Here is a 57,099-nt window from a genome sequence, read left to right as displayed (position 1 = left end):
CCTCGATCCCTTCGTCACCGACCTGGACGGCGAGAGCGCCAAGCTCCGTGCCGCCGGACCGCTGGCGGCTGTCGAACTGCCCGGCGGCGTCCCCGTGTGGGCCGTCACCCACCACGCCGAGGCCAAGGCGCTGCTGACGGACCCGCGGCTGGTCAAGGACATCAACGTCTGGGGCGCCTGGCAGCGCGGGGAGATCCCGCCGGACTGGCCCCTGATCGGCCTGGTCAACCCCGGCCGGTCCATGCTGACCGTGGACGGCGCCGACCACCGCAGGATGCGCACCCTGGTCGCCCAGGCCCTCACCCCCCGCCGGGTGGAGGAGATGCGCGCCCGCATCACCGAGCTCACCGAGACCTTGTTAGAGCGTCTGCCCGCCGACGCCGACGTCGTCGACCTCAAGGCGGAGTTCGCCTACCCCCTGCCCATGTACGTCGTCGCCGACCTCATGGGCATCGAGGAGAGCCTGCTGCCGCGGCTGAAGGTGCTGTTCGACAAGTTCTTCTCCACCCTGACCCCGGGCGAGGAGGTCGTCGCGACCCTGGTCGAGCTGTCCGGGATCATGGCGCGGACGGTCGCCGCGAAGCGCGCCGAGCCCGGCGACGACCTGACCAGCGCGCTCGTCCTGGCCTCCGAGGACGGCGACCGCCTCACCGACGAGGAGATCGTCTCCACGCTCCAGCTGATGGTCGCCGCCGGGCACGAGACCACCATCTCCCTCATCGTGAACGCCGTGGTGAACCTCTCCACCCACCCCGACCAGAGGGCGCTGGTGCTGTCCGGCCAGGCCGACTGGTCGGCGGTGGTCGAGGAGACCCTGCGCTGGTCGACGCCCACCTCCCACGTGCTGATCCGGTTCGCCACCGAGGACGTGCCGGTCGGCGACCGGGTGATCCCGGCGGGCGACGCGCTCATCGTGTCGTACGCCGCCCTGGGCCGCGACGAGCGGGCGCACGGCCCCACGGCCGGCGACTTCGACATCACCCGGGAGACCCGCACCCGCCACATCGCCTTCGGCCACGGCCCGCACGTGTGCCCCGGCGCGGCCCTGTCCCGCCTGGAGGCCGGCGTGGCGCTGCCCGCGCTCTACGCCCGGTTCCCCGGACTGGACCTGGCGGTGCCGCCGTCGGCGCTGCGCAACAAGCCGGTCGTCACCCAGAACGACCTCTTCGAACTTCCGGTCAGGCTCGGCCCTCCGGCCGTCTGACACCGCACGCCGCCCCGCCGCGCCGACACCGGCCGGCGGGAGCGGCACCCCCGGACGCCCCGGCCCTTGCGCACCGGCAGCCGGCCGACCACCCGTGCGGCGCAGTGTGCGGTCCCGCTCGCGGGGCAGTCGGACGCTGCGCCGGAGCGCGGGACGCTTCCCGTGTCACGGCGCCGGGTGGCCGCCGCCGATCCCCCGAGTCGGGTGCGGCCACCCGGACAGGGGGGGCCGTGCGCCGCCCCGGCGGGCCCGTGACACTACTGTCCTCGGCATGACCGAAGACTCCCTGCGCTCCGTCACCGTCGAGCGGACCGCCACCGGCCACTTCACCGCCACCAACGCCCGCGGCGGCGTGATCCGCTTCGCCACCGGTTCCGGTCCGGAGGGCGGGAGCGAGTTCACCCCGGTCGAGCTGCTGCTGGCCGCGATCGGCGGCTGTTCGGCCGTCGACGTCGACGTCTCCACCGCCCGCCACAGCGAGCCCACCGGCTTCACCGTCACCGTGACCGGCCACAAGGTCACCGACGGGCTGGGCAACCGGTTGACCGACCTCGAGGTCGCCTTCTCCGTCGCCTTCCCGGACGGCGCACCCGGCGACCGGGCCCGCGCGATCCTCCCGCGGGCGGTCAAGGCCTCCCACGACCGGCTCTGCACGGTCAGCCGCACGGTGGAGATCGGCACCCCCGTCACCACGAGGGTCACGGACGCCTGACGCCCTCCGCCCCGGACGTACGCCGGGGACCGGCCGGCTGGGAGTCGGCCTGCGGATCGGGGCCGGCGGCGGAGGCGATCCCGGCGCGTGCCGCTTCCAGCTGGGCGGCGAACGCGATGCCGAGGAACAGGGCGACGCCGGTGACGTTGGCCCACAGCAGCAGCGCGACGAACGCGGTCAGCGGCCCGTAGACCGCGCCGAACGCGTCGCTGCGGCCGACGTAGAGCGACAGCAGCCAGGTGGCCGCGACCCACAGGACCAGATGGACCGCGCTGCCGACGGCGAGCCAGGTGTAGCCCGGCTGCCTGCGGCGCGGCGACCACCGGAAGATCACGGCGGAGGCGATCCAGGCCAGCGCCGCCCCCACCACGACCTCCAGCGTCTGCCACCAGCCGTGCCCGCCGCCGCCGGATCCCACGGTCGCGGTGACGGCGTCGCCGACCGCCTCACCGGCCACGAGCACCACGAACCCCAGCACCATCGGCAGCCCCGCCGCCACCGACAGCAGCACGGCCCGGCCGTACTTGCGGGCGAAGGGACGGTCGCGCTCGATGCCGTAGATGCGGTTGGCGCCCCGCTCGATCTGGCCCATCGCCGACGCCAGGTTCAGCACGGCGAAGCCCAGGCCGAGCCACAGGGCCAGGGCGCTCCACACACCGCCCCGGGCGCTGCGCCGCGACCCGGCGAACGCGTCGTCGAGCAGGTCGGCGCCGGCCCCGGGCACGATGTCCGCGAGGGTGCGCTCGACGACCCGGCCCACCGCGTCGGTGTGCACCGACGCCGCCAGTCCGACCAGGGCCAGGGTGAGGGGCACCAGGCCGAGCACGATCTGGAAGGCGAGCGCCCGCGCGTTGGTGAAGCCGTCGGCGTAGCGGAACCGGGTGAAGGAGTCCACCAGCAGGCGCACGCCGCCGTAGTGGCGCAGCGCGGCCAGCGCCTCGTCCCCGGACAGCTCCTCCCCGATCATGTCCCTGGTCTGCGGAACGTGGACGGCGGTTCCCATCGCGGACAGGCTCCCTCCCGTGCGGCCGGATGTCACTGGGGACCGCGTGCCCGGTCCGGCCGCCCGTGAACGGCCCGGCGGGCGACGTGCCGGCCGGTCAGGCGTTCAGGGCGTGGTGCGGTGTGGGGTAGCAGGCGATGAGGGTGTCGACGCCGACGAGTTGCAGGGTGCGCAGGACGGGCTGCCGGACGTCCGCCAGGCGCAGCCAGCCCGGCTCACCATGCGCCTGGTGGGCGGCGATGAGGACGTTGATGCCGCTGGAGTCCAGGAACGTCACGCCGCCCAGGTCCACCACGGTCCGCGGCCCCACGGCGCCGTCGGCGGGTGTCAGCGCCCGGCGGAGGGGGCCGGCGGTGTCGTGGTCGACCTCGCCCGTCACCGTGACGACCACGACCTCGTCGACGATGGCGCGGGAGACCGTCAGCCGTTGCGGTTCTGCCACTTCGCCGATGTCTGCCACTCTTCCCTCTAACGCTCAGTGAACTTCGGGCCAGCGTCCTTCCGAGAGCCTGCCCCGGAATGCTACGGGAGATGCCCGGCCGCCGCCGTCCGGGGCGGAGCAGGCCTGTACGACGTGGGTGTGGGTACACGCCGCCTGTGAACGGGGCAGCGAAGGTGGTTCGGATGGGACCAGGAGCCCTCGGTGAGGGCCCGGCAGCGACAGGAGACGACTCTTTGCATGTCACGGCCGCGCTGGAGGGCGGCGGTGCGTGCATCGCCGCGGGCCGTGATCTCGCGGCGGACTTCCTCACCCGGGCGCGGGCCGTCCACGGGGTGCCGGTGACGGCGCGCACGGTGGACCTCACGCAACTGGTGGTCAGCGAGCTGGTGACCAACGCGCGCAAGTACGCGCCCGGCCCGGTGCTGCTGGAGGTGCGGGTCGCCGAGGGGACGGTGGAGGTGAACGTGTGGGACAGCGATCCGGTGCTGCCGGTGGCCCGGCCCGCCGACCCGGACCGGGTGGGCCAGCACGGTCTGGAGATCGTGCTGGCCGTCGTCAGCGAGTTCGACGCGCGGCGGGAGCCGGTGGGCAAGTGCGTCACCGCCCGGATCGCCCTGGCGGAGGACCCGGCCCCGGTGGGCGGGGCCCGCGCAGACCGGCCCCGGTGACGCCGGGCGCCTGAGCCCCGGCCAGGGGCTGGCGGGGGGTCGACCGCCCCCACTCCCCGTGGCCCCGCCCTCCCGGCACCGCGCGTACGGCCGCGTACGACCGCACACTGGGCATATCGACCCGGCCGCCTCGGGCTACGACGACGCCGGCGGCCGTGTTTCCCCCGGGTCGGGCGGGCAACTCGGTGCCGACGGCACGCCGACGCCTCCCCGCACCCCCGGTGCCCCGCTCCCGCGTGCCCCCGAGGAGGCCGGATGACCATCACCCCGCCCGCACCGTCCCGCCGCCCGGGCCCGCGCATCGGCGTGCTCGGCTCCTACGGCGGTTTCAACACCGGCGACGAAGCCATCCTGACCTGCGTCCTGAGCTGCCTGCGCGCGCACCGGCCGCACGCCCGGCTGGTGGTGCTCAGCCGCGACGTCGCGCACACGCGCCTGCACCAGCCCGAGGCCGACGAGGTCGTCGGCTGGGAGGGCGTCCCGCAGAAGCCCGTGCTCGACGTCCTGGCCGGCCTCGACCTGCTGGTCCTCGGCGGCGGCGGCATCCTGTACGACGGCGAGGCCCGCCGGTACCTGAGGCTCGTGGGCGCCGCCCAGGCCCGGGGCGTGCGGACGTTCGCCTACGCCGTCGGCGCGGGCCCGCTGCGCGACGCGGACGACCGGGCGGCGGTGCGCGCGGTGCTGCCCGGCATGGACGAGCTGGTGGTGCGCGACGAGGAGTCCAGACTCGTCCTGGAGGAGGTCGGCGTCGACCGGGACCTCACCGTCACCGCCGATCCGGCGCTGCTGCTGCCGCCGGAGCCGTTCACCGAGCAGATGATGCGCCAGGAGGGCGTCCCGGCCGGAGTCAGACTGGTGGGGATGTCCGTGCGGGAGCCGGGCCGGGCGGCGGAGAAACTCGACGAGGGCGACTACCACGCGCTCCTCGCCGACGTCGCCGACTTCCTCGTCCGGCGTCTCGACGCCCACGTGGTCTTCGTCCCGATGGAGCGCCAGGACGTCCGCCACGCCCACGGTGTGCTGTCCCGGATGACCGCACCGCACCAGGGACGCATCCTGAACAACTCCTACAGCCCCGGACAGGTCCTCGGCTTCATGAGCCACCTGGACCTGGTGGTCGGCATGCGCCTGCACTTCCTGATCTTCGCGGCGATGTCCGGTCTGCCCCTGCTGCCGCTGCCGTACTCCGGGAAGGTCTTCGACTTCGCCCGCCGCATGGGCGCCCCCGCCCTGGTCGGTGTGGACCGCGAACAGGCGGGACTGCTGCTCGCGGAGGTGGACCGGCTGTGGGACGAGTTCCCCCAGCGGCGCGCCGACCTCGGCGACCGCGTCCGGCTGATGCGGGACCTGGCCCGGGAGACCTGCGTCCGCTGCGGCACGATCCTCGACAGCGTCCAGGCCGACGGGCCCGCCGTCCGCCACGAACACCTCGAAGCCGGTGCGGGCGCACCGCCGCGGGCGGCGGCGAGCGCCGCCCCCGCCTGACCGCCCCGCCCGCACACCCCGGCCACCAGCCACCGGCCACCGGCCACCGGTCACCGGCGACCAGCCACCGGCCACCGGCCACCGGCCACCGGCCACCGGCGACCAGCCACCGGCCACCGGCCACCGGCGACCAGCCACCGGCCACCGGCGACCAGCCACCGGCCACCGGCCACCGGCGACCAGCCACCGGCTGCCGGCCGGCCGACGGGAAGACGGGAAGAAGCCATGCCCCTCCTGGAACCGCCCCGAGAGCCCCGTACCGTCACCCTGCCCCCGCGCCCGGCACGCCACGGGGGCCGGGTGGACGTCCTGGTCGTCGGCGGTGGACCGGCCGGCACCGCCGCGGCCCACGCGGCCGCCGACGCCGGAGCCGACGTCGTCCTGGTGGAGCGGTACGGCTTCCTCGGCGGCAACGCCACCGCCTCCCTCGTCATGCCGCTGATGTCGTTCCACAACGAGAGGAGACAGGCCGTGTTCGACGACGACGGCGGCGGCAACCGGCTGCTGCCCTCCGACCACGGCGAGGGCGAACCGGTCGTGGCCGGGTTCCTGTGGCGGCTGCTGGACCGGCTCGGCGCGCGCGGCGGCTGCATCCAGCCGTCGCTGGACACCGGCTACACCGTTCCCTTCGACCCGGAGATCTTCAAGCTCGTCCTCCTCGATCTGCTCGACGAGGCGGGCGTCCGGCTGCTGCTGCACGCCTTCGCGTCCGCCGCGCTGCCCCTGGACGACGGCTGGCGCGTCGTCCTCGAGACGAAGTCCGGCCCCGTGGTGATCGACGCGGGCACCGTCGTCGACGGCACCGGCGACGGCGACGTGGCGGCCGCCGCCGGAGCGCCGTTCGAGGTGGGCCGGCCCGAGGACGGGCGGGTGCAGCCGATGACACTGATGTTCCGCGTCACCGACTTCGCCGCCCCCCGCTTCGCCGAGTACGTGCGCGGGCACCCCGACCAGTGGCGCGGCGTCCACGGCCTGTGGGACCTCGTCGAGGAGGCCACCGCGGCGGGCGAACTGAGCCTCGCGCGCGAGGACGTCCTGTTCTTCGGCACCCCGCACCCCCGCGAGCTCAGCGTCAACAGCACCCGGGTCACCAACGCCCTCGGCATCGACGTGTGGGACCTCACCCGCGCCGAGTGCGCGGCCCGCCGCCAGCTGGAGCAGATCGACCGCTTCCTGCGCACCCGCGTCCCCGGCTTCGAAGAGGCGTACGTCGCGCAGAGCGGCACCCAGATCGGGGTGCGCGAGACGCGCCGTATCCTCGGCGACTACCACCTGACGGGGCACGACATCCTCGGCGCCCGTTCCTTCCCGGACGTCGTCGCGCACGGCGCGTACCCCGTCGACATCCACAACCCGCGCGGCCGGGGCACCGTCCTCAGACGCGTACCGCAGGGCCGCTTCTACGACATCCCCCTGCGCTGCCTGCTCCCCGTCGGCACCGAGCGGATGCTCGTGGCCGGGCGCTGCATCTCCGGCTCGCACGTGGCGCACTCCTCCTACCGCGTCATGCCCATCGCGATGGCCACCGGCCAGGCCGCGGGCGTGTGCGCGGCCCTCGCCGGACGGCTCGGCCGGGTCCCGCGCGCGGTACCCGCCGACCTGGTGCAGGAGGAACTGCTGCGCCAGGGCGCCCGGCTGCGCCGCGGCGCCGACAGCGAGACGCCGGTCGACGGCGCGGCGCGGACCGCGGGTGCGGCACGGACCGCCGGCGAGGCCGGCACCGAGGACGGAGGGCATACGGCATCCGGCGATCCGGCCTGACGGACGCCCACGGGGAACGGCCGTCGCGAGTCCGACAGCCCTGCGAGCCGAGCGAGCCGAGCGAAGGGCGCGTGCCGGGGGCGACGGCGTCGGGTGACGGTGACGGTGACGGCTGAGGCGGGCTCGCGCGGGCACCCGGAGACCCTGCGCATCCGCACCGAGCAATGATGGGCACCCGGAGACCCTGCGCATCCGCACCGAGCAATGAGGGGAGCGGGCCATGGAACGCGAGAGGCCGCGCACGGAACGGGACGACCCCGCCCACCGCCTGCGCGCGATCGGCGCCGACGTCTTCGGCTGGGACACCCTCCTGCCCGAGCAGCTCACCGCCATGGAATGGGTGCTCGACGGCGAGGACGCCCTCGTCGTCATGCCGACCGGGTCCGGCAAGTCCGCCGTCTACCAGGTTCCGGCCGTGATGCTGCCCGGGCCGGTCGTGGTCGTGTCGCCGCTGCTGGCCCTCCAGCGGGACCAGATCGCCGGCCTGCCGGACGGCGACCGCGCCCCCAAAGCCGTCGCGGTCAACTCCGACCTCGGCGCGGCGCGGACCGAGGCCGCCTGGGAGGCGGTGCGCGGGGGCGACGCCCGCCTGCTGTACCTGTCGCCGGAGCAACTGGCCAAGGAAGAGGTGCTGGAGCGGCTGGCCGAGGCGCGTCCCGCCCTGTTCGTGGTCGACGAGGCCCAGTGCGTGTCCTCATGGGGCCATGACTTCCGCCCCGACTACCTCCGCCTCGCACAGGCGGTGCGGCGCGTGGGCGGGCCGCCGGTCCTCGCCCTGACCGCGACCGCCGCCCCTCCGGTGCGCAAGGAGATCACCGAGCGGCTGGGCATGCGCCGGCCGCGGGTGATGGTCACCGGCTTCGACCGGCCGAACATCAGGCTGGAGGTCCGCCGCTTCCAGGACGAGGACGACCGGCGCCGCGCCGTGGTCGAGCGGGCCGCCGCGGAGCCCAAACCGGGCATCGTCTACGCGGCGACGCGCAAGGACAGTGAGTTCTACGCGAAGGAGCTGTCCGCGCTGGGACTGGCCGCCGAGGCCTACCACGCCGGAGTGCGCGCCGCCGAGCGCGCCCGGATCCACGACGCCTTCCTCTCGGGCACGGCGGACGTGGTGGTGGCGACATCGGCGTTCGGCATGGGCATCGACAAGGAGGACGTGCGGTTCGTGCTGCACGCGTCGCTGCCGGGCTCCCTGGACGCCTACTACCAGGAGATCGGCCGCTGCGGCAGGGACGGCCGGCCGGCCCTCGCCGTCCTGCACTACCGGCCGCGGGACACGGGGATGCAGACCTACTTCGCCGGCCGCACCCCGAGCCGTGACACCCTGTCCGACGTGGCCGACGCCGTCCACGACCACCGCGGGGAGCCCGCCGGCCTGGACGAGCTGCGCCAGGACACCGGCCTGTCCCGGAACCGGGTCACCGCCGCGGTGAACCTGCTGGAGGAGGCCGGCGCCGTCGCCACGGGGGAGGAGGGCGAGGTGCGGCCCGCCCCCGATGTGTCCGCCGGCCGGGCGGTGGAGCGGGCCGCGCGCGGCGCCGACGCGCATCGCCGGACCGAGCGCACACGGGTCGAGATGGCCCGGGCGTACGCCGAGACGACCGGGTGCCGACGGCACTTCCTGCTCGGCTACTTCGGCGAGGAGCACCGGCCGCCGTGCGACGCCTGCGACATCTGCGACAGCCCTGACAGCCCGGACAGTCACGACGGGATCGCCGCCGAGGCCGCCCCCGAACAGCGGCCCGCCCATCCCGCGGCGGTCTCCTACCCGGTCGGCACCGAGGTCCGGCACGAGCGGTGGGGCGAGGGAACGGTGCTGAGCGAGGACCAGGACCGCATCACCGTCCTGTTCGACCGGGCCGGCTACCGCACCCTCTCACTGGAGGCGGTCGCCGGGCGCGACGACCTGCTCGCGACGGTGCGCCGGCCGGGCGAGGACCGGCCGCCCGCCTGACACGCCCGGCCCGGAACCTTCCCGGAACGCAAGCCGGAGCCCCGTGCCGCATACCAGCCATACGAACGCCCGATGGCCCTCTCCCGACGCCTTTCTTGTTCTGGCCTGGCCAAAGGCCCTACCTACGCTGCCACCACCGCACTCCGGCGGTACGGAACAAGGGACAGCAGCAATCATGGGTCGACTGGCCGGGAAAATCGCCTTCATCAGTGGCACGGGAGCCGGAATCGGTAGGGCCGCCGCCCAGGTATTCGCAGCGGAGGGCGCCCAGGTACTCGGCTGTGACATCGACGAGGACAACGCGGCGGAAACCGTCGAGCTCGTGGAAAAGGCCGGGGGCGTCATGCGGTCCCTCGCCCCCGTCGACCTCTCCACGCCGATCTCGCCGAACAACTGGCGCTTGGCCTCGGCGAGTACCTCAAGACGGTGACGTACCAGGAGGGCACCGACCCGGCCTCGCAGGCCGAGCTGGGCCGGCTCTGCGGGCGCGCGGCGCGCGTGGAGCTGTTCGAGGGCCACGCCCGCTCCGGCGACCTGCGGGCCACGCCGGCCGCCGGCGACGAGCTGCCGTGGGACCCGCGGTGCCCCTGGCGGGGCGGACCGCCCTGGTCACGGGCGGCGGCGGACCGCTGGGCCGGGCCTTCGCCCTCGCCCTCGCGGGCGCCGGGGCCCGGGTGATCCTCACCGGCCGCGACGAGCGCGCGCTCGCCGAGGCGGCGGAACGCGTCCGAGAGGAGGGCGGCGGCGCCCGTACGGCCGTCTGCGACGTCTCCGACCCGGCCTCGGTCGCCGCCCTCGCCGCCGCCCTGGCCGACGAGGACGTGTCGCTGCTGGTCAACAACGCGGGGGTGGCGGGCCCGGTCAAGCCGCTCACCGAGATCGAACCCGACGAGTGGGACGACGTGTTCGCCGCCAACGTGCGCGGCGTCTACCTGATGTGCCGGGCGTTCCTGCCCGCGATGGCCGCTGCCGGGCGCGGTGACGTGGTCAACGTGGCCTCGGTGAGCGGCAAGCGGCCGCTGCTCAACCGCACGCCCTACACCGCCTCGAAGATGGCGCTGCTCCAGCCCGGGACCTACGGCGGCGACGTCGTCCTCACCGTGGCCGAGGCCAACGAGGTGACGTACGAGACGCTCACCTTCCCCGTCCGGCAGGCGCTGTACGTGGGCTCCGAGGGCGTCGACCGGGACCGGTCCGTCCTCGCGGCCGTGCTCGGCGGCCGCGTCACCGACGCCCTCGCCCGGGACGTGTCGATCACCTCGACGGGCGAGTGCTGCAACGGCTTCTTCGTCCAGGACGCCACCTACACGCTCCGACGCCCCACCCTCTCCTTCACCGGCAACGGCCGCAGCGACTTCGCCGGCTACGGCGCGGCCGTCGTCGGCACCGGCGCCGCCACCACCCTCGTCGTCGAGGACGGCGAGATCACCACCCAGGGCGTCGTCCGCACCGCGATCATCTCCGACGGCGGCGCCAACGTCGTCGTGAGGAACACCACCGTCCACACCCGCAACGGCACCCTGCCCGCCGACTACCAGGCCACCGTCGAGACGCCGTACATGCAGTCCGTGCCGTGGATGCTGGGCCTGGACGGCAACGTCCGCGCCACCAACCTCATCGGCAAGGGCAGCAGGGCGACCTACCTCGGCTCCACGGTCCTGTCGGAGACCTGGGGCGCCCTGTCGGAGGAGGGCGGCAGCGGACTGAAGCTGACGGCGGTCAACAGCCGCGTCGGCAACACCGGCGCCTACGGCTACGGCACCTACGCATCTCCGCGTCCCGCACCAAGCACCGGGTGGCGTCCATCGACGCGTCGAACTTCCAGGAGCTGGGCATCGTCACCAACACCGTGCGGCCGGCCGTCAACAACGGCGTCGTCGTGACGCTGGGGAGCGGCTCGGCCTGGACCGTCACCGGCACCTCGCACCTGACCTCGCTCACCCTCGCCGCCGACGCGGCGGTGAGCGCGCCGCGCGGCAGGACGCTCACCGCGACGGTCGACGGCACGGCCACCACCCTCGCCCCGGGAGCCACCTACACCGGCGCCATCACCCTCACCGTGGCGTGACCCGGCAGGCCTCCGCCCCGCGGTGCGCTCGGGGCGGAGGCCGTCACCCGCCGTCGGCGGGCAGCGCGTACAGCCCGGGCAGGTTGACCACGATCGCCTCCTGGGTGCTGCGGGCGATGACCACCACGGCCTCCTCGGCGGGGTCCGGGTTCTCCTCGCGGTGCGGCACGAACGGCGGGACGAAGACGTAGTCGCCGGGGGAGGTGCGCAGCCGCACCTCCTCGGGCCGCTCGCCGGAGTCGTCCAGGAAGACGAACTCGGGGTGCCCGCTGACCACGTAGATGGCGGTCTCCGACGCGCCGTGGTGGTGGTCGGAGGACGACGTCTCGGGAGCGACGTGGGTCTGGCCCATCCACAGCTTCTCCGACCCCACGGTCCGCCCGCTGACGGCGGCGAACCGGCGCATGCCGCCGCTCTGGGCGGTGTCCCCGTCGAGGCCGTCGGCGCGGATGTGGTGCAGCCGGGTGCTCAGGGGCGCCTTCGGCGGCTCGGGAACGTCGTGCAGATGGGGGTGGAAGCCTTCCCCGGGCGTCGTCAACGGCTCGCTCATGAGCCGGGACGCTAAACGGGCCGCGAAAAGGATGTCAAGAGGTGTCCATTACCCTTCACCTGCGGCAATGTTCCCGCAACACAAGGCGGGATCGGGGCGAACGACCGCGTGCGGGAGCCTGCTCGGGCATGATGTGCGCATGCATATCTCCGCGAAGGCGGACTACGCCGCACGGGCTCTGCTGGAGCTCGCCCGCGAACCTTCCCGCCCGCTCACCTGCGAGGCCATCGCCTCCGCGCAGCAGATCCCGTTCCGTTTCCTGAAGTCCGTCGTCGGCGAGCTGCGCAGAGCGGGCCTCGTCCGCAGCCAGCGCGGCTGCGAGGGCGGCTACTGGCTCGGCCGGCCCGCCCACGAGATCACCCTGCTGGAGGTCGCCCGCGCCGTCGACGGCGAGCTGATCACCCTGCGCGGCGCGTCGCTGGCCGGACTCGACTACCCCGGCCCCGCGACCGGACTGCCCGGCGTGTGGCGCCGGATCGAGGCGGACGCGGCGGCGGTCCTCGGCGGGGTCACCGTCGCCGCGCTGCTGCCCGCGGACGAGGTGACACCGGCCGGGAAGGGGGCCGCGTGACCGGCACCGAGCGGCGGCCGGCGGCCGAGGTGGTGGAGTACACCGATCCGCTGTGTCCCTGGGCCTGGGGCTCGGAGCCGGTCTTCCGCCTGCTGCGGGCGGCACTGGCGGACCGGGTCCGCTGGCGCCGCGTGTTCTGCGTCCTCTTCGACCACGACGACGACCCGCCGCCCGACCCCGCCGCCGAGACCGCCTGGTACGCGCGGTACGTCGAGGACATCACCGCCCACACCCGCTCCCCGCGCGCGGTGCGCCTGGACCGCGTGGCCGCGAGCTCCTGGCCCGCGTCGCTGGTCGCCAAGGCCGCCGAGCGCCAGGGCGCCGACGTGGCCGAGCGCGTGCTGCGCCGGCTGCGCGAGACCGTCTTCGTCCTGGGCGACCCCGCCGACACCCCCGCCTCGGCGCTCGCGGCGGTCCGCGGGGTGCCGGGCCTCGACCCCGTACGGCTGGCGGCCGACGCCGCCTCACCGGCCGTACTGGAGCAGGTCCGCGCGGACCGTGCCGAGGCCCGGCGGCCGGTCGCCGACGTGCTGGCCGCGCAGAGCGGCTCACCGCACGCCGGCACCGCCAAGGAGACCGCCGACGGCCACCGCTACGCCCTGCCCACCCTGCTCGTGCGGACCCCCACCGCCCACCGGGCGGTTCCCGGCTGGCGGACGTACGAGGAGTACGCCGCCGCCGTCGACGGCCTGTGCCCGGGCTCGCTCTCCCCGCCGCAGCCGCTCGCCCCGGACGAGGCGCTCGCCCGCCACCGCACCCTGACCGACCCCGAGGTCCGGCTGCTGACGCGGGGTCCGTGGCCCCCGGCCGGCGCCCTCCGGGTGGACACCGGCAACGGCCCGCTCTGGCTGCACCCGCAGGAGGCCGAGGTCCATCCCGCCTGTTCGCTGACCCCACCCGTCGTGCCCTGACCGGGCCCTGACCTGCCGTCACGCACCGTCCCACCGAATGAGACACCCTTTGGTGTCCATTGACAGCCGTTCACGCCTGCCCCCAGGATGTGCGACATGCTCACGACGCACCCCGGTGTGGTGTGCCGCTACGTGGATCTGCGGCGCACCTGCAGCGCTCTCTGTCGCTGACCGACCGCCGCCCACGGCCCCCTGGCGCCTGACCTCCCGGTCGGCCCGGATCGCCGGCCCAGCCGCCGTACCCGCCGCCCGCGCCTGCCTTCGCAGTCCCGCGTACACCGCGTCCCCCCGCCTGCCGCACACCGGTCCCTCCTCCGTCGCCTTCACCGACGCCCCCTGCCCCGTACGGGCTCCGCCGAGCTGCCCCGAACCCGTCCTCGGCGTGCCCGTACGGGTCCGGGCGCCGGTGTGTGCCGCGCGGACGGACCGCCGCTCCCACACCGCCGATCCCGCCGCATGCCACGCGTCGGAGTCATCGAAGAGAGAACGAGATGCCCGGACGACTCACCGCCCGCCGCCCCGGACCGACACCGCGACCCGCCCGAGCCCGAGCCCGCCGCCCGCGGACCGGAGCCCTGGCCGCCTCCCTCGCCACCGTCCTGGTAGCCGCCCTGAGCGCCTGCGGCGGGGGAGCCTCCGCCTCCGCGGGCGGCGCCACCCTGAAGTGGACCTCCTCCTACTTCCCGGCCCACTGGGATCCGGTCGTCTCCGGCAGCGGCGCCCAGTTCCGCGAACTCGCCCTGGTCTACGCGTCGTTGACCCGCACCGACGAGCAGGGCAACGCCGTCCCCGACCTGGCCGAGAGCTGGGAGTACAACGACGAGGGCGACCAGATCACCTTCCACCTGCGCTCCGGACTGAAGTTCAGCGACGGCGAACCGGTCGACGCCACGGCCGTCAAGGCCGCCGTCGAACGGGCCCAGAAGCAGAAGAACTCCGCGCTCTTCGGCGACCTGACCTCCATCAAGTCGGTCGAGGCGAAGGGTCTGGACGCGGTGATCCACCTCACCCAGGTCGACTACCAGATCCCGCAGCTGCTCGGGCAGCGCGTCCTGCAGATCGCCAGCCCCAAGGCGGCGAAGTCCCCCACCGAGCTGGACCGGAACCCGGTCGGCGCGGGCCCGTTCACCGTCACGCAGCTCGTCCCGGGCACCAAGGCGGTCCTCAAGAAGAACCCGGACTACTGGGACGCGGACAACATCCACATCGACAACGTCGAACTCACCTCGGCCCCCGACGCCTCCACGGTCGTCTCCGGCCTGCGCACCGGCGTCTACAACTTCGCCGACATCGACCCCAGCCAGGCGGACGCCGCGAAGAAGGCCGGCCTCGACGTCTTCGTCCAGCCCGGCTTCAACGCCTCCAACCTCAGCCTCAACGTCAACAAGGCGCCGTTCGACAACACCAAGGTCGTCGACGCCGTCCGGTACGCGGTCAACCGTCAGGAGTTCGTCGACAAGCTGACGTTCGGCTACGGCGAGACGACCGACCAGCCCTTCCCCGAACGGTACGTGGCCTACGACCCCGAGTCGGCGGACGCCTACCCCTACGACCCGGCGAAGGCGAAGAAGCTCCTCGCCGAGGCCGGGTACGACTCCGGCGACATCAAGCTCGACCTGGTCATCCCGTCGGAGGACCCGCAGGCCGAGATCGTCCAGTCGCAGCTCGCGAAGGTCGGCATCACCGTCGACATCAAGATCGACAAGAACTGGTCCACCCCGTTCTTCGCCAAGGACCTCACCTTCTCGCTCTACGGCACCACGGGACGCGACTCCGCGGTGCAGACCCTCACCGCCCACTTCGGCCCCGACGGCCCGCTGAACCTCAGCTCCCCCTACGAGCCCGCCGGCTTCGAGGAGGCCGTCGCGAAGGTCCGCCGGACCCCGCTGGACGCCCCGGAGTACGCACAGGTGCTCCAGGCCGCGACCCGGGCCGGCCTGCAGAGCAGGGCACTGGTGTTCACCTACTCCCCGCCCAACCTCATCGCCAAGAGCAAGACCGTCTCCGACCTGCCGAAGAACCCGGCCCACATCGACTGGACCGGCGTGACCATCTCCAACGGCGGCTGATCCCCGTGCCCTCACCGACCGTTCCGCGACGGACCGTCCCGCCGCAGACCGTCTCCTCGCAGACCGTCGACTCGGAGACCGTCCCGCCGCACACCGTCCCGCCGCACACCGATCAGCCGCACACCGTTCCGCCACAGACGAAGGGGCACCCCATGACGACGACCGAGGCGCAGGCCGGGCCTGCCCTCCGTCGCCGGGGCGCCGCGGCCAGGACGCGGCACGCGCTGCGCCGCGTCCTGGCCGCCCTGGCCCGATCCGTCGCGCTCTTCGTACCGGTGTTCCTGGTGGCGACGTTCGTGACGTTCGCGCTGCGATCCCTGAGCGGGCTCAGCCCGGCGCGGATCCAGCTGGGCGAGGACGCGACCCCCGAGGCCATCGCCCGCATCGAGGCCGAGTGGGGCCTCGACCGGCCCTTCCTGGTCCAGTACGGGGACTGGTTCTCCGATCTCCTGCACGGACAGCTCGGCACGAGCTGGTCCAACGGCGCCGACATCTCCACGCTCATCGGCCTCGGCCTGGGCGTGAGCCTGTCGGTGGCGACCCTCGCGCTCATCATCGGCGTGGTCGTGGGGTTCGCCCTCGGCACGCTGGCCGCCGTACGGCGCACCACCTGGGTGGACCGCTCGATCACCGGCTTCGTGACCGTCATCTCGGTGATGCCGGCGTTCGTGGTCGGCATCGTGCTCGTCGCCGTGTTCGCCGTCGGACTGGACCTGTTCCCCTCGGCCGGATACGTACCCGCCGAGCAGGGGTTCGGGCCCTGGCTCGCCCACATCACCCTCCCGGCGGTGGCGCTGAGCTTCGACGTCGTCGCCGACGTGGCCCGGCAGCTGCGGTCCGGCCTCGTCGCCGCCTACCGCGAGAACTACGTGACCGGTGCGGTCGTCCGGGGCATCGGCCCGCGCCGCATCTTCTTCGCGCACGTCCTGCGCAACGGACTGGGCCCGACGCTGGCCACGCTGGGCCTGAAGTTCCCCGCCCTGGTCGGCGCCTCCGTCGTCACGGAGTGGATCTTCGGCCTCCAGGGCTTCGGACGCTTCGCCAACGACGCCGCCCAGGCCGGCGACGTGCCCGCCGTGCAGGGCGTCCTCGTGGTCTCGATCGCGCTGGTCGTCTCCTTCAACCTGATCGTCAACCTGGTGCTGGCGCGCGTCACGCCGGCCGCCCGACGGGGGGTGTGAACCATGCGCCGCGTCCTCGCCCTCACCTCCGGCCGCATCGCGGTGGCGATCCTCACCGCGGTCGCCCTGCTCGCCCTGTTCGGTCCGCTGCTCGCCCCCCAGGACCCCCTGGCCACCAGCGACGCCACCCTGGCCCCCGTGTCCGGCGCCCACTGGATGGGGACGGACTACCTGGGCCGCGACGTGCTCAGCCGGCTCCTGGACGGCTCCCGCGTCAGCGTGCTCGGCTCCCTCGAAGTGGCGCTCACCGCCCTGGTGGTGGGGACGGTCCCCGGGATCCTCTCCGTCCACCTGGGCCGGGCCTTCGAGTGGATCACGCTCCGGCTGGCGGACACCCTGGTCGCCCTGCCGTTCCTGCTGTTCGCCGTCGCCGTCGTCGCCCTCCTCGGCAACGGCCTCACCCAGGCCATGCTCGTCACGGGCGTCCTGGTCTCACCGCTGTTCTACCGCGTGTCCCGCGCCGCGACCCTGGCCGTGGCCCGCTCCCCGTACGTCGAGGCGGCGCTGATCTCCGGCGCCTCCGTCGGCTGGGTGGTGCGCCGGCACCTGTGGTCCAAGGTCCTCCCGCCGATCGCCGTCGCGCTCGCCCAGACGATCGGCGTCGGGTTCGTCATCGTCTCCAGCCTGACCTTCCTCGGCATCGGCGTCCAGCCGCCCGCCCCCACCTGGGGCGGCCTGCTCGCCTCCGACCTCGGATACCTGAGCCAGCGGCCCTGGGCGCCCCTCGCCCCCGCCCTGCTGATCATGGTCACGGTCTGGGCCGCCAACCTCCTGGCCGACGCCGTCCGCGACGTGTCCGGAGAGGCGGGCCGCGCCCTCGTCGACCACCGCAAGGCCCGCGCCGACCGCCCCGCCGCGGCCGGCCACGCCCCCTCCGGAGGTGCCTCATGACATCCCCGTCCCCGACGACGGCCCAGGAGCCCGCTCCCACGGCGCTCACCCCGTCCGACGGCACCCCACCGGCACCCACCGCTCCACCGGTGCTGTCCGTGCGCGACGTCCGCATCGGCGACCGGGCCGGCGACCGCGAGATCGTCCACGGGGTGAGCTTCGACCTCACCCCGGGCAAGGCGGTCGGCATCGTCGGGGAGTCCGGCAGCGGCAAGACCCTCACCTGCCGCGCCACCCTGGGCATTCTGCCGCCGCCCTTCGAGGTGACCGCCGGCTCCGTCGAGATCGACGGCACCCGCATCGAGGAGCTGACCCCCCGGCAGTGGACGGCCCTGCGCGGCAGCACCATCAGCGCCGTCTTCCAGGACCCGGCCTCCTACCTCAACCCCTCCCGGCACGTCGGCGCGCAGATCGCCGAGGTCCTCCGCGTCAAGAAGGGCCTCAAGCGGCGCGCGGCCCGCCTCGGAGCCGTCGACCTGCTGCGGGCGGTGCACCTGCGCGACCCGGAGCTGGTCCACGACCAGTACCCCCACGAGCTGTCCGGCGGCATGCTCCAGCGTGTCCTCATCGCCGCCGCCATCGCGGCCGGCCCGCGCGTCCTCATCGCGGACGAGGCCACCACCGCCCTCGACGTCACCGTCCAGGCCGAGATCCTCGACCTCCTCGACGACCTGCGCGAACGCACCGGCCTCGCCCTCGTCGTCGTCTCCCACGACCTCGCCGTGGTCGCCCAGCTGTGCGACGAGGTCCTCGTCATGCGGCGCGGCGAGGTCGTCGAACACGGCCCGACCCGCCAGGTGCTGCACGACCCGCGGCACTCGTACACCCGGCTGCTGATCGCCGAGCACGAGCAGTACGGCCTGGAGAAGTTCCTCACCCCGAAGGAGGCCGCGTGACCGCCCGTCCGTCCCCCGGCACGCCCGCCGCCGCGGGCGGCACGCGGCCCGTCCTCGACATCACCGGCCTGCACGTGCACCACGGCCGCCGCAGCGTCCTGCGCGACGTCTCGCTGAGCGTCGCGCCGGGGGAGACCGTCGGCATCATCGGTGAGACCGGCTCGGGCAAGTCCACCCTCGCCCGGGCCGTGCTCGGCCTGGTGCGCCCCTCGGCCGGCTCGATCGTCGTCGACGGCCACGACGTCGGCGCCTACGGCCGGCGGCAGTGGCGCGACCTGCGCCGCAAGGGCGTCGTCCAGTACGTCTTCCAGGACCCCCTGCGCAGTCTCGACCCGGACCTCACCGTCGCGGACTCCCTCACCGAGCCCTTGCTCATCCAGGGGGTGCCGCGCACCGAGGCGGCCGCCCGCGCCCGGGCGTTCCTCGCCCGCGTCCACCTCACCGACGACCTCCTCGACCGGCTGCCCGGCGAACTCTCCGGCGGCCAGCGCCAGCGCGTCGCCGTGGCCCGTGCGCTGGTCACCGAGCCGCGGCTGGTCCTCCTCGACGAACCGGTCAGCGCCCTGGACTCCGCGAACCGCGTCCGGATCCTGGAGATCCTCAAGGAACTCCGCGCCAGTGGAGTGGCCCTCGTCTTCATCTCCCACGACCTCGGCTCCGTCGCCGGCGTCGCCGACCGCATCGCCGTCCTCCACCAGGGCGAACTGGTCGAGGACGGGGCCGCCGCCGACGTCGTCAACCGCCCGCGGCACCTCTACACGCGCCTCCTCGTCAGCTCCGCGCCCACCCTGCGCGGCGCGTCGGCCGACCGGGCCGAACGCGACGCCCTGCGCGCCCTGCTGCACGCCTGACCTCCCCGACACCACAGACAGGAACAGCCCATGTCCCGCACCCTCCACCTCGCGCTCCACCCCTACGGCGTCGGCGGCCCCGGCCAGCACGGACTGTGGAAGGACCCCCGGGTCGCGAAGAACGCCAGCATCGACATCGACTACTACATCCGCCTGGCCAAGGCGGCCGAACACGCCCTGTTCGACGCCCTGTTCATCGTCGACAGCCAGTTCATCAACGCCACCTACCCGGCGCACTACCTCAACCGGCTGGAGCCGCTCACGCTGCTGTCCGCGGTCGCCACCCACACCCGCAACATCGGCCTGGTGGGCACCGCCAGCTCGACGTACAACTCGCCGTTCAACCTCGCCCGCCGGTTCGCCTCGCTCGACCACATCAGCCGCGGCCGCGCCGGCTGGAACGTCGTGACCAGCTTCGACACGGGCACCTCGAAGAACTTCGGGCTCGACGAGCACCTCGACTACACCACCCGCTACGCCCGCGCCCTGGAGTTCGTCCAGGTCGCCCGCGGCCTGTGGGACTCCTACGAGGACGACGCCTTCCCCGCCGACGTGGCGCGGGGCGTCTTCCTCGACCCGGCCAAGCTGCACGAACTGAACCACGTGGGCGAGCACTTCGAGGTCGCCGGCCCGCTGAACCTCTCCCGTTCGCCGCAGGGCCAGCCGGTGATCTTCCAGGCCGGCGTCTCCGAGGAGGGCCGCGACCTCGCCGCGCGGGTCGCCGAGGGCATCTACGCGCCGGGCGGCACCCTGGAGCAGGCGCAGGAGTACTACGCCGACATCAAGCGGCGCACCGCCGCGTACGGCCGCGACCCCGAGCACGTCAAGATCTTCATCCACGGCGGTCCCGTCGTCGCCGGCACGGACGAGGCGGCCCGCCGCCGGGAGCGCGAGATCTTCGAGGAGGACAACGACTTCGACCGCAACCTCGCCCTGCTGGGCCGTTCGTTCGGCGCCTACGACTTCAGCGTCCACGACCTGGACGCGCCCTTCCCCGACGTCGCGCACCTCGCCGAGAAGGGCGGCCGCACGGGCGCCGCGCAGCTCATCGAGCGCGCCCGCGCGGAAAAACTGACGCTGCGTCAGGTGGCCGAGTCGGTCAACCAGTTCCGCCAGTCCCCGTTCGTCGGCGATCCGCACACCGTCGCCGACACCATCGAGCGGTGGTTCGACGCGGGCACCTTCGACGGCATCAACCTGGCCTTCCGCACCGAGGAGGAGCTGGACTACTTCGTCGACGGCGTGGTGCCGATCCTCCAGAAGCGCGGTCTGTTCCGCACCGAGTACGCCTCCGACACCCTGCGCGGCAACCTCGGCCTGCCCGTACCGGCCAACCGCCACACCCGTGCACCGCAGCTCGTGACGGACTGAGGCCGGCGGCATGGCCCCACGGCCCGCAGGGCACCTGCCCGACCAAGCCACGGACCCGCCCCGGCATCCCTGTCCCTCCGCCCCTTCCCCCGTCAGGAGTTCACCATGACCGAGTACACCGACCACCACGGCCCCGAGGGCCTTCTCGTCCGGGGCACGGTCGTCGTCGTGCCGGGGCGGGGCGAGACCCGGGCGACGTACAACCGCTTCGGCAGGCGGCTCGCCACCGACGCCTACCGCGTCCGGGTCGTCGACGCCCCGGACCTCGACGGCGGCGATCCGACCGGCGCGCTCGGCCGGTTCGCGCAGCGGCTCGCCGAGGCCGTGGACGGCACCGCGGGCGAGCAGGGCGTCGCCGAACCCGTCGTCCTCGTCGGAGCGGACGCGGGGGCCGCGGCCGTCGCCGCGCTGCTCACCCAGGCGGAGATCCCCTCCGCCCGCCAGCCGCACGCCGTGGTCCTCGCGGGCCTGCCCGGCCACGACGCCGCTGCCGACGGCGGCGGGTGGGACGAGGAACTGGACGTGCGCACCTCCTGCCCCACCCACCGGGGCGTCCTCTCCCAGGACGCCGAGGTCCGCCGCGGCTCCCTCGGCGAGGCGCTGCCCGAGGCCGTCCTCACCGCCGCGTACGGCGGCGACATCGCCGTACCCGTCCTGCTCCTCGTCGGCGACGCCGACCCGCTCGCGGACCGCGCCGCCCTCGCCCGGTTGGCGAAGTCCCTGCCCCAGGCGCGTCTTTCCGTGGTCCGCGGAGCCCATCACGACGTCCTGAACGATCTGCAGCACCGTTCGGTGGCGGCGGAGGTCGTCACCTTCCTGGAGGCGCTCCGCGACGGTCTGCGGCCCCTCGTCACGGTGGAGACGAGCGCGTGGTGAGCGCGCCCGACGCCCGCGCTCCGAGGTGACGCGGTGACCGCCGCACGCCGGCCGTCCCACCCCGCTCCCCGCCCGCCCGCATCACCGGAAGGCCCTGCCCATGCCCACCGTCCTGTCCGTGTCCGGAAGCCCTTCCGCCACCTCCCGCACCACCGGCCTCCTGCGCCACCTCGACGACCGGCTCCGCCTCCAGGGCCACGACGTGACCGCGCTGGACGTGCGGACCCTTCCCGCCGACGCGCTGCTCGGCGCCGACTTCGCCCACCCGGCGATCGTCCGGACCGCCGCCCTGTTCGAGCGGGCCGACGGGATCGTGATCGGCACGCCCGTGTACAAGGCCGCCTACTCGGGCCTGCTGAAGGCACTGCTCGACCTGCTGCCGCAGTACGCCCTGCGCGGCAAGACCGTGCTCCCGCTCGCCACCGGCGGCAGCACCGCCCATGTCCTGGCCATCGACTACGCCCTGCGCCCGGTCCTCAACTCCATGGGCGCCGCGCACATCGTCCAGGGCTGGTTCACCCTGGACAAGGACATCATCATCGGCGGCGACGGCACCACGACCGTGGCGCCGGCCGCGGCGGACGCCCTCGCCGAGGTCACGGACGCCTTCTCCGCCGCGCTGTCCGGCCGCACCGCCGCGCCGGTCTCCTGATGACGTCGTGCCGTCCGGGTCAGGGTCAGGGAGGCGGACCACCGTGAATTGAACGTTTCAAAATCGTCCGCCACGGCCGCGGCGGCCGTCACCACGATCGCACCCCCCGTGGCCGCCCACGCCGCCGGACCCGAGGCCCGCCCGGTCACCGGGCCGCCGGACGCCGGGCCGCCGGCCACCGGCCCCGCCCTCGCCGCCTTCGAGCTGTCCGACGTCCGCCTCCTGGACAGCCCCTTCCTCGCCAACATGCGCCGCACCCGCGCCTATCTGCTCTTCGTCGACGCCGACCGGCTCCTGCACACCTTCCGCCGCACCGTGGGCCTGCCCTCCTCCGCCGAACCCTGCGGCGGATGGGAGGCCCCCGACATCCAGCTGCGCGGCCACGTACGCCACGGCGGCGCGGCCACGTACGCCACGGCGGCGCGGCCGGGCCGCCGTGCGATGGCCACCATGGGAAGAGGAGACGGACCGACGACGGGAGCCGGTCAGCGTCCCGGCTCGGTGCGTCCGGGAGCGGTCCCGCCCCCCGGCCCGGCCAGGATGAGACGTTCCACCGACTCGTAGCCGCGCCGCGCCTCCCGCTGCGCCCGCCGGCCGGGAAGGACCGTGCCCAGCCAGCCGAGGACGAAGCCGAGGGGGATGGAGACCAGGCCCGTCGTGGTGAACGGGAACCAGTTGAAGTCGGATTCGGGGAAGGCGGCGGTGGGCGAACCGGAGACGAGGCTGGTGCCCGGCATCAGCACGAGCACGGCGAGCGAGCCGCCGAGGAGCGTGCACAGCAGGCCGGTCCGGGTGAAGCGCCGCCAGAACAGGCTGTAGACGAGCGCCGGCGCGATCGCGGACGCCGCCAGGCAGAACGAGACCGTGGCGAGGGGCTGAAGGCTGCGGTGCTGGACGAGCGCGGCGAGCGCGATCACCGGCGCGCCCACCACCACCGCCGAGACGCGGGCCACGGCCGTCTCGCGCACCGGGGTCAGCCCCGAGCGGCGGGACGCCACGACGTCGTGCGCCAGGGAGTTCGCGCAGGCGAGCGTCATGCTGGCGACCGACGCGAGCAGCGTCAGGAAGATCGCCGTGGTGACCGCGGTGAACAGCAGCGTCTCCGGACGCGAGACGTGCTCGCCGAACGCGGCCCGCGAGCCCAGCAGGTAGGCCGTGTTGCCGCGCGGATCGCCGGCCGCGATGCCCGCCCGTCCCACCAGAGCCGTCGCCCCGACCCCGATCACCGTGACGACCAGCACGAACAGGGCGACGGACGACACCGCCCAGGACATCGACCGCCGGACCTGCCGCGCGTCGGAGGCGGTGTACATGCGCATCGTGACGTGCGGCAGGCACGCCCCGCCCAGCACGATGGCGAACTGGGTCGTCACCATGTCCAGACGCGGGTACGGTCCGCCCGCGAACTGCAGGCCGCTGCGCAGGTACGCCGCGCCCGCCCCGCTGCGCTCGGCCGCGCTGTGGAACAGGGCCGCGGGGCGGAAGTCGAAGGCGTGCAGCACGAGCACGGCGACGACGACCCCGCTCCCCAGCAGCGTCACCATCTTGAGGATGTGCAGCAGGGCGGTCCCGCGCATGCCGCCCACCGCCGCGTACACGATCATCAGGGTGCCCACGCCGACCACGCAGCCGGTCTTCAGGGAGGCGCTGGAGAACCCCAGGATGTACGCCAGCAACTGGCCGGTGCTGGCCAGTTGGACGAGCATCATCGGCACCAGCGAGGCGATGGTCACCAGGCAGGCGACGATCCGCACCGACCGGCCGGACGTGCGGCGCGCGAGCGCGTCCCCCATCGTGAACCGGCCGGTGTTGCGCAGCGGTTCGGCCAGCAGGAACATCAGCACCAGCAGGGACAGCAGGGTGCTGACGGCGAGGACGACACCGTCGTAGCCGGACAGCGCGATGACGCCGCCTATGGTCAGCACGGTCGCCGCGGAGACGTAGTCCCCGGCGATGGCCAGCCCGTTGCGCAGGGGGGAGAGGTAGCGGTAGCCGGTGTAGAACTCGGCGAGGTCGTCGCTGTCGGGTCCGGTCAGCACGCACAGCAGGAGGGTGAAGCTGACGGCGGAGCAGAAGGCCACCAGCGACCAGGTCTGCGCCGTCCCGTCGAAGACGGTCACCGGCCCGGCCCCCGGCCGGGGGCCGAGCCCCACGAGGCGTGCCGTTCGACGCGCAGGGCCAGGGGGTCGACGTAGCGTCGCGCGGTGAGTTCGTAGAGCAGCACGGCGAGCCAGGTGACGGGGACGTGGGAGAGGGCGAGGACCACGCCGAGCGGCAGGCCGCCGGGCAACGGCCGGGCCATGAGGGCGGGTTCGTTCGCGGACAGCACCAGGAACGCCGTGAAGTACCCGAGGGCCAGGACGGTGGTCACGCGCCGCTGGCGCCGGTACGTCCGCCGCAGCCGGCGCAGGGCGCCGTGGTCGCCGGCGCGGGCAGGGGCCCCGCCGTCCTGCCGCCCGTCGGGAGAGCCGCCGTCGAGGGCCGGGAGCGGGGGGTGGGCCGGATGGGGGAGAGCGGGTGGTCGGGGGTGCGGCTCGGCGTTCCCGTAGGACATGTACGGATCTCCTGGAGCGGCGGCGGCCCCGCGTGAACGGGCGCGTGACGGCGTGGGGGAGCGGCTCGGGTCCCCGCACGGTATTCGGCCACGCGTACGATGTGGAGGGTTTTTACCGAAGTGGCCGGTGGACGGCTGATGGACGACGGAACCTCAGCTGTTACGCCTGTTTCTGGTGGGATGTCAGAGGTCACGGCCGGTCGGGCGGGAGCCGCCGACCTGCGGTGGGACGGGCGGGCGGGGTGCGGCCGTCCCGGGTCCGCCGTGGCGCGGGGAGGCGGAAAACGCGCGGCGCCACGGGCTCAGGGGAGAGGGCCGGCCGGGACGGCGTCGGCCAAGATCCCGGGGCGGCGGCGCGCCGTACCGGCGGCGTCCCCCGCTGCGCGGAGGCCGCCGCGGGCCGGCCCGGTCGGCGGGGATCGGTCCGGTCGGCAGGGATCAGAAGGACGTGACGACGACCCGTGCCACCGAGGGGTCCCGGAGGGCGGCGTACCCGGCGTCGATCTCGCCGAGCGCGATCCGCCGGGAGACGAGGTCGTCGAGGTTCAGACGGCCCCGCAGATACAGGTCCGCGTAGCGGGGGATGTCGCGCCGGGGGTCGGCCGACCCCATGATCAGGCCCTGGAGCCGCTTCTGCTCCAGCAGCAGCCGCGGCAGGGACAGCTTCATCTCCCCCTTGCCGCCCGCCAGGCCCACCACGTGCACGGCACCCCCGAGGGCGGTCATGCGCAGCGCCTGTTCCGTCGTCGCCGGCACGCCGACGACGTCGAAGGCGTGCCGCACCCCGCCCCCGGTCAGCTCGCGCACGGCCGCGACGGCGTCCGTGGCCGTGGAGTCGACGACGTCCGTGGCGCCGAAGGCGCGCGCCCGCCGCAGCCTGCCGGCCTGCACGTCCACCGCGACGATGCGCGAGGCGCCGGCGATCACCGCCCCGCTCACCGCGTTCAGCCCGACGCCCCCCACGCCGATCACGGCGACGGTCTCCCCGGCCCGCACCCGCGCGCCGTTGAGCACGGACCCCACGCCGGTCAGCACCCCGCAGCCCAGCAGGGCGGCCGGGGCGAACGGCATGCGCCGGGGGACGGCGGTCAGCTGGTTCTCGTGGACGAGGACCCGCTCGGCGAAGCCGCCCAGCCCCATTCCCTGGGTGACCGGCCGCCCCGCGCGGCTGAGCCGGGGAGCCTGCCGCTGCGGATCGCGCAGGGTGGCCCCGGGGTGGCCGCACTGGTACGTCCTGCCGTCCCGGCACGCGGGACAGTCGCCGCACCACTGGACGAGGCAGCCCACCACATGGTCGCCGACGGCGAAGGCGCCGGCGCGCGGCCCGAGGGCGGTGACGACACCGGCGACCTCGTGTCCCAGGACCACCGGCGGGGAGTAGCCGGTCGGGGCGTGGGTGGCGAGGGTGAGGTCGGTGTGGCAGAGGCCGGACGCCCTCACCTCCACCAGGACCTCGTGGCCCGCGGGCTCGGCGATGTCGATGTCCTGGAGGGCGAATCCACCGCCCGCCGCGTCCACGACTGCGGCTTTCACGATCAGGCTCCGTCTCCGTCGGCGGGACCGGTCGGCCCGCTCAGACGCGGTCGAGGAGGAAGTAGAAGAAGGGACCGTCCTCGCCGAAGCCCTTGCCGTTCATGATCCCCAGGAGGGTGCGGTCGTCGACCGCCTTGAAGTGGTCGAAGACCGGCTGGCCGTCGTAGACCATGGTCGCCGTCGACTCGCCCCGGAACTCGACCATCCACAGACTGGCCTCGCCCTTGCCCAGCTCGGTGTCGGAGTACAGCTGCCCGTCCTCCCCGCGCATGATCAGCGGCTTGGCCTCGTCGGCCGAGAGGAACGACTTGCCGTACCAGCCGGAGGCCCGCAGACGCCGGTACAGCGGATGCCCGGTGTCGAACCCGCTGCCGCGCCACTCGCCGAGGATGTCCTCGACGCGGACGGTGGGCAACGCGGCCCAGACGGCGTCGAGTTCCCCGGCCGGGACGGCGGAGTCCTTGCCGCGCAGGACCTCGAACCGGGCGCGGGCTTCCTCGATGTCCATCGGCTGTCCTTCCCTCCGGGGGAGACCACTGAATGAAACAAACATTGGCATTATGTATCACTGTTTCATGGAGGGCCAGGGGTGGGAGGGAAGAACACCCGTTCACCACGGAACTCGGCGAGGGGCGGGCGGCGGAGGACGGTGGACGGCGGCGGACAGCGGAGGGTGAAGGGGTGCGCCGGTCAGCCGTCCAGGGGTAGCGCCGAGGTAGGCCCAGAAGCCGCCAGTTGCGGAGCCGGGGCGCCCGGATCGACGGGCGCCTTCGCTTCGGCGGCCCGCAGCCCGTCGTAGGTCGGTTCGCGCTGGAGGCCGCGCTGGAGTTCGCCGGCGGCGGCGAGGGTCTGCGCCGTGAAGACCAGGGGCCGTCGGTACGGGTCGGGCAGTGGGGGACAGGTCGAGGGCTTGACCCATTCTGTGCTCGTCTTCCCGGGCGCGGCAAAACCGCCGGAATTCAAGGGCGGGCTCGCCCATAAGGCAGGCGAAGGCAGGCGGGCATCGGGAGCGCAATCAGCGATATACGGAACGGCGGAACGGCGGAAGCGTGATACGCCGTACGGTCAGCCGTCATGGATTCAGTCGCAAGGACATGGCTTCGCCAGGTAAGTCAAGACTTACCTTCAAGGAACTTTGACCGTATGGTGTGGCTCGATTCGAAGGAGCCCCTGTTGTCGAAGATGAATGATCCCGCCGCGCGTGCGGTTGAATCGGAGCAGGATTATGTGTCCTCCTTATATGAGTTGCTCACCGAGCGGCTTTCCGAGGCGCGAGTAAACCGAGCGAGTGTGCTGAAATCCCCGGCGGACAGCGCCGGTGAGGCATACGAGAGGGAAATCGCCGCCGAGCGTCTGGCCAAGGAGATCGGCCGGCTGGAGGGCGCCGAAAAGGGGCTGGTCTTCGGACGCATCGACTGGACGGATGGCACGGCCCTGCGCATCGGACGGATCGGACTGCATACGGAGGAGGACGACCTGCCTCTGCTAGTGGATTGGCGCGCGAACGCGGCACGGCCCTTCTACGAGGCGACACCGGTCCACCCGATGGGCCTGCGGCGGCGCCGGCACCTGCGCCTCGAGGAGCGCACGGTCATCTCGGTGAGCGACGAACTGCTGGACGGGACCGCCCCGACCGACGAGGACGTCGTGCGGGACGGCCCGTTGACCGAGGCTCTGTCGGCACGGCGTACGGGCAGGATGCACGCGGCCGTCGCGACACTGCAGGCCGAGCAGGACGAGATCGTCCGCTCCGCCCACCGCGGGGTGACCGTGGTGCAGGGCGGGCCCGGCACCGGCAAGACGGTGGTCGCCCTGCACCGGGCGGCCTATGTCCTGTACGCGTTCCCGCGCGCCGCGGAGGAGGGTGTCCTGGTGGTGGGCCCGAACGCCCGCTTCCTCGACTACATCTCCCAGGTCCTTCCCTCGCTCGGGGAGAACGACGTCGTTCTAACGACCTGCCGGGAACTGGCCGGAGTGTCCACGGACACGGTGGACCCGTTCGACACGGCGCGTCTCAAGGGCGGCTCCGACCTCGCCGACGCCCTGGCCGGCCTGCTGCGCGTCCACCAAGCCCCCGCCGGTGACTTCACCGTGCGGGTCGGACGGGAACTGGTTCACCTGTCCGGTGAGGAAGTCGCCACGGCACGCGACGCCGCCGTGGCAGCCGCACCGGGGCACAACCCCGCGCGCCAGGTGTTCAGAGAGCTCTTGGTCGACGCCGTCACCGACGCGATGCAACGGGACATGGGCGACCTCCTGGAACAGATCGACGCCGATGCCGCCAGGATGACGGGCATGGACCTCGACCGGTTCACGGGAGCCGCCCAGCGCCGTGCCGAAGGCGCGGCCGACTCGGGTCCGGCCCACGAGCTGGACCTGGACGCCGTCCGAGCCGATCTCCTCGACGACGCCGGCGTCGACCGAGCGGTCGAGGTGTTGTGGCCGCGGCTGGTACCCGGTGACCTCGTGCAGGCGCTCCTGACGAACGCCGGCGCTCTCGCCGAGCACCTGCCCCGCCTGACCGCGCACGAGCGGTCCCTGCTGCTGCGCGGTCCGGACGACCCGTGGACCGATGCCGATGTGCCGTTGCTGGACGAGGCGGCGAGCCTGGTCGACGGGCCCCCCGAGCGGACGTACGGGCACGTCGTCGTCGACGAGGCGCAGGAACTGACCGCCATGCAGTGGCGGATGATCGTCCGCCGCTGCCCGGCAAGGGCGATGACGCTGGTGGGTGACTTCGCCCAGGCAGGCCCGGTCGCGACGGCACGCGACTGGAAGGAGGCACTGAGCCCCCACGTCGGACCGCGGTTCACACTGCACAACCTGACCGTCAGCTACCGCACCACGCAGGAGATCCTGGAGAGCGTCCGGGACCTGCTCACGCGGATCGCTCCGGACCAGAAGCCCACACGGTCACCGCGAAGCGGTGAGAGCCCTCGCACCGTGACCACACCTCCGGACGCGTTGGTCACCGCCGTCGTTCAGGAACTCCGCGCCCAGAGCACCGCGCACCCGGGCGAGCTTCTGGGAGTGATCTGCGCGGACACCAGGGTGAGCGAGCTGACGGCCCAGGGCATTGCTCACCACGCACGCATCGTGCCGGCGTCCGAAGCACGCGGCCTGGAATTCGACGGGGTCGTCGTCATGAATCCCGAGGAAATCATCACGGCCCGCCCCGGCGGGGAAAGGGACTTGTACGTAGCCCTGACCCGGGCCACCAAACGCCTCTGCACCATCACCGTCCAGCCCGCCTGACGCCTCGGTCAGGTACGGCGAGATATGGGCCGGGTCCTCAGGATCGATCTCCCATCCCTCTTCCGGCAGCCGGCGGACGATCTCGGAGATGTCCAGGGAATTGTGGAAGATCACCGCATTCGTGAGCAGAGAGCTGAACTTCATCGCCTTCTCCTGCTCGACGGGGTGGTTGTCGGCGAGTACGTCCTGGTTGCCGAAGCCGACCCACTGGGAGAACCGGTTGAACGACTCGACCTCGTCCGTCACGGCCGTCACCCGCTGGCGCAGTGGCGCGTCCGCCGGCCCGGCGCACGGGGGTGCTCGCCGCCCCGCTTCGCGGAGGGCCGCACCTTGAGTGAGGGGATGCCGGCGTCCGGGGCGATGACCAGGCCCTCGTTGTCGGGATACCCGGCATCCGCCGCCGCGGCGGCAGACCGCAGTTTGTCCGAGTGCCCGCGGTGCCGTCGGCTTCCCCCGGGAGCGCGGCTCAGTGCCGTGGGTCCGGGTGTTCCTCGGTCCAGGTGAACGCGTCCAGCCCGCTGCGGACTCCGGGCTCCGTGTCCGGGCGCGGGCCGGCCGGGGCGTCGGGCGGCGGCGCGTCGGGCGGCGGGGCGTCGGGCGGCGGGGCGTCGGGCGGCGGGGCGTCGGCGTCGTGCCGCTCCGCCCCGGCGGGCGGGCGGCGCAGCAGACGGTCCGCGGTCCAGGCGACCGCGCAGACGACGGCGAGGGCGGCCGTGGCGAGCAGTGCGAGCACGATCGGCATGATGAGGCTGAACATCACGGTGGAACGGGCGGCGCCGGGTATGTCGGCGCAGGCACAGGCGAGCATGGAGCGGTTCATGCCCCCGTCCGGCTCGCTGAATGCGGCGGAACACCCGTCTGTGACCCGGACGTGCTGACTCCGTGCTGCGGCCCCAGGCCCGGCCGGGCCTGGGGCCGCGCGCGGTCAGGTGTCCGGGCCGCGCGCGGCCGCCCTTACCGCGCGCCGCCGGGCCGGCCGGAGCCGTCCTTGTCGAACCAGAGCTTGTGCACGGCGACTTCGAGGGTGCACTCGGTCTCCAGGACGCCGTCCAGCGGGCGTACGCGTTCCTGGAGGAACCGCCACAGCGCGCCGTCGTCGGCGACGAGCACCTGGGCGAAGACATCGGCCCTGCCGACGGTGGTGGAGACGTAGCTGACCTCGCCGCCTTCCTCGACGAACTGCCGTCCGCACCGGCGTCACCGAACTGGCCGTGGCCGTCGGCGTGCTGGCGGTGGGCGTGCTCCTGTGGCTGTACCGGACCCGCGTACAGGACCGCAGGCCACCCGCGCACGAGGGCGGCTGACCGCACCGAAGCCGAAGCGGATGCCGTCGCCCCTTCGTACCGTCGAACCCGTCGAACCCGTCGTCGGTCCCCCAAACGCCACCGGCCGGCACGTATTGACGACCCGTCACACGATCCGCCAGCGGCCGCATCCTCCCCCGTGCCAGACCCTTGTCAGCCGGCCGCACCCCGCCCTATTGTCGCGGACGGAACAAGGGAAAGCGCTTTCTGATGAGCGTGGGACCGCTCCCAGAGAGCCATTCGTCGCGGGGGCCGCCGCGACGTGTGCACGAGCCGCCGGAGATCCGGCACGCGGCTGTCCAACGACGCCGACGTGCCGAGGAACGAAGGGTGCACGCCATGCCGCACACGCACCACGCCGTCCACCGCGCTCCAGGCGGCGACGGCTTCCTCTGACGGACGGCGGGCCGGCCGCCGGCCCCGGCGGTCACCGCGCCGGGGCCGGGCCGCCGCCGTCCGTCACCACGCCGGCACACGGGACACCCGGACGTGAGCGTCCGCCCCGGGCCGGCGGTCCGAGGCGCTCCGGGCCGCGGTGGCCGCCCGGGCGCGTCGAAAGAGCCAGCCGCACCAGGGCCGACTTCGGCCTGCCCGGCGACCGGACCCCACCGGCCCCACCGGCCCCACCGGCCCCGCCGGGCCGCCCGGGACACCAGGTCCCCTGCCGATCCGGCAGCCGCCCCGGACAGCCGACGCGAGGCCGGCGTACAGAGCAGCACCTCCCCATGTTCGAAGACGGATCAGGAGACGCACGATGAGACGACCAGTCGCACTGAGACTCTCCGCCGCCTCGGCCGCCCTGGCCATCGCGGCCGCGGCCGGAGTGGCGCTGTCCATGCCCGAGGCGTCGGCGGCGACCGGCGGCGCCACCGGCTACGCCACCCAGAACGGCGGAACGACCGGCGGCGCGGGCGGCCAGACGGTACGGGCCACCACGGGCACCGAGATCCACGCGGCCCTGTGCGGACGGGCCGACAGCGCCACCCCGATCACCATCGAGGTCGAGGGCACCGTCAACCACGGCAACACGGCCAAGGTGTCGGGCGACAGCTGCAACACCGCCGACGGGGTGATCGAGCTCAAGCAGATCAGCAACGTCACGATCGTCGGCGTCGGCGGCGGTGCCGTTTTCGACCAGCTCGGCATCCACATCCGCGAGGCCGGCAACATCGTCATCCAGAACGTGACGGTCAAGAACGTCAAGAAGTCCGGCTCGCCCACGTCCAACGGCGGGGACGCCATCGGCATGGAGAGCGACGTCCGCAACGTCTGGGTCGACCACGTGACCCTGGAGGCGTCGGGCGGTGAGTCCGAGGGCTACGACGGCCTCTTCGACATGAAGGACGACACCCAGTACGTGACGCTGTCGTACAGCGTCCTGCGCAACTCCGGCCGGGGCGGCCTCATCGGGTCCAGCGAGAGCGACCTCAGCAACGGCTACGTCACGTTCCACCACAACCTCTACGAGAACATCGACTCCCGTACCCCGCTGCTGCGCGGCGGGGTCGCCCACATCTACAACAACCACTACGTGAGCCTCAACGAGTCCGGCATCAACTCCCGTGCCGGGGCCCGCGCCAAGGTGGACAACAACTACTTCGAGGACTCCAAGGACGTCCTGGGCACCTTCTACACCGACGAGGCCGGCTACTGGCAGGTCGGCGGCAACGTCTTCGACAACGTGACCTGGTCCGAGGCCGGCGAGGAGAACAACCCGGCCGGTCCCGACCCGCAGTCCAACACCACCGTCGGCATCCCCTACGCGTACACGCTCGACGCCGCCGCCTGCGTACCGGACGTCGTCAGCCGGACGGCGGGAGCCGGCACCGGGCTCCAGGTGTCGGACGGCAACTGCACGGTGCAGACACCGACGTCCACCCCGACCCCGACCCCGACCGCCACGGCCACCTCCACGACGCCCACGCCCACTCCCACGTCGAGCGCGACCCTGCCCAGCGGCACCAACCTCAGCCTGGGCGCCGGCTCCGACGGCTCCAGCAAAGCCAGTGGCACGAGTTACGGCAATGTGCGCGACGGTGACCTGAGCACCTACTGGTCGCCGACCGGCTCGACCGGTTCCATCTCCATCAAGTGGGGCTCGGCCACCGCCGTCTCCACCGTCGTCATCCGGGAGGCGTCCGGTTCCGAGGGCTCCATCGGGTCCTGGCGGGTCCTCAACGCCGACACCGGCGCCGTCCTGACCTCCGGCAGCGGCGCGGGAACCATCTCGTTCCCGCGCACCTCCCTCAGCAAGGTCACCTTCGACATCACCGGCTCGACCGCCACGCCGAAGGTCGCCGAGTTCGAGACCTACGACCAGTAGGAGTCCCCGCCGGCCCGACGGCGACCGTCACTCGGACCGCGGCCCGTTCGAGTGACGGTTCCCGGCGGCCGTCAGCCCACCAGCAACCGGGACTTCAGCTTCCTGATGTCCTTGGCGTCCAGGCCGAGGGCGTTCTTCTCGTACGCGGAGAACGAGCCGTACGCGTCCTCGACCTCGTCGAACCCGGAGTTCAGGTACTCGGCGCGGACGTCCAGCAGCGGCTTGTAGACGGCGGCCTGGTCGGCCGGCAGGGCCGCGAGGGCGGCGGCGTTGGCCTCGGCACGGTAGTCGTTGGAGGCGAGGTAGTCCCGCATGACCGTCTCACGCGGCACCCCGAGGGCGGTGAGCAGGGTGGCACTGGCCCAGCCGGTGCGGTCCTTGCCCGCGGTGCAGTGGTACAGCGAGCCGTCGGCGTCGTCGGTGAGGCCGCCGAAGACCGTGGAATAGGCGGCCTTCGCCGTCTCGCCGCTCACCATCGCCTTCTCGCCGGCGATCATCATCTGGGTGGCGCCCTCGGCGGTGGTGGGCATCGTGTAGCCGCCGCCCGCCGAGTCGCCGCTGACGTTGGCCACCACGTAGCGCACACCGCTGGGCAGCCGGTCCGGCGCGGCGGTCCGCTCGGACGTCATGCGCAGGTCGTAGTCGACGGACAGACCCAGCCGCCTCAGCTTGGCGAGGTCGGCGTCGGTGAGGTTGTTCAGCGCGTCCGAACGGTAGACGACGCCCATCTTCACCCAGTGGCCGTCGACGGTGCGGTAGCCGCCCGCGTCACGGAAGTTGACGGCGCCGTCGAGCTCGATCAGCCGGTCGGCCAGGCGCAGCCTGCCGCCCCGGTCGGGCACCAGGTCGAACCACTGCCGGTCGGCGGCGGGCAGGCCCCTGACCGTGACCGAACCGGCCGAGCCGCCGGAGGCGACGGTACGCCCGCCCGCGCGGACGGCGACGTGCCGCACGCCCGGCGCCTCCCAGGTGATGCGGTACGAGCCGTCGTCCTGGGCGGTGACCTCGGCAGCCGTGAAGGGGATGCGCGCGGAGGCGCTCTGGCGGGACGCCGGGGCCGCGACGGCGGCGGGGGCGGCGACGCCCGCGAGCACGGCGGCCGCCGTCAGGGCGCACGCGGCCGTCCTGACGTGTGTCATGTGTGTCATGGCCGGATCGTTCGCCTCGAAAGGAAGCCGGAGGTGAACGGTCCGCGACGTGCCGTCGTCGGCCCGATGCCATGCTCCGGCCGGCGCCCCCGCACGGTGCCCCGCATCCACCGGCCCGGCCGGCCCGTGCCGCCCGGACGGTCAGCGCAGGTGGACGATGTGCCGGTCGGTGAGGGTGGTGACGTGCCCGGAGGCGGCGTGCAGGCCGGTGACCGCTCCACCGCCGGCTGCCGCGCTCCACCGCCGGGTGCCGTCGGCCCGGTCGAGGGCGTACACCCGCCCGTCCTCGGCGCCGACGTAGACGGTGTCGCCCTGGACCTGGGGGCCTGCCGTGATACTGCCGCCGGCCGGGGCGGACCAGACGCGCGTGCCGGTGGCGGAGTCGAAGGCGTAGAGGCGCCCGTCGTCGCCCGCGACGTGGACGAGGTCGCGGTCGGGGACGGGCACGGACTTGGCGCGGCCCGCCGGCTCCGACCAGCGCAGTCCGCCCGCGGAGAGGTCCACGGCGTAGAGACGGCCGTCGGCGGCCGTGAAGCGGACCAGGCCGTTCGAGACCGCCGGGTCCGACAGCGGGCCGGGGAACGGGCCGGCCCGCCACAGTTCCTCGCCGTCGGCGGGGTCGATGCCGTGGACCTGGCCGTCGGCCAGGCAGGCCGCGAGGGTGTGCCGTTCGTCGCTCACGGCGGATTCGCAGTCGGTGTCGATCCCCCATCGCGGGACGCCGGTGCGGCAGTCGACACCCTGGGTGCCCTCGTCGCTCGTGGTCAGGCAGAGCGTCCCGGCTTCGGCGAGGAACCGGCCCCCGGTGTGCCAGCGCACAGTGCCGGTGCGGGTGTCGAGCGCGGCCGTCACGTAACCGCCGATGAAGGTCGGGAAGCCGTGCCGCGTGTCACTGCGACAGACGCTGCTCGTGACGCACAGGGCGGGCCGGACGTCCGACGCGACGCGCACCCCTCCCCGTCGGGAACCGGAACCGGTGTGGGACCCCTGCGTCGTGATGGTCCAGGAATACCACCTCCACATCGTCACGTAGAGGGTGTCCGGCACGGTGTCGCTCCGTACGGGTTCGTCCATGCCGGCCGTGAGGGCGGCACCGCCGCCGGCATCCGGCAGCACATCGGACAGGTCGCGGGTCCACCGCCGGGCGCCGGTGCTGCTGTCGCGGGCCTGGACGGTGGCGAGGTCGTCGGTGACGTAGAGGGTCGTGGCGTCGGCGGTCAGGGAGCCGCCGCCGGCTTCGGGGGCCGGCTCGGACCAGCGGGTGGCGCCCGTGGTGGTGTCCACCGCTTGCACGGCATCGTCGTCCAGCACGAACTGGGTGCCGGCGGTGGCCGGTCCGAGACCGGCGCCGAGGGCGAGACCGTCCTTCCACAGCAGCGCGGGCGCGGGCTCGGTGTCCCTCACCTTCCCGGTCTCCGTCGCCGTCCCGGTGTCCGTCGTGTCCGTGTCGGAGGAGGGCGGAGCCTGCGTCGGTGGCGCCGCGGTGGTGATCGTCAGCCCCAGCAGCACCACGACCGACAGCTCACGCAACCGGCCGGCCCGCACGGCCCGAAGCCCACCCGGGCGCCCCGGACCACGCCGTCCGCCGCCCGCCGTCCTACCGTCCCCGTCCGGGCCCCGACGGAACGGCAGGACGGAGCCGGCCACGACCCGGGCCGACACCGTCCGCCACAGCCGCCCCGCCCGTGAGGACGCCGGGGAGGCGGACGGGGGCGAGGGCGGGGCCTCGGCCTCCGTGCCGCCCGCTTCCGTCGCCGCCACGGCACCGGCGCCGGCGGGGGAGTCGTCCGGGCCGTCCCCGGCTCCGTCCCGCCGGACGACACGCACGCTCCCCTCGACGACGCGCGCCGACCCGGCAAGGACGTCGGCCGGTTCGACGATGCCCATCCGCTGCCGTACCTCGGCGAGCCGTTCGCACCGCGTCGCACGCCGGTCGTCGACGGCCTCCAGCAGCAGCTCGTACTCCCACTGCTGCGGAGGGCGGTGCGGGGCCGCGTCCGGTTCGCCGGGCGGTTCTTCCGCACCACCGGAGCTCTCCTCAGGGCCCGGGGCGACGGAAGCACCCTGATGGAGCGCCTGGAGTTCGCGCCGGTGGCTCTCCGCGCGGTGGCGGACGGTCGTGAGGAGGACCTCGGCCGCGCCGCGGTCCCGGAAGGCCAGCTCCAGCCGTTGCTCGGCGCGGGCGAGTGTCGCGCCGAACGCCTCCAGGTCCCGCTCCGCCGCCGTGACCGACCGGGCCTGCCGCAGCGCCCGGTCCCGTTCCGCCTCCAGTCGCGCGCAGCGGTCCTGCAACGACGTGATCGTCGCCTCGAGCACCCGGATGGTGTCCTGGTTGTCCCGGAGGGCCCGCTGGACCTCGCTGTGGCCGCGGAGGGCGTCGTCCAGCCGGAGCCGCAGTTCCCGCACCGACATCCCCGCCCCGGCCGCCGATCCGGCGGCACGGTCCTTCGCCGCCGTGTCCGGAGCCACGCCGTGCCTGTCCCCGCCGGGCATCCGCACGCCCCTTCACCGGTGCCCGCGACCAGGCACGTCCTCCCCGTACACCCGCGCCCCTCGGCGGCGAAGCCGCGAAACCGTCGCGCACGACGGATCTCCCCTCCAGGCGGGTGCTCCACCTTCACACATCTCGCGCCACGGGCGTTCCTTCTGCACGCATCGCGACGGAACCGCCCGGTAATGACCGATTTTTGCGCGGTTCTGATCACCCAGGGTGGGTGCACAGGAAGGCGTGTCGCGGAAGGGGGCCGGTCTCGGCGGCGGCGTGCAGGACGGTGCCGGCCGGGGCCTGCCGGTCGAGGGCGGGCCGGACGACGCGTCCGGCGTCGGTGCGGTGGACGGCCGCCCAGCGGTTGGTGCCGTCGCCGACGTGGGCGGAGACGCCCTGGGCGCGGGCGGTGGCCACGAGCGCGGCCAGGAACCCGTGATCGCCGGTGCCGTGGACGGTGGGGGCGGCAAGGCCGGAGGCGCCCGGCCCCCTTCGGAAGGGGTCCGGGCGCCTCCGGGTGGGGGCGGGCGGCTCAGCCGCCGGTCGTCGAGGCGCCGGCCACGGTGCCTTCCGCCGGGCGCGGCAGCGTCAGCACCGCCAGCAGACCGAGGACCGCGACCGCGGCGAAGAAGTAGAAGCCCCAGGGGTGGCCGATGCCGGCGGTGACCAGGGCGCCGGTGATCGACGGGCCGATGATCGAGCCCATCCGGCCGATGCCGGACGCCGAGCCGAGGGCGGTGCCGCGGATGGAGGCCGGGTAGTAGTGCGTGACGTAGGCGTAGACGAGGACCTGGGCCGAGAAGACGAACACGCCGGTGAAGAAGACGACGGTGTTGAGCAGCAGGTCGCTGTCCATCTTGACGCTCAGGCACGCCAGCATCAGCACCGCCGCCCCGAACCAGGCGAGGGTGGTGCCCTTGATGCCGCGCCGGTCGGCGACGAACCCGCCGATGACCAGACCGACGACACCGCCGAGGTTGAGCACGAGGAGCTGGGTGACGGCCGTGGGCACGGGGTAGCCGGCGTCGTTCATGAGCTTGGGCAGCCAGGTGTTGAGGCCGTAGACCAGCAGCAGCCCCATGAAGGAGGCGACCCAGATGCCGATGCCCGCACGGAGGTAGGCGGGCTTCAGCAGCTCCGTGAACGGCACACGCCGGTCGCCGGTCACCTGCTTGGCCTGCACGAACGCCTCCGACTCCGGCAGGCGGAACCACTGGATGGCGGCGACGACGAAGCCCACCACGCCCAGGATGTAGAAGAGGATCTGCCAGTTGTCGGTCACCTGCAGGGCCAGCAGCGAGGTGATGACCGCACCGGTGTGGTAGCCGGTCATGGTGAGCGTGCTGGCCCGGGCCCGTCGGGCGGCCGGCATGTGCTCGGCCATCATCGTGAGGGACACCGGCATACAGGCGCCCAGGCCGAGGCCGGCGACGAGACGCAGCAGGGCGAACATCGCGACGGAGTCGGCCAGCGGCACCAGGATCGTGAACAGCGAGAACACGACCACCGAGCCGATGAGCAGCAGACGCCGGCCCAGCCGGTCGGCGAGCGGGCCCACCAGGACCGCTCCGACGGCGACGCCCACGAGCGACAGTGTCGCGATGGTCGTCGCGTCACCGGCGGTCATGCCGAGGTGGTGGGTCTTGAGCAGCGTCGGGATGATGGCGCCGAGGACGACGAGGTCGTAGCCCTCGAGCAGGACGGTGATCCAGCACAGGATCACCGTCCAGGCGTTGCGGCCGGCTCTGCCGGTCTGGACGGAGGTGGCGGACGAGGTGGTGGAGGCCATGACGGCATTCCCCCCAAGGGCGGCTGCGGAGGACGGGGTGTGCGGCTGACGGACGCGCGGGTTCCGCGGCCGGAAGGACGGCGGAACCCGGCGTACCGCCGGGGTGACGGCTCGCGGGGGAGCGAGCTGCGGCGGACCGCCGTGGTGACCGCTCGCGGGGAAGCGAGCGCCGGCGGGCCGCAGGGGTGACGGCTCACGGGGGAGCCGGTTCCGGCGGGCCGTGAACACCACGGCCCGCGCGGGAGCTGAGCGGGTTCAGAACGGGTAGTCGGCGATGTCCGGGCGGACCGTCACCCACTGGGTCTCGGTGAAGGCCTCGACGTTGGCGGCGGCGCCGCCGAACCGGGATCCGGTCCCGGACGCCTTGACTCCGCCGAACGGCGCGTTGGGCTCGTCGCCCACGGTCTGCTCGTTGATGTGGATCTTGCCCGAGTCGATCAGGTCGGCGAGCTTCATCGCTGTACCGACGTCGCCGAGGATACCCACGGACAGACCGTACTCGCAGTCGTCGACGATCCGCGCGGCCTCCTCCACCGTCGAGAAGCCGATGACGGGCGCCACGGGACCGAAGATCTCCTCACGCCACGCGGGCATGTCGGTGGTGAGCCCGCTCAGGACGGTGGCCCGGTACCCGTTGCCGACGATCTCGCCGCCCGCGACGAGGGTCGCGCCCGCCGCGACGCTGTCGGTGACGATGCCGTGCACCCGCTCCAGCTGGCGCCGGTCGATGATCGGGCCGAGCGCCACGTCCTCACGGGCGGGGTCGCCCACCGGCAGCGCCCCGGCCTTCGCGGCGAGCGCCGCGGTGTACTCCTCCAGCAGCGACTCGTGCACGATGTGGCGGCCGGTCGTCATGCAGATCTGCCCCTGGTGCAGATAGGAGCCGAACGCGCCCGCGGAGGCCGCCCTGGCGACGTCCGCGCCGGGCAGCACCACGAGGGCGTTGTTGCCGCCCAGCTCCAGGTGGGCCCGCTTCAGCAGCCGGCCGGCCTGCTCGCCGATGGCCCGCCCGACGGGGGTCGAGCCGGTGAACGACACGACCCGCACCTCGGGCGCCTCGACGACGGCCCGGCCGACCGCGCCGTCGCCGGGCAGCAGGTGCAGGACGCCCGGCGGCAGCCCGGCCTCCTCGAAGATCCGCGCGATGACGACACCGCCGCTCACCGCGGTGCGCGGATCGGGCTTCAGCAGCACGGCGTTGCCGAGCGCGAGCGCCGGCGCCACCGAGCGCAGGCCGAGGATGAGGGGGAAGTTGAACGGCGCGATCACGCTGACGACGCCGGCCGGGCGGCGGCGGGCGAAGGACCAGCGGGCCTGCTCCGAGGTGAGCACCTCGCCCTGCGGGTGCGTGGGCAGGGCGGCGCACTCGAAGCACTCACCCACCGCGAGCCCCACCTCGAACTCCGCCTTGGACCGCACCGAGCCGGCTTCCCGCACCAGCCATTCCCCGACCTCGGCGGCGTACCGCGTGAACAGCTCGCCCGCGCGGCGCAGCACGGCGGCCCGCCGCTGCGGGGACGTCGCCGCCCAGTCCCGCTGGGCCTCGGCGGCGCGGGCGGCGGCGCGGCCCGCGTCCTCGGCCGTGGCCAGGCCCACGGTGGCGAGCTGGTCCCCGGTCGCCGGCTCGACGACCGGATGCGTGTGGGCGGCGTCCTGCCAGCCGTCGCTGAAGAACCTCTTGCCCCAGACGGCGCTGTCCAGGAGTGTCATCGGTGTGCCTTTCCTCATGTTCCGGAAGGTCGGCCCGCAGGCCGGTCCGGAGGTGGTTCCGGAGGTCGGTCGGGAGGTCGGTCAGGAGGGGGTGGTGAGAGCCGTGTCGACCTGCACCAGCCGCGGACCGTCCGGCCGCTCGGCCAGTACGGCGCGCAGTTCCTCCACGTCACCGGCGTGCCGGGCGCTGACTCCGTAGCCCTCCGCTATGCGCGTGAAGTCCATCCCCGGGATGTCCATGCCGGGCGCGTCCGGCACCCCGAGCAGATCGCCGAACCAGCGCAGCGCGCCGTACGTCCCGTTGCGCAGCAGCACGATCGTCACGGGCACCCGGTGCTGCGCGGCCGTCCACAGGGCGGTGATGCCGTAGTTGGCCGAGCCGTCCCCGATGACGCCCACGACCGGCCGGTCGGGCCGGGCCAGGGCGACGCCGACCGCGCCGGGCAGGCCGAAGCCGAGCCCGCCGGCCGCCGGGAAATAGTAGGAGCCGGGCCGGCGCAGGTCCATCTGCCGCCACCACGCGGCGTTCGTGGAGGTGGACTCGACGACGTAGGCGGTGTCCTCGGGCAGTTCGTCGCGCAGCGCGGCGAAGACCTGCTCGGGGTGGAGCAGCGGACCCTCGGCGCCGGGCGGCTCGGGCACCGGCCGGTACGCCGCCGGCGGCGCGGCGGGCGCGTCCAGGGCCTTCACCAGCAGCTCGATGACGGCGCCGGGGTCGGCGACCAGCGCCTCGCCCATCGGCGCCCGCGCCACGGCGGAGGCGTCGTCGGTCACCTGGATCAGCCGGGTGCCCTCGGGCAGGTACCGGCCGGGCAGGTACTCGTGGTAGCGGAACACCGGCGCCCCGAGGACGAGGACGAGGTCGTGCCCCTCGAACGCCTTCGCCACCGGCGCGATCCCCGCCGGCAGCACCCCCCGGAACTGCGGATGCCGGTTGGGGAAGGGCAGGCGGAACAGCGAGGGCGCCGCCCACACCGGGCATTCCAGCCGCTCGGCCAGGCTCACGGCGTCGTCGAACAGCCCGGCCGAGTCGATGTCGCCGCCCAGGACGAGCGCGGGCCGGCGGGCGGCGCGGACCTGCTCGACGAGCGCGTCGGCCTCGTCCCCGCCGGGCGCGGAGCACCGCCGCACCTGCCTCTCCAGCACGGCCAGGCTGTTGTCGCCGGCGTCGGCGGCCCAGTCGTCGTACGGCACGGACAGGAACGTGGGCCGCCGCTGGAGGCGTGCCTCGAAGACGGCCTGCGCGAGCGCGCGCGGCACGTCCTGGGCACACGCCGGCTCCGCGGCCCAGCCGACGAGCGGCTTCATCAGCGCGGGCGCGTCGACGATGGACAGGTGGGACTCCGGGCCGATGGCCGACCGCACCTGCTGACCGGCCACGATCACCAGCGGCGTCCGGGAGACCACGGCGTTCGTCAGCGTGCCCATCGCGTTGCCGGAGCCGGAGGCGGCGTGCAGGTTGACCAGCACCGGGCGGCCGGTGGCCTGGGCGTAACCGTCCGCCATGCCGACCACTGCGCCCTCGTGCAGACCGAGGACGTACCGGAAGGCGTCGGGGAGCTCGGCGAGAAAGGGCAGCTCGTTGGAGCCGGGGTTGCCGAACACGGTGGTGAGGCCCTGACGCTGCAGGAACGCGTGGGAGACATGACGTACGGAGGGCAACGGACCTTCCTTTCCGCGAGTGACCCGGGACACGCTAGGCAGCGCCGCGAGAGGGGCGCCAATAGATGTTGTGAACCCGCGATATAGACTCCGTCGATATGAGGAACTTCGACCTCAACCTGGCCCGCGTCTTCGTCCTGCTGTACGAGACGGGCAGCGTCACGGCCACCGCCGACACCCTCCACGTCACCCAGCCCACCGTCAGCTACAGCCTGGCCAAGCTGCGCCGGCACTTCGGCGACGAGCTGTTCCGGCGTACCGGGCGCGGACTGACCCCGACCGCGGGCGCCCGCCGGCTCTACGAGCCGTTGCAGCGCGCCCTGGGCGACATCGACGCGACGATCCGCCAGGCCGACGACTTCGATCCCATGACCATGTCGGGGCGGTTCACGCTCGCCCTCTCGGACCTCGGCGAGACGACCCTGCTGCCGCGGCTGCTGGCCGAGGCCCGCGAGCGCGCGCCCCGGGTGTCGTTCGCGGTCCGCCCGTTCGACGTCGACGAGGCCGAGAGCCAGCTGCGGCGCGGCGAACTGGACGCGTTCGTGGCCACCCCGGTGCTGACCTCGCACCGGACGGTGCGCATCCCGCTCTTCCAGGAGCGTTACGTCGCCCTGGTCGCCTCCGACCACCCCCGGATCCGGGGCCGCTCGGTCACGGCGGAACAACTCGCGGCGGAACGGCACGCGACCGTCTACGGTCCCAGCGGACACGTCCTGCCACGCGCGGTGCTGGCCTCGCACGGGCTGCTCGACCGCGTCGTCGTCGACGCCACCCGCTTCTCGACGCTGCCCTACGTGCTGGAGCAGACCGACCTGATCGCGATCGTCCCGGAGTACGTGGCGGAGGTCTTCACCGCCTCCCACCGCGTGCGCCTGGTCCGGCTGCCCTTCGAGACCGAGCCGATCGAGGTGGCCCTCTACGCCCGGCACGAGTCCTCGCGCAGTTCCTCGCAGCGGTGGCTGGTCCGCTTCATGGCCGAGGTGCTGGGCGAACTCGTGAGCCCGTCCCAACTGCCGCCCGCCAGCGCCCCCGACGGCGCGGTCCACCTGCCCGGACCCGAACCGGCGGCTCCCGGCCGGGACACCGACGAGGCCGGCGAAGGGGAGGGGGCCGGGCCGGCGGTGCCACGGGACTGAACCCGCCGCGCACCAGGGTCACCCGCCGCGTACCACGGTCACCTTCAACGCGTACTACGGTCACCTACCGCGCACCGCGGTCACCCCGCCGCGCACCGCGGTCACCCCGTCGGCACACCGGTCGGTGAGTCGTCCCCTTCGCGGTTCTGCCGCATCGCGGGCAGTCCGTCGTGCCGGGCGCCCGTGACGCCGGGACCACCGGCGGCCGGCGTCAGGACGAGGACCTCGTCCTCGGCGCCCCACGCGCGCCGTTCGGACTTGCCGGGGCACAGCCGCAGGTCGTCGTCACGGTGTGCGGTGTGCGGGCGGTGGGCGCGGTAGCCGATCGCGTACTCGCCGCGTTCGAGGGCGGCGGCGACGACGGTCGCGAACGACGTCTCACGGCCCGGCGGCACGTAGTGTCCGGCCGGGCGCAGGGCGAGCCCGCCGTCCCGGCCGGCGAACAGCGCCTCGAACACCGCCGTGAGCGCCGGGTTGTGGGAGATCTGGGTCATCAGCAGTGCGGTGAGCTCGCCCCGGACGATCGCGTCGGACGCCGGCCCGAGCGGGGCCAGCGCCCGGCTGCGGGGGTCGCTCAGTTCCGCCACGACCGGCAGCGCCCGGCCCGCCTCCTCCTCCAACGACCGCAGGACCAGCAGGGTCAGCAGGGTACGGTCGTCGGGCCGTTCGGGGCCCGTGCCCGCGTCCGGCGCCGGCACGAGGACACTGTCGTAGCCGAACACGTCGAGGGCGCGCAGGGTTTCGGGACTGACCGGGTCGCCGGGGTGGTGCGTGACCGTGAGCGGCCCGGTGTCCGCGGGACCGGCGGGCGGCGCCGGTACGGGCCCGGCGTCCGCCGCGCCGACCACCTCGAGGACCGATCCGGGCCGGGCGGTCCGGCGCAGGATCTCGACGACCAGCGGCGCGCGCCGGTTCCAGCCGAGCATCAGGGTGCGCGAGGGCCCGTCGGGGCGCGGTCCCGGCGACGCCACGGCCGCCGGGTCGACGTGCTCACGGCAGTCGGTGGGCACCTCGGCCGTGTCGTCGTGGGCGACGACGACCAGCCGCTCCCCGCTGCCGAGGACGGTGTCCGGCGGCGGGCCGAGCAGGGGGCGGCCGTCGGCCCGCAGCAGTCCCACGACACAGGCCGCCTCGAAGCGCAGCGCGACCTCCGCCATGGACAGTCCGGCCGGCTCCGGGGCGTCGACCAGGTGGAACTCGGCCCCGTCGAAGTCCAGGAGGTCACGCAGCGCCGCCGACAGCCCGGGCCGCCGGGCCGACTGCACCAGCATCCGAGCCGTGGTCAGCTCGGTCTCCAGCACCGTGCCCCGCGGACCGGCGGCCAGCCGCGCGGCCGGCAGATAGCGTTCGTCCCGCACGGCGGCCACCACCGGCGGCCCGTCCTCCGCGCCGCCGTGCAGCGCCCGCAGCGCCAGCAGGACGCGTACGACCTCCACATCGGCGTCGGCGCGCTCCGACGGCAGCACCAGCACCGACCCCGCCGCGGCCGGGGTGACCAGCCCGAGGGCCTCGGGGTCCGTCAGCGCACCGGTGCGGCAGACCAGGCGGGCGCTGCCGGCGACACCCAGCGCGGCGGCGAGCGCCGCCTCCATCTCGGCCGTGTCCCGGTCGGCGAGCACGGCGACCACGCCCCGCCCCCGGTCGGCGCGCGCGGCCATCAGCTCACCGACCACCGTGAACACCTGGTCCGACCAGCCGAGGACGACGGCGTGCTCCCGCTCCAGCACCGTGGAGCGCCCCCGCCGCAGCTCGGCCAGCCGGTCGCCGAGCCCCGTGGTGACCACGCCCACCAGCGTCGACACACACAGCAGGGCGATCAGCCCGAGCACCGCGGAGAGCAGCATGCGCAGCGGCGCGCCGGTCACCCCGCCCAGGCGGAGGGTCTCCGCGCTGGTGCGCCACACGGCCGTGAGCCGGCCGGACAGCGACGGGGGCGCGTCGGGGTCGGTCCACACCAGCAGGGTGCTGAGGGGGACGACGACCGACAGACAGCACACGGCCAGCCAGCCGAGCAGTGTGCCCGTACTGCGCGCCAGTGTCCTGTCGAACAGGTAACGGGATCGGTCCCGTAACGAACTCGGCCGCTGCCGTCCTGTCACACACGCCTCCCGACACCCGTCTCACGGTTCACGGGTCGAAGCGTGCTGATCCCGGGCCCGCGACACGCCGTGGCACCGGGTCATTCATCCTTTCGGGCCGCCACGGTCGGGACCGGACCCTCAGCCGGACTGCCCCTGCTCCTGCTCCTGCTCCTGTCCCTGGCCCTGGCCCTGCTCCGGCCCCTGTTCCTGTCCCTGCTCCGAGCCCTGTCCCCGCTCCGGCTCCTGCTTGTGTCCGGCGGCCGGTTCGGGCGCGTCGGGGGAGGTGTAGAAGACGGAAGTCCCCTGCTTGCTGCGGTGGGCCAGGTTCTTGGCGACCAGCCCTTCGAGGGTGCTGCGCACCACGGTCGTCTTGATGCCGCGCTCGGGGTACCGCTTGTCCAGCCACTGGGCGATCTCGGCCGCGGAGCGGGGCTCACCCTGGTCGGCCAGGTGCTCGCGGACCAGGGAGACCAGCGAAGGCTTGGCCGGCTCGGCGGCCGCCGTACGGGCCTTGCTCGCAGGGGTCTCGGTCGTCCCGGCTGCCGTACGGGCCTTGCTCGCAGGGGTCTCGGTCGTCCGGGCTGCCGTCGTAGGGGCCGCGGTGGTCCGGGCCGCGGTGGTCCGGGCCGCGGTCGTGCGGGCCGCCGTGGTCCGGGCCTCAGTTGTGCGGGACGCCTTCTTCGCGCCGTTCTGCTTGCGGGCCGGCGGGGCGGACTTCCCGGTCTTCTTCCGCTGGGCGGCGCCCGCCGCGGCCTGCTTCCTCCCGCGGGGCGCGGGTACCCCGGCGACCGGTTCCGGCGCGACCGCCGCCGGTTCCACCGCGGTTGCCTCAGCCGGTGTCACGGCGGGCTCGACGCCGAGAGCCTGCTGGACGTTGAGCAGCACGGAACGGTCCTGTTCCAGCGCCGCCAACTGGCCCTGGAGCACGGTGATCTCACCGGCGACGCGTTCCTGCTCCTTGAGGTTGCGCTCCAGGTCCCCGGCCACCTGGGCGGCGTACTGGGAAGTCACCCCGTTCGATGCGGTCGTGACGTCGGACATGATCCTCACACTCCTTCATGGGCCCACGGACGACGGGTCGGAACCCCGTGCCCCGTGCGGAATCCGTCGCGCACCCTTTCCACAGGTGCCGCGGCTCGCGGCAGTTGCTGCTGCACGCCGTGTCGTACCGATACTACGGATGAGCGGGGCGGATGTTCTCCCGAACGGCAGCCCGGACTCGCCCCGGCGCGCCGCGTCACCACGGGAAGGAGCGTTTCGCCGCGCATCAGTTCGTAGGCGTGTGTGCGGGGACCGATGTCACCGGAGTCGATCGCGGCGCCGTTCAGGCCCACTTCTGGTGGCGGCTCCCGTTGCAGGGCGCCGCGCGCAGGCCTTCGTTGCTGTCGTCGAGGCAGTGCCCGGTGTCGGTGTTCTCGAGGACGACGGCCTCGTCGTCCCACCGCGGCAAGTATTTCACCCCGGCCGGCTGCCAGACGGCCGGCCAGCAGGGCATCGAGCGCGGCCACTGGGACCGCTACCAGTGCGCCCAGGGGGCGTTCTGGTTGTGGAACCTGTGGACCAACCGCTGAACACCTGACACCTGCCGACGGTCCCGTCCGACGGGCGTCACCGACGGGCGCGTGGTGGGGAAGTGCGCGGTACGGCCGTAGCACCGGGCGGCACGGTCGCTCCTGCCCACCGCGCACGGCAGGCCTTCTCCTGAGTCCGACGGCCGGGTACCACTGCGACGGTCCCGGCCGTCGGGCCGCTTCCGCCGCCACGCGGGCCGGCCCGGTGCGGCCGGCGCCGGGGCGCGCACGGCCCCGCGGGGCGCAGACCGTATGCCGCCGGGGGCGGGCCGGCCCCGCGGGGCACAGACCGTACGCCGCCGGGGGCGGGCGGGGCCGGCCCCGCGCTCCGCCGCCGTCGCCCCCCGACCCCTGCCGCGTAGGCTGACGCCGTGCGCACCGTGGAACTGCTGCCCGACGCCACCACCGAGCTGCGCGTCCGGGAGATGTGGCGCGGGATCGCCGCCGCCGGACTGCCCAGCCTCGCCGATCACCCGCACCCGACCAACCGGCCGCATCTGACCCTGGCGACCTGCGACGACCTCGATCACCCCGCCAGGGCGGCGCTGGCGGCGACCCTCGACGGCCTGCCCGCCCCGCTCCGGCTCGACGGGCTGCTGCGTTTCCCCGGGCGCACCCGGGTCCTGGCCTGGCGGGTCGACCCGGACGCGGGACTCACGCGGCTGCACCGGCAGGTGTGGGACGTGCTCGGCGCCCACGCCACCGGCCGCCTCAACCCCCTGCACGCCCCGGGACGCTGGGTCCCGCACCTGACCCTGGGCCGGTCGTCCCGGGCCTCGGCGTGGTGGCCCGACCATCTCCTGCCGGCCGCTCTGTCCGCCCCCTGGGACGGCACGCTCACCCACGCCCGCAGCTACGACTCCGTGACCCGCACCGTCGAACACCTCGGGGGCGGCGCCGAACCCTGACGGACGCCCACCGCCCACCAGTCCGCCGCCCGCAGGCTGCTGAACAGGCTGCTGAATCGTTCAGGCAGTGGGGGTGTCGGGACGGATGGTGAAGACCCGGTCGAGCCCCACGATGGCCAGGATGCGCAGGGTGTTGGAGGGGACGGCGGCCAGGACGAGGTCGGCTCCGGCGGCCAGGGCGTGCTGGCGGGCGGCGAGGAGCGCGGTGATGCCGCTGGAGTCGCAGAACTCCAGCTCGGTCAGGTCGACGACCAGGTGTTGCCCCGGATGCAGGGTGAGGCGTTCGACGCGCTGCCGCAGTGCGGGGGCGTGGGTGTAGTCGAGGTCGCCGGCGATGTGCACGACGGGTCCGGTGGCGGCGTTTCGGTCGGTGATACTCAGGGGGCTCATCAGCCGGTCTTCGTTGCCGGGCGGGGGTGCGGACGAGCGGCGGGTACGCCGAGGGCCAGCAGGGCGGTGTCGTCGTCGAGTCCGTCGCCGAAGCCGTCCAGCAGCCCCGTCAGTGCGGTGATCGTTTCGTGGGCGGTGGAGGGGGCGTGGGCGGTGGCGAAGGCGTGCAACGCGTCCTCGCCGTACAGACTGTCACGCGAAGGGCCGGTGCGCGCCTCGGTGAGGCCGTCGGTGTAGAGCAGGAGGGTGTCGCCCGGCGCGAGGGTGGTCTCGGCGGTGGTGAACGGGGCGTCGGGCAGGACGCCGACGAGCATGCCGCCGGGCGTGGGCAGGTACTCGGCGCTCCCGTCGGCCCGCAGCACCAGGGCCGGGGGATGTCCGCCGGACGCGAGGCGGACGACGGGGTGGCCGGAGCCGGTGTGGACGATGCCGAAGACGGCGGTGCAGTAGCGGGGATCGCCGCCGGCGGTGTACCGCTCGTGCAGGACGGCGTTCAGGGTGGCCAGCGCGGTGGCCGGCTCGGGGTCGTGGAGCGCGGCGGCACGCAGGGTGTAGCGGGTCAGGGAGGTCAGCGCCGCCGCCTGGGGCCCCTTGCCGCACACGTCCCCGAGGAAGAACCCCCAGCGGGTGCCGTCGATGGGGAACAGGTCGTAGAAGTCGCCGCCCAGCCGGTCGACGGAGGCGGTGTGGTAGTAGACGGCCGTCTCCAGCCCGGGTACCGCCGGCAGCGACGTGGGCAGCAGCGACTGCTGCAGCACGGCCAGGGCGTCGGCCAGCCTGGCCCGGTCGGCCTCGGCCTGCCGGCGCGCCTCCTCCGCCTCGGCCCGCGCCTCCTCCGCCTCGGCCCGCGCCTGCTCGGCCTCCTGCTTGCGACGCAGGAGCTCCTCCTCGTACGTACGCCGGTCGGACGCGTCGAAGACGGTGGTGCGGATGAGCAGCGGCTCGCCCTCGACGCCGTGCTTGACGGTGGAGGAGATCAGCACCGGCAGCCTGCGTCCGTCGCTGCTCCTCATCTCCAGGGCGATGCCGCTGATCTCGCCGCGCATCCGCAGCAGCGGCGCGAAGTGCGTCTCGTGGTACAGCTTGCCGCCGACGGTGAGCAGGTCGGCGAAGCGCAGCCGGCCCACCACGGCCGCGCGCTCCATGCCGAGCCAGCCCAGCAGCGTCGCGTTGATCTTGGCGATGGTGCCGTCCATCAGGGTGGACAGGTATCCGCAGGGAGCCGACTCGTACAGTTCCTCGGCACTGTCCTCCAGCAGCGCGGTGAACACCGCGTCGGTGCCGGCCCTGTCCCCGGTCCCGGACGGATCGGGGTTCGAGTCCGTGCGGCACATCACTTCAGCGACTCCAGGAAGTCCAGGATCGCTTCCGCGGTGGCCTCCGGCGCGCTCAGCTGGGGGCAGTGGCCGGTGGCGTCGAGGGTGACCAGGCGGGAGGAGGGGATCGCGGCGTGCACGAACGCGCCGACCTCGCGGGGAGCGATCACGTCGTGGAGGCACTCCAGCACCAGCGTCGGCACCCGTACGTCCTTGAGGTCCTCGCGGCTGTCGGACAGGAACGTGGTGCGGGCGAAGACCCGGGCGATGTCGGGGTCGGTCGCGCAGAAGCTGTTGGTCAGCTCCTGGCCCAGCTCGGGCCGCTCCGGATTGCCCATGATGACCGGGGCCATAGCGGACGACCAGCCGAGGTAGTTCGACTCCAGTGACGCCAGCAACTCGTCGATGTCGTCCGCGGTGAAGCCGCCGCGGTAGCCGTCGTCGTCGATGTAGCACGGGGAGGGAGCCACCATCACCAACGCACCGATCCGCCGGGGCGCCGCCTGCGCCGCCAGTACGCCGGCCATGGCGCTGACCGAGTGCCCCACGAACACCGCCCGCTCGACCCCCAGCTCGTCGCAGACCTCCACCACGTCCTGGGCGTAGCCGTCCAGGGACGAGTAGCGCTCGGTGCTCCAGGCGGACAGGTCCGAACCACCGGAGCCGACGTAGTCGAAGAGCACCAGCCGGTAGCGGTCGGCCAGGGCGGGGACGATCAGACGCCACATGTTCTGGTCGCACCCGAAGCCGTGGGCCAGGACGACCGTCGGCCCGTCCGGACGGCCGGTCACCGTGACATTGTTCCTGCGCCGCATATCCATATCGGCCATCCTCCCATCCGCGACGGATCACCCGTACGGCGCTCACCCCGCCCTCGCGCCGGTGCCCCGGCAGCTCACCTGAGCGGGGGCCACCATGAAGAGGACCAGGAGGTCGGCGACCTCCAGGATGAGCAGCGCCATGAGCAGCAGGGTGAGGGCGGCGTTGAACCACATCCGCCGGTCGGCCTTGACCCGCCCGCCGGCCACCTTCGAGCAACTGGACGTCGACCGCGGACTCGTGCGCTACCGGCTGCGCGTCCCCGGCCCCCGTCCGGCGCTGCCCCTCACCCTCCCCGGGGCCCGGGACCTGGTGCGGCTGTACGTCGACGGCGTCCGCACGGAGCCGGGCACCCCCGTCGCCGGCCCCGCCGACGTCGAGGTGTGGGTGGAGTCGCTCGGCCGCGTCAACTACGGACCCCGCCTGGGCGAGCCCAAGGGGCTGACCGGCGGCGTCCTCCACGAGCGGCAGTACCTGCACGGCGTACACGCCCGCGGCCTGCGGCTGGACGCCTTCGACGACGCCGAGGCCGTCGCCGCCCTGCCGTCCCGGACACCGGAGGGCGTGGAACCCGGCCTGTACCGGGGTGCCGTCGACGTCCCAGGCCCCGGTGACGCGTCCCTGGAACTGCCCGGCTGGGGACGCGGGTTCGTCTGGGTCAACGGCTTCTGCCTGGGACGCTACTGGTCCGAGGGCCCGCAGCACTCCCTGTACGTTCCCGGGCCCGTACTGCGCCGGGGCCGCAACGAGGTGTGGGTGCTGGAGACGGAGCGGGCGGGGGGTGGCACCGTGCGGCTGACGTGACACGGGCCGGGGAGGCGATCGCGCCCGGGACGGCTGCCAGGTACGTACCCCGGCCCAGGGCGCGCCCCCCTCCGCGGCGGAACCCCCCGCGCGGGCCGCCGCACAGGCCCGGACGGCCGCCGTCACCTTCTCCGACGAGTTCGACGGGCCCGCCGGCTCGGGCGTGGACGGTGCCAGATGGCAGGTCGAGACCGGCGACAACGTCAACAACCATGAACGGCAGTACCGCACGGCCGGCACCGCCAACGCCGCACTGGACGGCCAGGGCCATCTGGTCATCACCGCCCGCCGGGAGAACCCGGGCAACCACCAGTGCTGGTACGGCCGGTGCGAGTACACCTCCGCCCGGCTGAACACGGCCGGCAGGTTCACCACGACGTACGGCCGGGTCGAGGCGCGGATGAAGATCCCGCGCGGGCAGGGCATGTGGCCCGCGTTCTGGATGCTGGGCAACGACATCGGCCAGGTCGGCTGGCCCGCCTCGGGCGAGATCGACGTCATGGAGAACGTGGGCTTCGAGCCGTCCACCGTCCACGGGACCCTGCACGGCCCCGGCTACTCGGGCTCCGGCGGCATCGGCGGCGGACGGAACCCCCGTCCAGCTGTGGGACTGCAGCGGCAGCGCGGCCCAGCAGTGGGCCGTCCCCGCGGCCCGCGACATCGTCAACCCGCAGGCGGACAAGTGCCTGGACGCCACGGGCAACAGCTCCGCCAACGGCACCCGCCTGCAGATCTGGACCTGCACGGGAGCGGCCAACCAGAAGTGGACGGTGACCGGGTGACCACGGGTTCCCGCGTCGACCGTCAGTGACCGGCGCGGGCCGGGGCCGACCGCCCCGGCCCACGCCGCACACGCGGTTCCGGCCGCTCCGCGCGGGGCTGCCGCCGGTACTCCCCGCGGGACCGTTTCCGCGGACTCCTCACTCCTCGACCCCGTCGCTCCTTGACCGCGTGGTCACCGAGCTGGTTCGATCATGCACATGATGGACAGGCCTCGGATTCTCACGCGACGACGTCACGTCGATCTCGCGCGGACGTCCGGCGCCCTCTGTCGTCGTTCGCAGGGCTGACCCGGCGGGCCGCCGTTCCCGGCGCCTGAACCGGCTGAACCGCCGTATCTCCGCGGCGGATCCCCCGCGCTTTCCCGCGCCGTCGAACGGTCCGGCCGACGCCTCTCTCTCCTGACCCTCGACGCGCTTCCTCACCAGGCGCGGGCATCGCATCGCTCTGCCGTCACCCGATGAACCTGCACGACCTGCATGGCCGTGCATGACCTGCATGACCTGCACGACCTGCATGGCCGTGCCCTGCCCTGCCCTGCTCTGCCCTGTCCTGCCCTGCCCTGCCGTCTCCGACGGCGCTCCCTCAAGGGCCCTCCCTCCCCGCAACGGAAGGACTCCGTCCGCGTCATGTCTCTTTCCCCCGCCCACCGCCGCACGCTCCGCAGACCACTGATCACCGGGCTGATCTCCGCGTTCCTGGCCGTGGCCGCCACCGCACCGGCCGGCGCCGCGTCCACGGGCGGTGTGTACACCCCGGTTCCCCCGCACAACCCGTACGCCGGTCCGGACGGCACGGCCACGATGCACGGGGACACCGGCTCCTCGGACACCACTCCGCTGCCCGGTCCCGGCGCCGGAACCCTGGCGTCGAACCGGGTGGCCCTCGCCTCCGCCTGCCCCACCGTGCTGGTCGGCGCGGACGGCTACCCGGTCATTCTGTGCACCCCGATCTTCGGCCAGGTCCCCACGGTGCATCTGCTCGACCCCGACGACGGATCCTCCCTCACCTCGCTCCAGCTCACCAAGGGATCGCTGCTGGGCGGCGTCTACGCCTACCTCGACAACGAGGACCGGCTCGTCGTCGCGGACGGCAGCCGCAGCCTGCTGCGCGTGGCCCACCACCGGAACACCGACGGTGACTGGGAGCTGTCGGTCGACCGGAGTCTCTCCCTGGCCTCCGTCATCCCCGAGGGCGACGCGGTGACCGGCCTGTCACCGGACTGGCAGGGCCGCGTCTGGTTCGCCACCGGCGGCGGCGTGGTCGGCGTGGCGGACGACCGCACGGGCACGGTCCGCTCCCTGACCCTGCCCGCGGGCGAACGGGTCGCCAACAGCATCTCCACCGCCCCCGAGGGCACCGCCGTCACCACGACGCACGCCACCTACCTGCTGTCGGCGGGAGCCGACGGCACGCCCGAGATCCTGTGGCGCCAGGCGTACGACCGCGGCCAGGCCCGCAAGCCCGGGCTGCTGAGCTGGGGCAGCGGCTCGACGCCCACGTTCCTCGGACCGAAGACGGGCACCGAGTACGTCGCCATCGTGGACAACGCCGACACCACCGTCCACCTCAAGGTCTACCGCACCGCCACCGGCGCGGAGGTCTGCTCGGTGCCGGTCCTCCAGGCCGCGGGCGGCCCCGGAAGCGAGAACTCGCCGATCGGAGCGGGCCGCAGCGTCTTCGTCGCCGGCACCTACGGCTATCCGTACCCGGCGGTGCCCGAAGGGGCCGGCGACGCCGTACCGTCCTCGGCGGACTTCGCCGGAGGCCTGACCCGGGTGGACATACGCGCCGACGGGACCGGCTGCACCCAGGTCTGGGACAACACCCTGCGGTCGGCCGCCGTACCGAAGCTGTCCACGGCCGACGGCACGCTGCACACCGTGCTGCGGGACCCGCTGATCCCCGGCACGAAGGGGACGAGCCTGCTGGATCCCTACCGCTACGCCCAGATCGACCCCGAGACCGGCCTCGTCACCCGCTCCGTACGCGTCGGTGTCGGTTCCCTGTACGACACGCTCCAGATGGCCGGCACCGTCGCCCCGGACGGCTCCTACCTCCAGGGCACGGTGACCGGCGTCCTGCGGATCACCGCCGGGTGAACCCCGGGCGCGTCGGCCCGCCTCGGCGCGGGCCGGCCGCCGGCGTGTGCGGTGCGCGCCCGCCCCGCACCACCGGCCGCGCGCGGTCCGGTGGTCAGGGCCGCGGGGCGGCGGGCTTGATGTTCTGGTTGGCGTGGAACAGGTTGTGCGGGTCGTACGTCCGCTTGACCTGCGCGAGCCGGTCGTAGTGGTCGCGGTAGGTGGCGCGGACCCGTCCCTGCTGCTCGTCCTGCCCCATGAAGTTCACGTAGGTGCCGCCCATGGAGTGGGGGTGCATCTCCTCCCAGTAGTCGACGCACCATTCCCTGATGGTCCCGGCGTTCGCCGGATCGGGGTCGACCCCGGCGAACACGCCGGACCAGACCGCGTCCCGGTAACTCCACGCGGTGTCCTCCGCGCCCACCCGGTGGGCGGCCGCGTCGACCGGGTACAGGTGCATCAGCGACAGGGGAGTGGGGAGGGCTTCGCCGTACTTCAGGTGCACGTCCACGGCGGCGTCCGGTACGCGGTCGAACAAGTCCCCGCGCCAGTACCACTGGTACCCGGTGGGGATCAGCTCGTCGAACATGCTCTGCAGCGCGTCGTAGGGCATCGGCGCCGTGAAGTGGAAGGCGGGCGGCGCCGGATCGCCCACGACCCGCAGCACGTCCTCGGTGCGGTCCGGGTCACCGGTGTGACACCACACGACACCGCACACCTTCTGGCCGTGGAGTTCCTCGGGGAACGGCGGGCCGGGCGGAACGGAGAGCAGCGCGAAGAAGCCGTAGACGTCCTCGGAGGCCTGCGGCAGGAAGTCGCGGTACCAGCTCAGCACCTCGCGGGTGCGGTCGACCGGCCACACGGTGATCCCGACCCCGACGGTGTCCACCGGGTGCAGGCGGTAGGTGAAGGAGGTCACGACGCCGAAGTTCCCGCCGCCGCCGCGCAGGGCCCAGAACAGGTCCGGGTGCTCGGTCTCGCTCGCGGTGACGAAGCTGCCGTCGGCCAGCACGACGTCCGCCGCGAGCAGGTTGTCGATCGTCAGGCCGTACTTGCGGGTGAGGTAGCCGTGCCCGCCGCCCAGGGTCAGGCCGCCGACGCCCGTCATGGACACGATGCCCGTGGGGGTCGCGAGTCCGAAACCGTGCGTGGCGTGGTCGAGGTCGCTCAGCCGGCTGCCGCCGCCCACCTGGGCGGTCCTCGCGTCGGGATCGACGCGTACCCAGCGCATCGGCGTGAGGTCGACGGTGACACCGCCGTCCACGAGGCAGAGACCGGGACCGCTGTGCCCGCCGCCCCGGACGGCGAGTTCGAGGCCGTTGTCGCGGATGAAGCCGACCGCCTCCCTGACGTCCGCCGCGTCCGCGCACCGGACGAAAGCGGCCGGACGTTTGTCGATCATCGCGTTGTAGACCTGGCGTGCCGGGCCGTACCCGGGGCTCTGCGGGCCCACGACCGGTCCCCGCAACGAGGTCTGCATCGCGTCCAAGACGGCACTGTCCATGACGATCTCCTCGAGGAGGCACGGATGTCTCGCCCCCGGTACCGGCCTTCTGCGCGGGGCCGCTTCGATCGTCGGTCGCCCGGATCGTCGGTCGCCCGGACAGTCGGTCGCCGGGACCGTGGGTTGCCCGGATCACCGGTGGCCCGGTCTCCCGCCGGTCCCCTCACCAGGGCGCCCGGCAGTGCGAGTTGTCGCCGGCGCCGTGCCGTCGAACGCCGCAAGGCCGACCTGTCCAGCGTCCCGCGGACCACCGCGCCGTGCAATTCCTGCCGCCTCCACCCGGCCCCGGCCGGCGCACAGCCCGGTCCAGCGCACAGCCCAGGTCCGGCGCCCAGCCCGGGCCGTCCGCCCGCAGGACCGTACCGTTCAGAGGGCTTCCGCTTCGCCCGTCCGGCGCGACAGCGCCTGGCGCACGGACCACACGACGGCCACCAGCGGTACGGCCACCACCGCGCCGACGACCCCCGCCGCGACCGCCCCGCCGACGACCGACAGGGCGACCACCACCGGGTGCAGCCGGACGGCCCAGCTCATCACGATCGGGTGCAGGAGATGCCCCTCGACCTGTCCGATGACGACGATCAGGACCACGACCGACGCGGCGGTGAGCGCTCCCTTCGACGCCAGCGCGACGACGGCGGCGACCGCGAGGGCGATCGGCGAGCCGATCAACGGGACGAAGGCGGCGAAGAACTCCAGGAGCGCCAGCGGCACGGCGAGCGGCACGCCCAGGAGGGACAGGGCGATGCCCACCAGGACCGCGTTGGTCGCGGCCACCAGCAGGATGCCGTGCGTGTAGCCGGTGAAGGTCCGCCAGGCAGCCCCGCCCGCCACCCTGACCCGACTCCGTGCCGCCGCGGGAAGCTCATGGCAGAACCACCGCCACTGCCGGTCGCCGGAGTGCGTGAAGAAGACCGAGCAGAACAGGGCGAGGGCCAGCACGGTCAGGACCTCGACGAGCCGGCTCGCGCCGCTGAGCGCCGTACTGATGACGGTGGAGCGGTGGCTCGACAGCAGCTTGCCGACCCGGGACTGCAGGTCGTCGAGGGCTCCCGGGCCGAGCCGGAACGGCGGGCCCTCCAGCCGGCGCTCGATCCGGTCGATCCCGGACACGAACTCCCGCTCCAGTCCCGCCCGCTGCCCCGCGACGGTCTCGCCCACCAGGGCCAGCACCCCGAGCACGAGAACGATGCCCCCGATGAGCGCGACGGCGACCGCGAGCGGCCGGGGCACGACACGGGCGAGGAGATCGGCCACGGGCAGGAGCACAGCCGTGACGACCAGACCGAGGAAGACGGCGACGGCGATGCGGTGGAACTGCCCCAGCACGGAGAAGGCGGCCTGGACGACCACACCGACGGCGAGGATCCGCCAGGCGTACGCGGCGGCGATCCGCAGCAGGCCCGGCACCCGCGTCTCCGCGCCGCTCATGCGGCCGAGCGGCGACGCGGCCGGAACGAGGCGGGGGGACGGTGTCCGGACATCCCCATGCTCGTACCACCCGCCGCCCGCCACCTCCCGCGGTACGCCCGGGATTCGCCCGAAGGCACGACCGGACACCATGACCGCCCGGGGAACCCTCACCGCCGTCGCCGGTGCTCCGAGGCCGGGCGCGGGATGCCGATTCTTCGAGCGCGGCACGGCGAGACACGTCACCGTGAGGGGTAAAAGGTATGTATGGTGCGATTGCCTCGGTGGCTGCGGGCTTCGACCGGTGTTCCGGATGCGCACGAGCCCCCACCTGCCGCGCGCGCCCCGCGCGGTCAGCGGCGCGGTCGGCGCGGTCTGAGCCCGCTGCTGAGCGTGCGCAGCGTCGTCGGCCAGATGTTC

The 57,099-nt window shown here is 73.6% G+C and carries 50 protein-coding genes and 4 pseudogenes (2 of these 54 cut by a window edge); 30 read left to right on the top strand and 24 right to left on the bottom strand.

Annotated elements, in window-relative coordinates:
- Together ACFV9M_RS17085 and ACFV9M_RS17080 are read left to right on the top strand one after the other, a co-directional pair.
- Positions 1–1,204: the 3' portion of a cytochrome P450 gene (locus tag ACFV9M_RS17085; RefSeq protein WP_385063377.1), read on the top strand. 32 nt of this gene lie to the left of the window's left edge; only the last 1,204 of its 1,236 coding nucleotides appear in the window; the start codon falls outside the window, past its left edge; its stop codon occupies positions 1,202–1,204.
- Between the two features lie 271 nt (positions 1,205–1,475).
- On the top strand, positions 1,476–1,916 hold the full coding sequence (locus ACFV9M_RS17080) for an OsmC family protein (protein WP_385063376.1): 441 nt from the start codon (positions 1,476–1,478) through the stop codon (positions 1,914–1,916).
- Here ACFV9M_RS17080 and ACFV9M_RS17075 read toward each other — a convergent pair.
- Positions 1,903–2,919 carry a YihY/virulence factor BrkB family protein gene (locus ACFV9M_RS17075; RefSeq protein ID WP_385063375.1) on the bottom strand — a complete coding sequence of 339 codons (1,017 nt, stop codon included), beginning with the start codon at positions 2,917–2,919 and terminating at the stop codon, positions 1,903–1,905. The two genes, ACFV9M_RS17080 and ACFV9M_RS17075, sit on opposite strands and share 14 nt — an antisense overlap.
- A gap of 97 nt (positions 2,920–3,016) precedes the next feature.
- A complete protein-coding gene (locus tag ACFV9M_RS17070) occupies positions 3,017–3,361 on the bottom strand; it encodes an STAS domain-containing protein (protein ID WP_385063374.1) in 345 nt (114 codons plus the stop codon).
- Positions 3,362–3,543: 182 nt separating this feature from the next.
- Here ACFV9M_RS17070 and ACFV9M_RS17065 point away from each other — a divergent pair, with 182 nt between their 5' ends.
- From ACFV9M_RS17065 to ACFV9M_RS17035, 7 genes are all read left to right on the top strand, one after another.
- A complete protein-coding gene (locus ACFV9M_RS17065) occupies positions 3,544–4,029 on the top strand; it encodes an ATP-binding protein (RefSeq protein WP_385063372.1) in 486 nt (161 codons plus the stop codon).
- A 255-nt stretch (positions 4,030–4,284) separates the two neighbouring features.
- Positions 4,285–5,514, top strand: coding sequence for a polysaccharide pyruvyl transferase family protein (locus ACFV9M_RS17060; protein WP_385063370.1), 1,230 nt, complete (start codon positions 4,285–4,287; stop codon positions 5,512–5,514).
- A 225-nt stretch (positions 5,515–5,739) separates the two neighbouring features.
- Entirely contained in the window at positions 5,740–7,275 is a 1,536-nt protein-coding gene (locus ACFV9M_RS17055; protein ID WP_385063369.1) for an FAD-dependent oxidoreductase, read from the top strand.
- A gap of 220 nt (positions 7,276–7,495) precedes the next feature.
- Complete coding sequence (locus ACFV9M_RS17050) at positions 7,496–9,229, top strand: RecQ family ATP-dependent DNA helicase (protein WP_385063367.1); 1,734 nt, start codon at positions 7,496–7,498, stop codon at positions 9,227–9,229.
- Between the two features lie 175 nt (positions 9,230–9,404).
- Positions 9,405–9,659, top strand: a complete 255-nt coding sequence (locus ACFV9M_RS17045; RefSeq protein ID WP_385063365.1) for an SDR family NAD(P)-dependent oxidoreductase — start codon at positions 9,405–9,407, stop codon at positions 9,657–9,659.
- Positions 9,660–9,798: 139 nt separating this feature from the next.
- Positions 9,799–11,112: an SDR family NAD(P)-dependent oxidoreductase gene (locus tag ACFV9M_RS17040; protein WP_385063363.1), complete on the top strand. Its 1,314-nt coding sequence runs from the start codon at positions 9,799–9,801 to the stop codon at positions 11,110–11,112.
- Positions 11,025–11,297, top strand: a complete 273-nt coding sequence (locus ACFV9M_RS17035) for a hypothetical protein (RefSeq protein WP_385063361.1) — start codon at positions 11,025–11,027, stop codon at positions 11,295–11,297. Before ACFV9M_RS17040 ends, ACFV9M_RS17035 begins: the two co-directional genes overlap by 88 nt.
- Positions 11,298–11,340: 43 nt before the next feature.
- Here ACFV9M_RS17035 and ACFV9M_RS17030 read toward each other — a convergent pair whose 3' ends face one another.
- Entirely contained in the window at positions 11,341–11,847 is a 507-nt protein-coding gene (locus tag ACFV9M_RS17030; RefSeq protein WP_385063359.1) for a cupin domain-containing protein, read from the bottom strand.
- A gap of 139 nt (positions 11,848–11,986) precedes the next feature.
- On the opposite strand from ACFV9M_RS17030, the gene ACFV9M_RS17025 reads away from it, so the two are divergent.
- From ACFV9M_RS17025 to ACFV9M_RS16975, 11 genes are all read left to right on the top strand, one after another.
- Positions 11,987–12,418 carry an RrF2 family transcriptional regulator gene (locus ACFV9M_RS17025; RefSeq protein ID WP_385063357.1) on the top strand — a complete coding sequence of 144 codons (432 nt, stop codon included), beginning with the start codon at positions 11,987–11,989 and terminating at the stop codon, positions 12,416–12,418.
- Positions 12,415–13,329 carry a DsbA family protein gene (locus tag ACFV9M_RS17020; RefSeq protein WP_385063355.1) on the top strand — a complete coding sequence of 305 codons (915 nt, stop codon included), beginning with the start codon at positions 12,415–12,417 and terminating at the stop codon, positions 13,327–13,329. The genes ACFV9M_RS17025 and ACFV9M_RS17020 overlap by 4 nt, the downstream gene beginning before the upstream one ends.
- 491 nt (positions 13,330–13,820) lie before the next feature.
- Positions 13,821–15,398, top strand: coding sequence for an ABC transporter substrate-binding protein (locus ACFV9M_RS17015; RefSeq protein ID WP_385063354.1), 1,578 nt, complete (start codon positions 13,821–13,823; stop codon positions 15,396–15,398).
- 152 nt (positions 15,399–15,550) lie between these two features.
- Positions 15,551–16,579 (top strand): ABC transporter permease, encoded by a 1,029-nt coding sequence (locus ACFV9M_RS17010; RefSeq protein WP_385063353.1) that lies wholly within the window; start codon positions 15,551–15,553, stop codon positions 16,577–16,579.
- 3 nt (positions 16,580–16,582) lie between these two features.
- A complete protein-coding gene (locus tag ACFV9M_RS17005; RefSeq protein WP_385063351.1) occupies positions 16,583–17,470 on the top strand; it encodes an ABC transporter permease in 888 nt (295 codons plus the stop codon).
- Positions 17,467–18,366: an ABC transporter ATP-binding protein gene (locus tag ACFV9M_RS17000; RefSeq protein ID WP_385063349.1), complete on the top strand. Its 900-nt coding sequence runs from the start codon at positions 17,467–17,469 to the stop codon at positions 18,364–18,366. Before ACFV9M_RS17005 ends, ACFV9M_RS17000 begins: the two co-directional genes overlap by 4 nt.
- Positions 18,363–19,217, top strand: coding sequence for an ABC transporter ATP-binding protein (locus ACFV9M_RS16995; RefSeq protein WP_385063348.1), 855 nt, complete (start codon positions 18,363–18,365; stop codon positions 19,215–19,217). The genes ACFV9M_RS17000 and ACFV9M_RS16995 overlap by 4 nt, the downstream gene beginning before the upstream one ends.
- Positions 19,218–19,247: 30 nt before the next feature.
- Positions 19,248–20,588: an LLM class flavin-dependent oxidoreductase gene (locus tag ACFV9M_RS16990; protein ID WP_385063346.1), complete on the top strand. Its 1,341-nt coding sequence runs from the start codon at positions 19,248–19,250 to the stop codon at positions 20,586–20,588.
- A 105-nt stretch (positions 20,589–20,693) separates the two neighbouring features.
- Positions 20,694–21,464, top strand: coding sequence for an alpha/beta hydrolase (locus ACFV9M_RS16985; RefSeq protein ID WP_385063344.1), 771 nt, complete (start codon positions 20,694–20,696; stop codon positions 21,462–21,464).
- A 100-nt stretch (positions 21,465–21,564) separates the two neighbouring features.
- A complete protein-coding gene (gene ssuE, locus ACFV9M_RS16980; RefSeq protein ID WP_385063342.1) occupies positions 21,565–22,116 on the top strand; it encodes an NADPH-dependent FMN reductase in 552 nt (183 codons plus the stop codon).
- 48 nt (positions 22,117–22,164) lie between these two features.
- Positions 22,165–22,680, top strand: a complete 516-nt coding sequence (locus ACFV9M_RS16975; RefSeq protein ID WP_385063341.1) for a beta-L-arabinofuranosidase domain-containing protein — start codon at positions 22,165–22,167, stop codon at positions 22,678–22,680.
- Here ACFV9M_RS16975 and ACFV9M_RS16970 read toward each other — a convergent pair.
- From ACFV9M_RS16970 to ACFV9M_RS16950, 5 genes are all read right to left on the bottom strand, one after another.
- Positions 22,602–24,236 carry a cation acetate symporter gene (locus ACFV9M_RS16970; protein WP_385063339.1) on the bottom strand — a complete coding sequence of 545 codons (1,635 nt, stop codon included), beginning with the start codon at positions 24,234–24,236 and terminating at the stop codon, positions 22,602–22,604. The two genes, ACFV9M_RS16975 and ACFV9M_RS16970, sit on opposite strands and share 79 nt — an antisense overlap.
- Positions 24,233–24,670, bottom strand: a complete 438-nt coding sequence (locus ACFV9M_RS16965) for a DUF485 domain-containing protein (protein ID WP_385063337.1) — start codon at positions 24,668–24,670, stop codon at positions 24,233–24,235. Before ACFV9M_RS16965 ends, ACFV9M_RS16970 begins: the two co-directional genes overlap by 4 nt.
- Positions 24,671–25,108: 438 nt before the next feature.
- Entirely contained in the window at positions 25,109–26,203 is a 1,095-nt protein-coding gene (locus tag ACFV9M_RS16960) for a zinc-binding dehydrogenase (protein WP_385063336.1), read from the bottom strand.
- Between the two features lie 40 nt (positions 26,204–26,243).
- Positions 26,244–26,711, bottom strand: coding sequence for a DUF4334 domain-containing protein (locus ACFV9M_RS16955; protein ID WP_385063334.1), 468 nt, complete (start codon positions 26,709–26,711; stop codon positions 26,244–26,246).
- Positions 26,712–26,893: 182 nt separating this feature from the next.
- Positions 26,894–27,166, bottom strand: a complete 273-nt coding sequence (locus ACFV9M_RS16950; protein WP_385063332.1) for a hypothetical protein — start codon at positions 27,164–27,166, stop codon at positions 26,894–26,896.
- Between the two features lie 264 nt (positions 27,167–27,430).
- Between ACFV9M_RS16950 and ACFV9M_RS16945 the strand changes: the two genes are divergently transcribed.
- Positions 27,431–29,458, top strand: coding sequence for a HelD family protein (locus ACFV9M_RS16945; RefSeq protein ID WP_385063426.1), 2,028 nt, complete (start codon positions 27,431–27,433; stop codon positions 29,456–29,458).
- Between the two features lie 15 nt (positions 29,459–29,473).
- On the opposite strand, the pseudogene ACFV9M_RS16940 reads toward ACFV9M_RS16945, so the two are convergent.
- From ACFV9M_RS16940 to ACFV9M_RS16930, 3 genes and pseudogenes are all read right to left on the bottom strand, one after another.
- Positions 29,474–29,725: pseudogene (locus tag ACFV9M_RS16940) on the bottom strand (Tn3 family transposase); the annotation flags it as partial.
- Between the two features lie 199 nt (positions 29,726–29,924).
- On the bottom strand, positions 29,925–30,278 hold the full coding sequence (locus tag ACFV9M_RS16935) for a hypothetical protein (protein WP_385102473.1): 354 nt from the start codon (positions 30,276–30,278) through the stop codon (positions 29,925–29,927).
- Positions 30,279–30,412: 134 nt separating this feature from the next.
- A pseudogene (locus ACFV9M_RS16930) lies at positions 30,413–30,622 on the bottom strand (Lrp/AsnC ligand binding domain-containing protein); the annotation flags it as partial.
- An 894-nt stretch (positions 30,623–31,516) separates the two neighbouring features.
- On the opposite strand from ACFV9M_RS16930, the gene ACFV9M_RS16925 reads away from it, so the two are divergent.
- A complete protein-coding gene (locus ACFV9M_RS16925) occupies positions 31,517–33,085 on the top strand; it encodes a polysaccharide lyase family 1 protein (protein WP_385063329.1) in 1,569 nt (522 codons plus the stop codon).
- Between the two features lie 71 nt (positions 33,086–33,156).
- On the opposite strand, the gene ACFV9M_RS16920 is transcribed toward ACFV9M_RS16925, so the two are convergent.
- The 6 genes from ACFV9M_RS16920 to mdlC all read right to left on the bottom strand — a co-directional run bounded on the left by ACFV9M_RS16920 (position 33,157) and on the right by mdlC (position 41,879).
- Positions 33,157–34,233 carry a tyrosine-protein phosphatase gene (locus tag ACFV9M_RS16920; RefSeq protein WP_385063327.1) on the bottom strand — a complete coding sequence of 359 codons (1,077 nt, stop codon included), beginning with the start codon at positions 34,231–34,233 and terminating at the stop codon, positions 33,157–33,159.
- Positions 34,234–34,374: 141 nt separating this feature from the next.
- A complete protein-coding gene (locus tag ACFV9M_RS16915) occupies positions 34,375–36,702 on the bottom strand; it encodes a PQQ-binding-like beta-propeller repeat protein (protein ID WP_385063325.1) in 2,328 nt (775 codons plus the stop codon).
- A gap of 232 nt (positions 36,703–36,934) precedes the next feature.
- Positions 36,935–37,135: a hypothetical protein gene (locus ACFV9M_RS16910; RefSeq protein ID WP_385063323.1), complete on the bottom strand. Its 201-nt coding sequence runs from the start codon at positions 37,133–37,135 to the stop codon at positions 36,935–36,937.
- Positions 37,136–37,250: 115 nt separating this feature from the next.
- Positions 37,251–38,507 (bottom strand): MFS transporter, encoded by a 1,257-nt coding sequence (locus ACFV9M_RS16905; protein ID WP_385063321.1) that lies wholly within the window; start codon positions 38,505–38,507, stop codon positions 37,251–37,253.
- Between the two features lie 255 nt (positions 38,508–38,762).
- Positions 38,763–40,217, bottom strand: a complete 1,455-nt coding sequence (locus ACFV9M_RS16900) for a benzaldehyde dehydrogenase (protein ID WP_385063319.1) — start codon at positions 40,215–40,217, stop codon at positions 38,763–38,765.
- An 81-nt stretch (positions 40,218–40,298) separates the two neighbouring features.
- The gene (gene mdlC, locus ACFV9M_RS16895; RefSeq protein ID WP_385063318.1) at positions 40,299–41,879 is read right to left on the bottom strand and encodes a benzoylformate decarboxylase; all 1,581 of its coding nucleotides are present in this window, start codon (positions 41,877–41,879) and stop codon (positions 40,299–40,301) included.
- A 98-nt stretch (positions 41,880–41,977) separates the two neighbouring features.
- On the opposite strand from mdlC, the gene ACFV9M_RS16890 reads away from it, so the two are divergent.
- On the top strand, positions 41,978–43,015 hold the full coding sequence (locus ACFV9M_RS16890) for a LysR substrate-binding domain-containing protein (protein WP_385063316.1): 1,038 nt from the start codon (positions 41,978–41,980) through the stop codon (positions 43,013–43,015).
- Positions 43,016–43,116: 101 nt separating this feature from the next.
- On the opposite strand, the gene ACFV9M_RS16885 is transcribed toward ACFV9M_RS16890, so the two are convergent.
- Complete coding sequence (locus ACFV9M_RS16885; RefSeq protein ID WP_385063314.1) at positions 43,117–45,114, bottom strand: NAD-binding lipoprotein; 1,998 nt, start codon at positions 45,112–45,114, stop codon at positions 43,117–43,119.
- Positions 45,115–45,234: 120 nt separating this feature from the next.
- Positions 45,235–46,137, bottom strand: coding sequence for a hypothetical protein (locus ACFV9M_RS16880; protein WP_385063313.1), 903 nt, complete (start codon positions 46,135–46,137; stop codon positions 45,235–45,237).
- Between the two features lie 362 nt (positions 46,138–46,499).
- Here ACFV9M_RS16880 and ACFV9M_RS16875 point away from each other — a divergent pair, with 362 nt between their 5' ends.
- Complete coding sequence (locus tag ACFV9M_RS16875) at positions 46,500–46,667, top strand: hypothetical protein (RefSeq protein WP_385063311.1); 168 nt, start codon at positions 46,500–46,502, stop codon at positions 46,665–46,667.
- 371 nt (positions 46,668–47,038) lie between these two features.
- Positions 47,039–47,575: a 2'-5' RNA ligase family protein gene (locus tag ACFV9M_RS16870; RefSeq protein ID WP_385063309.1), complete on the top strand. Its 537-nt coding sequence runs from the start codon at positions 47,039–47,041 to the stop codon at positions 47,573–47,575.
- Positions 47,576–47,635: 60 nt separating this feature from the next.
- On the opposite strand, the gene ACFV9M_RS16865 is transcribed toward ACFV9M_RS16870, so the two are convergent.
- Genes ACFV9M_RS16865 through ACFV9M_RS16855 form a run of 3 tightly spaced genes read right to left on the bottom strand, consistent with a single transcriptional unit; the run spans position 47,636 to position 50,102 of the window.
- Entirely contained in the window at positions 47,636–47,965 is a 330-nt protein-coding gene (locus ACFV9M_RS16865) for an STAS domain-containing protein (protein ID WP_385063308.1), read from the bottom strand.
- Complete coding sequence (locus tag ACFV9M_RS16860; protein WP_385063306.1) at positions 47,965–49,299, bottom strand: PP2C family protein-serine/threonine phosphatase; 1,335 nt, start codon at positions 49,297–49,299, stop codon at positions 47,965–47,967. Before ACFV9M_RS16860 ends, ACFV9M_RS16865 begins: the two co-directional genes overlap by 1 nt.
- Complete coding sequence (locus tag ACFV9M_RS16855) at positions 49,299–50,102, bottom strand: alpha/beta fold hydrolase (protein ID WP_385063424.1); 804 nt, start codon at positions 50,100–50,102, stop codon at positions 49,299–49,301. The genes ACFV9M_RS16860 and ACFV9M_RS16855 overlap by 1 nt, the downstream gene beginning before the upstream one ends.
- A 199-nt stretch (positions 50,103–50,301) precedes the next feature.
- Between ACFV9M_RS16855 and ACFV9M_RS16850 the strand changes: the two are divergent.
- From ACFV9M_RS16850 to ACFV9M_RS16835, 4 genes and pseudogenes are all read left to right on the top strand, one after another.
- Positions 50,302–50,904: pseudogene (locus ACFV9M_RS16850) on the top strand (beta-galactosidase); the annotation flags it as partial.
- 58 nt (positions 50,905–50,962) lie between these two features.
- Positions 50,963–51,686, top strand: a pseudogene (locus ACFV9M_RS16845) (RICIN domain-containing protein); the annotation flags it as partial.
- 192 nt (positions 51,687–51,878) lie between these two features.
- Entirely contained in the window at positions 51,879–51,974 is a 96-nt protein-coding gene (locus ACFV9M_RS16840; RefSeq protein WP_385063305.1) for a putative leader peptide, read from the top strand.
- Between the two features lie 339 nt (positions 51,975–52,313).
- Positions 52,314–53,786, top strand: a complete 1,473-nt coding sequence (locus ACFV9M_RS16835) for a hypothetical protein (RefSeq protein WP_385063304.1) — start codon at positions 52,314–52,316, stop codon at positions 53,784–53,786.
- A 94-nt stretch (positions 53,787–53,880) separates the two neighbouring features.
- Here the strand turns inward: ACFV9M_RS16835 and ACFV9M_RS16830 are convergent, their stop codons facing one another.
- Both ACFV9M_RS16830 and ACFV9M_RS16825 read right to left on the bottom strand, forming a co-directional pair.
- Positions 53,881–55,269 (bottom strand): FAD-binding oxidoreductase, encoded by a 1,389-nt coding sequence (locus ACFV9M_RS16830; RefSeq protein ID WP_385063303.1) that lies wholly within the window; start codon positions 55,267–55,269, stop codon positions 53,881–53,883.
- A gap of 366 nt (positions 55,270–55,635) precedes the next feature.
- Positions 55,636–56,700 (bottom strand): AI-2E family transporter, encoded by a 1,065-nt coding sequence (locus ACFV9M_RS16825; protein WP_385063301.1) that lies wholly within the window; start codon positions 56,698–56,700, stop codon positions 55,636–55,638.
- 246 nt (positions 56,701–56,946) lie between these two features.
- Between ACFV9M_RS16825 and ACFV9M_RS16820 the strand changes: the two genes are divergently transcribed.
- Positions 56,947–57,099, top strand: the 5' end (the start) of a protein-coding gene (locus ACFV9M_RS16820) for a SpoIIE family protein phosphatase (RefSeq protein WP_385063299.1). Its footprint extends 2,748 nt past the window's final position; only the first 153 of its 2,901 coding nucleotides appear in the window; its start codon is at positions 56,947–56,949; the stop codon falls past the right edge of the window.

It is taken from the genome of Streptomyces sp. NPDC059895 (assembly GCF_042731035.1).
Taxonomy (GTDB): domain Bacteria; phylum Actinomycetota; class Actinomycetes; order Streptomycetales; family Streptomycetaceae; genus Streptomyces.
This window is presented reverse-complemented; position numbering and strand designations above follow the sequence as displayed.

Bases quoted from the DNA above. Each gene is read 5' to 3' on its own strand.
- ACFV9M_RS17045 (WP_385063365.1), top strand. From the start codon at position 9,405: ATGGGTCGACTGGCCGGGAAAATCGCCTTCATCAGTGGCACGGGAGCC.
- ACFV9M_RS16860 (WP_385063306.1), bottom strand. From the start codon at position 49,299: ATGTGCCGCACGGACTCGAACCCCGATCCGTCCGGGACCGGGGACAGG.
- ACFV9M_RS17050 (WP_385063367.1), top strand. From the start codon at position 7,496: ATGGAACGCGAGAGGCCGCGCACGGAACGGGACGACCCCGCCCACCGC.
- ACFV9M_RS16865 (WP_385063308.1), bottom strand. From the start codon at position 47,965: ATGAGCCCCCTGAGTATCACCGACCGAAACGCCGCCACCGGACCCGTC.
- ACFV9M_RS17055 (WP_385063369.1), top strand. From the start codon at position 5,740: ATGCCCCTCCTGGAACCGCCCCGAGAGCCCCGTACCGTCACCCTGCCC.
- ACFV9M_RS16925 (WP_385063329.1), top strand. From the start codon at position 31,517: ATGAGACGACCAGTCGCACTGAGACTCTCCGCCGCCTCGGCCGCCCTG.
- ACFV9M_RS17060 (WP_385063370.1), top strand. From the start codon at position 4,285: ATGACCATCACCCCGCCCGCACCGTCCCGCCGCCCGGGCCCGCGCATC.
- ACFV9M_RS17025 (WP_385063357.1), top strand. From the start codon at position 11,987: ATGCATATCTCCGCGAAGGCGGACTACGCCGCACGGGCTCTGCTGGAG.
- ACFV9M_RS17015 (WP_385063354.1), top strand. From the start codon at position 13,821: ATGCCCGGACGACTCACCGCCCGCCGCCCCGGACCGACACCGCGACCC.
- ACFV9M_RS17080 (WP_385063376.1), top strand. From the start codon at position 1,476: ATGACCGAAGACTCCCTGCGCTCCGTCACCGTCGAGCGGACCGCCACC.
- ACFV9M_RS16920 (WP_385063327.1), bottom strand. From the start codon at position 34,233: ATGACACACATGACACACGTCAGGACGGCCGCGTGCGCCCTGACGGCG.
- ACFV9M_RS17000 (WP_385063349.1), top strand. From the start codon at position 17,467: ATGACATCCCCGTCCCCGACGACGGCCCAGGAGCCCGCTCCCACGGCG.
- ACFV9M_RS16990 (WP_385063346.1), top strand. From the start codon at position 19,248: ATGTCCCGCACCCTCCACCTCGCGCTCCACCCCTACGGCGTCGGCGGC.
- ACFV9M_RS16855 (WP_385063424.1), bottom strand. From the start codon at position 50,102: ATGGATATGCGGCGCAGGAACAATGTCACGGTGACCGGCCGTCCGGAC.
- ACFV9M_RS16890 (WP_385063316.1), top strand. From the start codon at position 41,978: ATGAGGAACTTCGACCTCAACCTGGCCCGCGTCTTCGTCCTGCTGTAC.
- ACFV9M_RS16905 (WP_385063321.1), bottom strand. From the start codon at position 38,507: ATGGCCTCCACCACCTCGTCCGCCACCTCCGTCCAGACCGGCAGAGCC.
- ACFV9M_RS16835 (WP_385063304.1), top strand. From the start codon at position 52,314: ATGTCTCTTTCCCCCGCCCACCGCCGCACGCTCCGCAGACCACTGATC.
- ACFV9M_RS16965 (WP_385063337.1), bottom strand. From the start codon at position 24,670: ATGTCCTACGGGAACGCCGAGCCGCACCCCCGACCACCCGCTCTCCCC.
- ACFV9M_RS16900 (WP_385063319.1), bottom strand. From the start codon at position 40,217: ATGACACTCCTGGACAGCGCCGTCTGGGGCAAGAGGTTCTTCAGCGAC.
- ACFV9M_RS16935 (WP_385102473.1), bottom strand. From the start codon at position 30,278: ATGAACCGCTCCATGCTCGCCTGTGCCTGCGCCGACATACCCGGCGCC.
- ACFV9M_RS17030 (WP_385063359.1), bottom strand. From the start codon at position 11,847: ATGAGCGAGCCGTTGACGACGCCCGGGGAAGGCTTCCACCCCCATCTG.
- ACFV9M_RS16840 (WP_385063305.1), top strand. From the start codon at position 51,879: ATGCACATGATGGACAGGCCTCGGATTCTCACGCGACGACGTCACGTC.
- ACFV9M_RS16880 (WP_385063313.1), bottom strand. From the start codon at position 46,137: ATGTCCGACGTCACGACCGCATCGAACGGGGTGACTTCCCAGTACGCC.
- ACFV9M_RS16985 (WP_385063344.1), top strand. From the start codon at position 20,694: ATGACCGAGTACACCGACCACCACGGCCCCGAGGGCCTTCTCGTCCGG.
- ACFV9M_RS17010 (WP_385063353.1), top strand. From the start codon at position 15,551: ATGACGACGACCGAGGCGCAGGCCGGGCCTGCCCTCCGTCGCCGGGGC.
- ACFV9M_RS17065 (WP_385063372.1), top strand. From the start codon at position 3,544: ATGGGACCAGGAGCCCTCGGTGAGGGCCCGGCAGCGACAGGAGACGAC.
- ACFV9M_RS16955 (WP_385063334.1), bottom strand. From the start codon at position 26,711: ATGGACATCGAGGAAGCCCGCGCCCGGTTCGAGGTCCTGCGCGGCAAG.
- ssuE (WP_385063342.1), top strand. From the start codon at position 21,565: ATGCCCACCGTCCTGTCCGTGTCCGGAAGCCCTTCCGCCACCTCCCGC.
- ACFV9M_RS17075 (WP_385063375.1), bottom strand. From the start codon at position 2,919: ATGGGAACCGCCGTCCACGTTCCGCAGACCAGGGACATGATCGGGGAG.
- ACFV9M_RS16830 (WP_385063303.1), bottom strand. From the start codon at position 55,269: ATGGACAGTGCCGTCTTGGACGCGATGCAGACCTCGTTGCGGGGACCG.
- ACFV9M_RS17005 (WP_385063351.1), top strand. From the start codon at position 16,583: ATGCGCCGCGTCCTCGCCCTCACCTCCGGCCGCATCGCGGTGGCGATC.
- ACFV9M_RS16825 (WP_385063301.1), bottom strand. From the start codon at position 56,700: ATGAGCGGCGCGGAGACGCGGGTGCCGGGCCTGCTGCGGATCGCCGCC.